The following is a 57,671-nucleotide window of genomic DNA, read 5'->3' as shown; positions in this document are numbered from 1 at the left end:
TGATGCTGGGCGCGGCGATGCTCGCCGGCACGGTCGCGATCTGCGCGGTCTATGTGTGGCGCGCCAACGGCAGCTACGACGCCCGGCTCGCCGAGCTGCTCGGGAGCCTCGACTCGTGACGCGCAGCCTGATCCGCAGCGCCGGGCTGCTGGTGCTGCTCGGCTGGGCGACCGGGGCCGAGGCCGCGATCGCCGGCGCGGTCCAGCGCCAGCCGACCAACTGGACCGCGATCGCGATGTTCACCGGTTTCGTCGCGATCACCTTGTGGATCACCGCCGCGGCGGCGCGGCGGACGCGCACCGTGTCCGATTTCTATACCGGCGGCGGCATCACCGGGTTCCAGAACGGGCTGGCGATGGCGGGCGACTATTGCTCGGCGGCGTCGTTCCTCGGCATCACCTCGCAAATCTTCAATGACGGCTATGACGGGCTGATCTACGCGATCGGCTTCCTCGTCGGCTGGCCGATCGTGCTGTTTTTGGTCGCCGAGAAGCTCCGCAACCTCGGCCGCTTCACCTTCGCCGACGTCGCCTCCTACCGCTTCCTGCAGGGGCCGGTCCGCAGCTTCGCCGCGGTCAGCACGCTGCTGGTGGTGTCCTTCTACCTGATCGCGCAGATGGTGGGGGCGGGCCAGCTGATCCAGCTGCTGTTCGGTCTCCCCTATCTGTACGCGATCACCGTCGTCGGTGGGCTGATGATGGTCTACGTCCTGTTCGGCGGCATGCGCGCGACCTCCTGGGTGCAGATCATCAAGGCGGTGATGCTGCTGTGCGGTGCGACCTTCCTGGTGATCGGGGTGATGGCGCATGTCGGCTTCTCGTTCGAGGCGCTGTTCGCCCGTGCGGTGGCGATCAAGACCCGGCTGGCGCTGGAGAGCGGCCTGTCGCCCGCCGACGCCGCCACCAAGGGCCGCGCGATCATGGGACCGGGCGGGTTCATCAAGGATCCCGTCTCGGCGCTGTCGTTTGGTTTCGCGCTGATGCTGGGGACGGCCGGGCTGCCGCACATCCTGATGCGCTTCTTCACCGTCCCCGACGCCCGCGAGGCGCGCAAGTCGATCCTGTGGGCCACGGTGTGGATCGGCTATTTCTACGCGCTGACCTTCATCCTCGGCTTTGGCGCGATCGTGCTGATCTCGTTCAACCCGGCCTATGTCGATGCCGCCGGCGCGCTGCGCGGTGGCAACAACATGGCGGTGATGCACCTGGCCCATGCGATCGGCGGCAATCTGTTCCTCGGCTTCATCTCGGCGGTCGCGTTCGCGACGATCCTTGCCGTTGTCGCCGGGCTGACGCTGTCCGCCGCCTCGGCGATCAGCCACGACATCTATGCGAGCGTGATCCGCCAGGGAGCGGCCGATCCGGCCAAGGAATTGCGCGTCTCGCGGATCACCACGGTGCTGCTCGGCATCGCCGCGATCATGCTCGGCATCGTCTTCCAGAAGCAGAATGTCGCCTTCATGGTCAGCCTCGCCTTCGCGCTGGCGGCGTCGGGCAATTTCCCGGTGCTGGTGATGTCGCTGCTGTGGAAGGGCTGCACGACGCGGGGGGCGGCCTGGGGCGGCGCGATCGGCCTGCTCGCAGCGTTCGTGCTCACGGTGTTGTCACCGGTGATCTGGGTGGCGGTGTTCAAGTTTGATGCCGCGATCTTTCCGTACAGTTCACCGGCGTTGTTCTCGGTGCCCGCGGGCTTCCTGGCGATCTGGCTGATCTCGGTGCTCGACACCTCGCCGCGCGCGGCGATCGACAGGGCGGGATACCCGGCGCAGCGGCTGCGCTCGGAAACGGGGATCGGCGTCCATGACGCAGCGACCCATTGAGGCCGGATAATCGGCCCCGGACTGTTACTCGCCCGGGGCCGTCATCGGCTTAGCGGCGCACCCAGCGGCAGGTGCGGATGTGCTTGCCGTGATGGTTCTCGACCTTGCAGACTTGGCGCTGGCCATGGTGAGGACGGGCTGCGACCGGAGCCGACACCAGCATGGTGGCCGCGAGTGCTGCGCAGAGCGAGCCGATGGTCGTTGAACGGGTCATGATCGTTTCCTGTCTTCGTTGAAGGGGACGCGCCCAACAACCATGCCCCGCCGGCAAGGTTGCCTGACAGGACCATCAAATATTGTCGCAACTTGTCGCAGCGGACGTCGTCTGGCCCATGGCCGCACCGCGCTGACGATTGTCGCCACGCGTTATCAGCCGGCAAGCACCGGGCGCTTCCGCAGTGTCGCGGGGGGCGGAGCGATCGGCTGCAGCTGCTGGACGAGCTGGGCTGAGTTCTTGCCTGGCATTTCGCCCGTCCTCGCGGCAGACTGTGCGCGATCGGCATCACGGGGGGCATGATATGGATCGGCGCAACTTCATCGGTTCGGCGACCGCGGCGGCGGTTTTGGCAGGGCTGCGGGCGGCGCCGGGCGCGGCGCAGGCGCTCGCGTCGAGTCCCGATGGCCGGCTCAATGCCCTGTTCGACCGGATATTCAACGACAGCATCGATCGCTCGCCCGAATTCGCCACCTCGCTTGGCTTCGACAAGGGGCCGCGCGCCGCGGCGAAGAGCAAGCTCAGCGATGCCTCTGCCAAGAACCGCCAGGAGGATCTCGCCGCCGCCAAGCGCTGGCTCGGCGAGCTGGAGCGCTTTCCCGCCGCGGGGCTGACCGCGTCGGCGGCGCTCAATCGCGAGATCGTGCTCTATTCGCTGCGCCAGCAGACGATCGCGCCCGAGCGGTTCGGCCTCGATTCGGTGATCCGCCCCTATCGCATCTTCCAGCAGGGCGGCGCCTATTACAGCGTGCCCGACTTCCTCAACGACGCCCATGTCATCGCCACCAAGGCGGACGCGGACGCCTATCTGGCGCGGCTCGGCGCGTTTGCCACGGTGCTCGATCAGGATACGGTCGTGCAGCGCGACCAGGCGATGCGCGGGATCATCGCGCCCGATTTCGCGATCGATCTTACCCTTGGCCAGATGCAGCGGCTGCGCGCAACGCCGGCCGCCCAGAGCAACCTCGTGCGTTCGCTGGTGACCCGCGCCGCCGCCAAGGGCGTCGCCGGCGACTGGGCCACGCCGGCCGCGCAGATCGTCGAGACACGCGTCTATCCGGCGCTCGACCGGCAGATCGCGCTGGTGAAGGAGCTGCGTGGCAAGACCAAGCCCGGCGCCGGCGTGTGGCGGCTGCCGCAGGGCGAGGCGATCTACGCTGCCGCGCTCGCCCAGGCGACCACCACCACCTACACACCCGACGAGGTGCACCGGATGGGGCTGGCCCAGGTCGCCTCGATCACCGCCGAGCTCGACACCATCCTGCGCAGCCAGGGGATGACGCAAGGCACCGTCGGCGAGCGGCTGACCGTGCTCAACAAGAGCCCCAACCAGCTGTTCCCCGATACCGCCGCCGGGCGCGTGGCGCTGATCGCCTCGCTCAACGACGGCATCAAGCGGATGTATGCCAAGCTGCCCGAGGCGTTCGCGAACGTGCCGAGCGCGCCGCTAGAGATCCGCGCGGTGCCGGTGGAGATCCAGGACGGCGCCTCCAACGGCTATTACAAGCGTGCCGCGCTCGATGGCTCGCGCCCGGCGATCTATTTCATCAACCTCAAGGACGTCGGCGACTGGCCCAAGTACAGCCTGCCGTCGCTGACCCATCACGAGGGCGTGCCGGGGCATCACCTCCAGATCAGCATCGCGCAGGGCTCGCGCGACATCCCGACGCTGCGCAAGGTCGGCTTCTTCGGCGCCTATACCGAGGGTTGGGCGCTTTATGCCGAGCAGCTCGCCGATGAGCTCGGCGCCTATCTGTCGCCGCTCGAGCGGGCAGGCTATCTCCAGTCGTTCCTGTTCCGCGCCGCGCGGCTGGTGATCGATACCGGCATCCACACCAAGCAGTGGAGCCGCGAGAAAGCGACCCAATATCTGGTCGACACCACCGGTTTCGCGCAGGCGCGTTCGCAGCGCGAGGTGGAGCGTTACTGCACCCAGCCCGGCCAGGCGTGTTCGTACAAGGTCGGCCACATGGCCTGGACCCGTGCCCGCGCCAAGGCGCAGGCGGCGCTCGGCAGCCGGTTCGACCTCAAGTGGTTCCACGAGGTGCTGAAGGACGGCGCGATGCCGCTGACGGTGATGGAAGAGGTGGTGGAGCGGCGGACCAAGGCGCTGCTGGGTTAAGCGGAAAGGGGCGGTTCAACCTATCCCTCCCGTTCGCCCTGAGCCTGTCGAAGGGCATGGGTCTGATGCTGCTTCGACGGGCTCGGCACGAACGCGGGTGAGACGCGGCGGCGCCTCAGCGCTGTGCGGCACTGGCGTCGCGCTTGGCCTTGAACTCGGAATCCGCGCTCCACTCGGGCCAGCTGCGGCTGTCGGCGAGGTCGTGACCGACGGCGTAGAGCAGGGTTAGATCGGGCACGACGCTGGTCATGTCCCAGTCGGCGCTCCATTCGTCGGCGGGCTGGTGATAGCGATCGCGCGTATAGGCGGCAGACAGTGCCTGGCCGCGTGCGACCCCGCCGTCGATCAGGTCGCGACCGGCACCGTAGGAGAAGGCGGGCACGCCCTGCTTGGCGAAGGAGAAATGATCGGAGCGGTAGAAGCCACCGGCCTCGGTGCGGGGATCGGGGGTGTAGCGGCGGCCGAGCTTGCGGCCGTCGGCGATCAGCATGTCGAGCAGCCCCAGTTTCGCGGTGCCCGAGATGGTGAAATCATGCGCCGCGGCGGGGCCGATCGTCGAATCCATGTTGATCACGCCCGCCGTGGTGGCGAGCGGATAGACCGGGTTGTTGGCGTAATATTCGGAGCCGAGCAGGCCCTTCTCCTCGGCGGTGACGGCGAGGAACACCGTCGAGCGATCGGTGCGCGGCGCCTTGGCATAGGCGCGGCCGAGCTCGATCAGCATCGCGATCCCCGAGGCATTGTCGCGCGCGCCATTGTAGATCCGGTCGCCCTTGGCATCGGGCTGGCCGACGCCGAGATGGTCCCAGTGCGCCGAGTAGATCACCGTTTCGTCCGGGTGCGTCTTGCCGGATAGCCGGCCGAGCACGTTCTTTGAGACGATGGTCGAGGCTGCCACCGCATAATGTGCGCTGAGGCTGGCGTTGAGCGTCATCGGCTTGAAGTCGCGGCGGCGCGCGGCCTGCTTGGCCGCCGCAAAGTCGCTGCCGGCTGCCTTGAACAGATCGACCGCGAGGTCACGCTGGATCCAGCCTTCCAATTGCGCGTGCGAGTCGGTCGGTCGGCTGCGGACGATGTCGAACATCGTGTTGGTGTTGGAATTCTTGACCGTCGGCCAGCCATAGGAGGCCGGCTCATATTCGTGGACGACGAGCACGCCGAGCGCGCCCTGGCGTGCGGCTTCCTCATATTTGTAGGTCCAGCGACCGTAATAGGTCATCGCCTTGCCGCCGAAATCGCCTTCGCCACCCTCGAAATCGGGATCGTTGACGAGCACGACCATGATCTTGCCCTTGAGGTCGACACCCTTGAAATCGTCCCACTGGCGCTCCGGCGCCTTCACGCCATAGCCGACGAACACCAGCGGCGCATGATCGATCGCCACCTTGGTCTGGCCGGTGAGCGCGGCACGCACCGCGATCTCATTGCCCTGGGTGAGCGCACGCGCCGTGTTGCCGATCGTCAGCGACAGATCGGTGGGGCCGGTGATGTCGGCCTTGAGCAGCGGCACGTCCTGCGTCCAGCCGCGCTTGCCATCCTTGAGCGTGCCCCCCGGCTGCAGCCCCGCGGCCTTCATCTGCGCGGTGATATAGGCGACCGTCTTGGTCTCGCCCGCGGTTGCCGGGCCGCGGCCCTCGAACGCGTCGCTGGCGAGAGTCTGGACATCCTGGCTCACCCGCTGGGTGCTGAAGCTCGGCTGCTGCGCGGCGGCGGCGGTGGCGGCGAGCACGGCCGCCAGTGCGGTGAGGCAGGAGAGCGGAGCGAGGCGAGGCATGCGGATCCTTCCGGTCGTGGTGAGCGATAGGTGCGCTGGGCGGCGCCGGGACGCAATGCGGATTGTTGCAAGGGGTCACCGTCATCCTGAACCTGTTTCAGGATCCATCAGCTGACGCTGTGCCAGGTGGAATGGTTGGGCCATCGAAGCCGGCACCATCGGCATGACCAAGAGGGGAAGGGCGGCGTGCCCTTCCCCTTGGTCGGTTACTTCAGGTCGAGCACCACCACCGACTTCGGCGGCAGGGTGACGTTGAGCGTGCCACCCGCCAGGCTGGCGCCGGTGAATGGCTGCGGCACCAGGGCATTGGGGTGATCAAAGTCGTTAAGCGCGTTCATCGCCGCCGCGGTGAGCACCCGGCCGCCGACGCTCGTCGCCGTCACGCCGTTGAGCCGCGCCGACACCGTGACCGGCTTGTTGGGATCGAGGTTGGCAAGGCCGACATGGACCTGCCCCGCGACATCGCGCACCGCAGAGGCGCTGACCGACGGCATCGTCCACTCGTCCTTGTTGTACCAGGGCGATTTGATGTCGATCGGGATCGAGGTCGCATCCTGCCACGGCAGATACATGTCGAACACATGGTAGGTCGGCGTCTTCACCATCCGCTTGCCATCGGTGAGGATCATCGCCTGGAGCACGTTCACCATCTGCGCGATCGCGGTCATCTTCACCCGGTCGGCGTGATGGGCGAAGATGTTGAGGTTGATCGCCGCCACCAGCGCGTCGCGCAGCGTGTTCTGCTGGCGCAGGAAGCCTGGGTTGGTGCCGGGCGTCGGATCATACCAGGTGCCCCATTCGTCCACCACCAGCCACACCCGCTTGCCCGGATCGTATTTGTCCATGATCGCGGCGTGACGGGTGACGAGATCCTCCATCTTCAGCGTGTTCTTGAGCGTGCTCGCCCAGCCCGCCTCGTCGAAGTCGGTCGCCGATCCCTTATGCTCCCAGCTGCCCGGGAAGGTGTAATAATGCAGCGTCAGCCCGTCGATTCGGTCGCCGGCAATGCGCATCATCGTGTCGGTCCAATTGTAGTCGTCGACATTGGCGCCGCTGGCGAATTTCATGATCTTGGTATTGGCGGGCGCCTTGACGAAGGTCGCGTAGCGTCGCGTCTCGTCGGCGGCGAATTCGGGGCGCATGTTGCCGCCGCAGCCCCACAATTCGTTGCCGATACCGAAATAGGGCAGCGCCCACGGCGCGGGATGGCCGTTCGCCGCGCGCTCCTTGGCAAGGCTCGAGCCGGTCGGCGAGGTCATATATTCGATCCACTCGGCCATCTCGCGCGGCGGCGCATCGCCGACGTTGCCCGACACATACGGCTTGGCGCCGATCAGGTCGACGAAGTCCATATATTCATGGGTGCCAAAGCTGTTGGGCTCGGTGACGCCGCCCCAATGGGTGTTGACCTTGACCGGACGCTTGCCCCGCGCGCCGATCCCGTCGCGCCAGTGATATTCGTCGGCGAAGCAGCCGCCCGGCCAGCGCACCACCGGCACCTTGATCGCGCGCAGCGCGTCGATCACGTCGGTGCGATAGCCCTTGGTATTGGGAATGCTCGAGCCCGGGCCGACCCAGATGCCCTCGTAGATGCCATGGCCGAGATGCTCGGCGAACTGGGTGAACACCTCGCGATTGATATGCGCGCCGGGCTGGTCGGCATGAACCGTGATGGTGGCGTCGCTCGGCGCGACCTGGGCGCTGGCGGTGCCGCACAGCGCGAGCACGCTCAGCGAGATGGCCGAAGCGAGATGCCGTAATCGTGGTGCCCCGATGATCGGTGACATGCGCGTCCTCCCTATTGCCCGCAGGCGTTCGCTGCCTGCTTTGACTTGTCAGACAATAGTCGTACGAAGGTGCGCCACGGCGATCAAGCGAAACCGTCGGGCGAGGGGTTTGACGTCTGGCGTCATCGCGGATGTTTCCGCATGATGCCCGGCTAGCGGGAGAGAATGGGTGGCGCGAGCGGATACGCCGGAACGCATCATGCTGCCGATGGGGCCGCAAGGCGCCAAGCGGATCCATGGCTCGATCGCCCATGATCTCGGCGTCGCGATCATTACCGGTCGCTATCTGCCGGGCGAGACGCTGTCGGGCGAGATCGAGTTCAGCGAGCAGCTCAAGGTGTCGCGCAGCGCCTATCGCGAGGCGATCCGCATCCTCGCCGCCAAGGGGCTGGTGGAGAGCCGGCCCAAGACCGGCACCAGGGTGTCCGAGCGCAGCCGCTGGAACCTGCTCGATCCGCAGGTGCTCGCCTGGGCGTTCGAGGCCGAGCCGAGCGAAGCCTTCATCCGTGACCTGTTCGAACTGAGGCTGATCGTCGAGCCCGCCGCCGCCGCGCTCGCTGCCGAGCGGCGGACCGGCGCGCAACTCGCACACATGGGGCATGCGCTCGGCGAGATGGCGCGCTTCGGCCTCGCCACCGAGGAAGGGCGGGCGGCAGACCAGTCGTTCCATCATGTCGTGCTCGAGGCGACGCGCAATGCGCCGCTGGTGGCGCTGTCGAGTTCGATCGCGGCGGCGGTGAGCTGGACGACGATCTTCAAGCAGCGCAAGCGCAAGCTGCCGCGCGACCCGCTACCCGATCACCAGCGGATCTACGAAGCGATCGCCAATGGCGATGTCGAGGGTGCACGTGCGGCGATGACCGAGCTGGTGCGGCTGGCGCTGCAGGATACTGAGCTGTCGTTAAAGGGCTGACGCGCGGGCCAGCACCAGAAGCCCCTCCCTGTTCCCGCCACGGCAGGAACAGGGAGGGGATGTCGTCCTAGTGGTTGTCGCGCGGCAGGCCGCGGGTCTGCGCAATGCGCTGGTAGCTCTCGGCGCCCTCGAGGATCGCGCCGGTGTTGAGCTGGCCGACCAGATCGCGCTGGATTTCCTGCCACGGGGTCTGCGAGGCGGGGTAGCTGAAGCCGCCCTGCTCCATTAGCGCCGCACGACGCTGCGCCAGTTCCTCGTCCGAGATCAGCACGTTGGCGGTGCCGCGGCCGAGATCGATGCGCACCCGGTCACCGGTCTTGAGCAGCGCCAGGCCGCCGTTGACCGCCGCCTCGGGCGAGGCGTTGAGGATCGAGGGGCTGCCCGACGTGCCCGACTGACGACCGTCGCCGATGCACGGCAGCGCGTGGACGCCCTCGCGGATCAGATAGGCCGGCGGGCGCATGTTGACGACCTCGGCGGCGCCCGGATAGCCGACCGGGCCGGCACCGCGCATGAACATCAGCGTTTCGGGCGTGATGCCGAGCGCAGGATCGTCGATCCGGTGATGGTAGTCCTCCGGCCCGTCGAACACCACGGCCGGGCCTTCGAACGCCTCGGGATCGTCGGGGTTCGACAGGTAGCGGTTGCGGAACTCGGGGCCGATCACGCTCGACTTCATCACCGCGGCGTCGAACAGATTGCCCTTGAGCACCAGGAACCCGGCGTCCTCGACCAGCGGCTCGCTGAAGCGGCGGATGACGCGCTCGTCCTCGATCGTCTTGCCGCGGCAATTGTCGCCCATGGTGCGGCCGTTCACGGTCATTGCATTCTCGTGGATCAGCCCCTGCTCCATCAGCTGGGCGACCACCGCCGGCACGCCGCCGGCATGATAATAATCCTCGCCGAGATACTCGCCGGCGGGCTGCAGGTTGACGAGCAGCGGCACCTTGTGGCCGTGGGTCTGCCAGTCCTGCAGCTCGAGCTCGGCGCCGACGTGGCGCGCGATCGCGGCAAGGTGGATCGGTGCGTTGGTCGAGCCGCCGATTGCCGAATTGACGACGATCGCGTTGAGGAACGCCTCGCGCGTCATGATGTCGGAAGGCTTGAGATCCTCGGCGACCATCTCGACGATGCGCTTGCCGGTGAAATAGGCGACTTCCTGGCGATCGCGATAGGGCGCGGGGATCGCAGCCGAGCCCGGCAGCATCATGCCGAGCGCTTCGGCCAGGCTGTTCATCGTCGTCGCCGTGCCCATCGTGTTGCAATAGCCGGTCGACGGCGCCGAGGAGGCGACGAGCTTGATGAAGCCCTCGTCGTCGATCTCGCCGGCGGCGAGCATCTGCCGGCCCTTCCAGACGATCGTGCCCGAGCCGGTCCGCTCGCCCTTGTGCCAGCCGTTGAGCATCGGCCCCACCGACAGCGCGATCGCGGGAATGTTGACCGTGGCGGCCGCCATCAGCAGCGCCGGGGTGGTCTTGTCGCAGCCGGTGGTGAGGACGACGCCGTCGAGCGGATAGCCGTAGAGCAGCTCCACCAGGCCGAGATAGGCAAGGTTGCGATCGAGCCCGGCCGTCGGCCGCTTGCCGGTTTCCTGGATCGGATGGACCGGGAATTCCAGCGCGATCCCGCCCATCTCGCGGATGCCTTCGCGGATCCGCTCGGCCAGCACCAGGTGATGGCGGTTGCACGGCGACAGGTCCGAGCCGGTCTGGGCGATGCCGATGATCGGGCGGCCCGACCGCAGCTCCTCGAGGCTGAGCCCGAAGTTGAGGTACCGCTCCAGATACAGCGACGTCATGTCGATGTTGTCGGGATTGTCGAACCAGGCGCGGCTGCGGAGCTTGTTGGTCGGGGTAGGCGTGGTCATGGGGATTCCTCGGTTCAGCCGGTCGTCGACAGGCGGAAGATCATGCGGTGGTGATAGGGGTGCGCCGGATCGACGCGCGCGGAGCCGAACGCCGGCTGGTTGGGGGTGTCCGGAAACTTCTGCGGTTCGAGCGCGATGCCGTCGCCCATCCGGTACACATGCTTCGACTTGCCGATATAGGTGCCGTCGAGGAAGTTGCCGGTATAGACCTGGACGCCCGGCTGGTCGGTCCACACCTCGAGGACGCGGCCCGATGCCGGATCCTCGAGCCGTGCGGCGAGCTTGGGCTGCTTGGTCTGGCCGGCATCGAGCGCGAAATTGTGGTCGACGCCGCGGCCGAACACGATCTGCGGGTCGGTGCCGTCGCGCAGGCCCTCTTCGAGAACCTTGCCATGGGTGAAGTCGAACACCGTGCCGGCGACCGGCTTCAGTTCGCCGGTGGGGATCAGCGCCGCGTTGACCGGGGTGTAGCGGCTAGCCGGGATCGTCAGCCTGTGGTTGAGGATGCCGCCCGCCGCGCCTTCGCCGGCAAGGTTGAAGATCGCGTGGTTGGTGAGGTTCACCACCGTCGCCGCATCGGTCTTGGCATCATAGTCGATGGTGAGGTCGCCCGATTCGCTCAGCGCATAGGTCGCGGTCACCTGCAGCGTGCCGGGATAGCCCTGGTCGCCCGCCGGGCTGGTCAGCGCCAGGGTGACGCTTGCCTGCGGCCCGCTCTTGACCGAGACGATCCGCCAGTTCTGCCGGTCGAAGCCCTTGGTGCCGCCGTGCAGCGAGTTGGTTTTGTCGTTGAGCGGTAGCTGATAGCTCTTGCCGTCGAGCGTGAACTTGCCGCCGGCGATGCGGTTGGCATAGCGGCCGACGCTGGCGCCCCAATAGTTGGGCGCATCGGCATAGGTCTGGACGTCGTCATAGCCCAGCTCGACGTCCGCGAGCTTGCCGGCGCGATCGGGCACCATCAATTTCTGCAGCGTCGCGCCGAAGCTGATGATCCGTGCCGACACGCCCTTGGCGTTGCTCAGCGTCACGGCCTCGATTGCGGTACCGTCCTTGAGCGTGCCCGCGGATTCGCGCTTGGCCTCGGCGGCGAGCGCCGGGTTCGCCCATGCCGTCGTCGCCAGTAAGGCGATCATCAACCCCGTCTTGCCCAGCTCGCGCATAGCCTCTCCTCTCGGTCGCGCGCCGTTGACGCGCCGTGTGCAGGCATATAGTCCGACAAAAAGAAATAGGGCAAGTAAAGTGGTGTCGCCGGCAATGCGAACGCCCGCGCCATGCCCATCAAGGAGAAGGAGATTTATGCCCGCGCCCATCTCTGCCGGTACCCCGAGCGGGGTTCATCCCGCCGCTGCGGGCGGTAGCTACCGCTCCGCGCTGAGCCTGCTCGCCAGCCTCTTCTTCATGTGGGGCTTCATCACCGTCATCAACGGCACCTTGCTGCCGCACCTGCGCAGCGTGTTCAACCTCAGCTACACGCAGACGACGCTGATCGAATCGGTGTGGTTTATCGCCTATTTCTTCGCCTCTATCCCCTCGGCCAAGCTGATCGAGCGGGTTGGCTATCAGCGCTCGATGGTGATCGGCCTGGCGATGATGGCGGTCGGCGCATTGATCATGGTCCCCGCGGCGCGGATCCCCTCCTATGAGGTGACGCTGTTCGCCCTGTTCGTGATCGCGAGCGGCATCACCCTGCTCCAGGTCGCCGCCAACCCTTATGTCGCGGTGGTCGGCACGCCCGAGACGGCATCCTCGCGGCTCAACCTCGTTCAGGCGTTCAACTCGGCCGGCGCCACGCTCGCGCCGCTGTTCGGCGGCTATCTCATCCTCGGGCGGACGACCTCGGGCACGGCCGCGGCCGGTGCTGCGGCGCTGACTCCGGCGGAGCGGCTCGCCGACGCCCAGTCGGTGGTGCTGCCCTATCTGATCGTCGCCGCGGTGCTTGCCGTGCTCGCGGTGGTGATCGCCCGCTTCCCGCTCCCCGCGATGGGTGCCGCCACCCAGCGTTCGGCCAAGGCGGACCGCCAGGGCCAGTCGCTGTGGAAGCATCGCAACCTGGTGTTCGGCATCCCCGCGATCTTCATCTACCTGATCGCCGAGATCGGCGTCGGCAACCTCTTCATCAACTTCGTCTCGCAGCCCAACATCGGCAATCTCACCCACCAGCAGGCGTCGGATTACCTGTTCCTGCTGTGGGGCGGGATGATGGTCGGCCGGCTGGTCGGCGCGTTCGTGATGCAGAAGGTCGAGGCCGGCCGCGTGCTCGCCGTCGCCAGCATCGGCGCCGCGGTGGTGATGCTGATCGCCGCCTTCACCTCGGGCCATGTCGCGATGTGGGCGCTGATCTCGGTCGGGCTGTTCCACTCGATCATGTTCCCGACGATCTTCACCCTCGGCATCCGCGGCCTCGGGCCGCTCACCGAAGAGGGCTCGGGCCTGCTGATCATGGCAATTGCCGGCGGCTCGCTGGTGGTGGTGCAGGGCTGGCTTGCCGACACCTATGGTCTGCAGACCTCGTTCCTGCTTACCGCGGCCTGCGAACTCTACGTGCTGTTCTATGCCGTGTGGGGCAGCCGGGTGACCGAGGCGCTGCCGGACCCGGTCGTCCACTGATCGGCCACTTCGGCGGCGCCTGACGACCGGCGCCGCCCTCCTGACTTTGATGGCAACCGCCCGCAGGCATGAGCTTGCGGGCGGTTTGTCGTTGTGGAGGGGTGCATGCCGACCGGTGCGGTCGGGCGTGGCGGATTGGCAACAGCTAGCCAGCACCTGCCATTCACACGCAAAACCAGGTTGCAACTGACGGAGGAGCCTTCTAGCCAATTGTCCGAGTAATAATCCGCGAGCGCCAATGCCGCGGAGCAATGGAGAGGATAATCATGCGCTTGAAGCATCGTGCCGTGCTGACCGCATCAGTGTTCGCCATCACCGCGTCCGTCGCGGCACCCGCCTTGGCACAGGACGTCAACAGCAGCGTCGCCGGCCGCTCGGGCGCGACGCAGGCGACGACGCCTCAGTCTCAGGCCACGACCGACACGCCGACGGCACCCGATGCCGCTGCCCCCGCGCAGAGCCAGGATACCGGCGACGACATCGTCGTCACCGGGGTCCGCGGCAGCCTCGCCTCGGCGCAGGCGCTCAAGCGCAACGCCACCCAGATCGTCGACTCGATTGTTGCCGAAGATATCGGTAAATTGCCGGACAATACCGTTTCCGATGCGCTTCAGCGCGTCACCGGCGTGCAGGTGACCCGCGGCGCCGGCGAAGCCGGCACGGTGCTGATCCGCGGCCTGCCCAATATCACCACCCTGATCAACGGCCGCGAGGCCTTCACCGGCACGGCGCGTGGCGTCGCGCTGCAGGACATTCCTGCCGAACTGATTGCTGGCGTCGACGTCTACAAGACTACGACGCCCGACATCGTCGAAGGCGGCCTGTCCGGTACGGTCGACGTTCGCCTGCGCCGCCCCCTCGATTTCGACGGCCTGCAGATCGCGGGCGGCGGTCGCGCGGTGTACAGCGACCAGTCCAAGAAGTGGGGCTATATCGGCAGCGGGCTGGTGAGCGATCGCTGGACCACCGGCATCGGCGAGATCGGCGCACTGGTTGGCGTCTCGTACAACCGCCGCCAATATCGTGACGATACCGCGTTCGATTTCGTCTCCAACCCGATCGCGGCGGGGCAGCCGGCGATTCCCGACACGGTCGGCGGTACCTATGCGCTCGGCGAGCGCAGCCGCCTCGCGGTCAACGGCTCGCTGCAGTGGAAGCCGTCCGACAATCTCGAATTCTACGCCGACGGCATCTTCACGCGCTACAAGAACACCCACGACGTCAACTTCTTCATCGGCCTGCCCAAGGCCGCCGAAACGACGACCGTGACCGGCACCTACCCCGACAGCCCAGAACTCGCCAGCGGCACCACCTCGACCAACGCCTACACGCTGACCAGCAAGCAGGCCTATGCCGACAAGACCGATACCTATCAGGCCGATATCGGCACCAAGTGGACCACCGGGCCGGCGGTCTTGTCGACCGAGGTAACTTATAACTATTCAAAGCTGCCCAACCGCAGCGTCATCCTCGACACCTCGTTCAACGCGCCGACGATCGGGATCAACTTCGACAACAAGGGCACGCCGCTGGTCAATATCGGCGGAGTCGACGTTACCGACCCGGCCAATTTCACGCTGCGGACCCTGTTCGACAACCATAGCGTCGCGACCAGCAAGCAGTGGGCGTGGCGTGGCGACCTGCTGTACACGTTCGATGGCGGGCTGCTGACCAACTTCAAGATCGGTGCCCGCTACACCAACCGGCATGCGGCCTCGCAGGCGACCGCATCGCAGGGCATCGGCATCACCAATCCGGTGCTGCTGAGCAGCGTCGACGGGTTGAGCTCGCTGTCGCCCAACGATCTGGTCAAGGGGGCAGCCGGCATCGGGCAGTTCGCGCTCGCCGATACCGACTATCTGCTCGACAATACCGATACCATTCGCGCGCTGTTCTCGCAGCCCGCGGGCGATCGGGCCTATGACCCGAGCCTGGCCTTCTTCGATACTGAAAAAACCTACGCCTTCTATGGCCAGGTCGGCTATGGCTTCGATGTCGGCACCTTGCGGGTGAGCGGCGTCGGCGGCGTCCGCGTCGTCAACACCGTCGAGGATCTGGTCGGCGCCGGCGTGTCGGGCAAGGCCAATTACGTCAACGTGCTGCCGAGCGTGAACGCGAAGGTGGAACTCACCGACAAGCTGCAGCTGCGCCTGTCCTACGCCAAGACGCTGACCCGGCCGGACTTCGCATTGCTCAATCCGCTGGTAAGCTACACCACCACCGGCACCACCGGTAACCAGAACTATGTCTACACCGGCGGCGGCGGCAATCCCGATCTCCAGCCGATCAAGACGACCGCCTATGACATCTCGCTCGAATATTATCCTGCACGCTCGACGTCGATCACCGCCGCCGGCTTCTACAAGGATCTGAGTGGCTACATCCAGACCTATACCGGCGACGAAATCTACCAGGGCCAGCGGGCGCTGGTTAGCCGGCCGCGCAACACCGGCTCGGGCAAGCTCTACGGCACCGAACTTGCCTACCAGCAGTTCTTCGATTTCCTACCCGGCGCGCTCAGCGGCTTCGGTGCCCAGGTCAACGGCACCTATATCATCGGCACCACCGAGGATCCGATCTTCGGTGGCCAGCAGCGGCTGGTGAATGTCTCCAAATATTCGTACAATGTGGTCGGCATCTACGAGAAGTACGGCATCTCGGCGCGGCTCGCCTACAATTGGCGCTCGAGCTTCGTCGACAGCTACACCTCGGGCGGCTCGCAGGCGAGCAGCATTGTCGTGCAGCCGACCGGCCAGCTCGACTTCTCGGGAAGCTACGCGCTGACCTCGAACATCACGCTGACCTTCGATGCGACCAACATCACCGATCGCGTCTATCATGATCGCTTCGAGGGGCTGAGCCAGACCACCGGCCTCTACTCGAGCACCCCGCGCGATACCCGCACCTATGATCGCACCTTCGCCGTGGGTGGTCGCTTCAAGTTCTAGCCTGCACGACGAGCGGGGCGGCGGTGCCGTCTCGCTCGTCGTTGCACAGGGAGATACGCGCATGTCGCTTCGGACCTATCTCGCCACGGCGCTGGCGGCGGCATGGCTGGCGAGCGGCGGCAGCGCGCCCGCGCAAGCCCCGGCGTCGTCATCCGGCCCCGCCGATACCGGACCGATCAACTCGGTGATCACCGGCGACCTCGTTCCCACCCACGATCCGGTGCTGGCGAAGGACAAGGGGCGCTATTACGTTTACGGCACCGGCCTCAACGTCAAGACCTCGCCCGATCTGATCCACTGGACCGCGGCGGCCAAGCCGTTCGCCGCGCTGCCCGGCTGGGCGACGACGGCGATCCCCGGGGCCAAGGACATGTGGGCGCCCGACCTGTCGTTCTGGAACGGCCGCTGGCACCTCTATTATGCGGTCTCGACCTTCGGCTCGAACCGTTCGGCGATCGGCCTCGCCACCAGCCCGACGCTCGACCCCAACGCGCCCGGCTTCGGCTGGCGTGACGAGGGCATGGTGGTGTTGTCGCGGCCCGGCGACGACTTTAACGCGATCGACGCCAACCACGTCATCGATCGCGACGGCCGCCACTGGCTGTCGCTCGGCAGCTTCTGGACCGGGATCAAGCTGTTCGCGCTCGATCCCGTCACCGGCAAGCTGCTCCACCCTGCGGAGAAGCCGGTGTCGCTCGCCAGCCGCCACGCGCCCGCCGGCGGCCCCAACCCGGTCGAGGCGCCGTTCATCGTCAGCCACGGCGCCTATTACTATCTGTTCGCGAGCTATGATTATTGCTGCAAGGGCGTGAACAGCACCTATTACACCGTGGTCGGCCGCGCCGCGCGGATCGACGGGCCTTATCTGGGCAAGGACGGCAGCCGGCTGCTGGATGGGGAGGGGACGATCGTTCTGCGCGCCGATCTCCAGGAGCAGGGGCGCTTCCGCGGCCCGGGCCATCCCGGCATCTTCCATGACACCGACGGCAAGGATTACATCGTGTACCACGCCTATGACAAAGCCGCGCGCGGCGCCCCGACGCTGCGCATCTCGCCGCTGAACTGGACAAGCGACGGCTGGCCGGAGGCGGTGCGTTGAGCGCGCCCTGGTCGCCGAGCCGCCGCGGCGTTCTCGCCGGGATCGGCCTTGCCGGCGCCGCGCCGGCGCTGGCCCGCGCCGCTGGCGCGGCAGCTGCCCCGGCGGGCGCGGTGCCGCAGAACCCGCTGGTCCGCCAGCGCGCCGACGCGCAGGTGTTTCGCCATACCGACGGCTATTATTATCTCACCGGCTCGGTGCCCGAATATGACCGGCTGGTGCTGCGCCGGTCGAAGACGCTGGCGGGGCTCGCCACCGCCGACGAGCGCGTGCTGTGGCGCCATCTCGCCAGCGGGCCGCTGTCGGGCTTCATCTGGGCGCCCGAGCTCCATCTCGTCGACAATCGCTGGATCATGTACTTCGCCGCCGGCCCGAGCGGTGGCGGCGAGGACGTGTTCCGCATCCGCACCTGGGCGGTGGTTTGCGACGGGCCCGATCCGATGACCGGCAGCTGGCGCGTGCTCGGCCAGTTCCAGGCGCCGTGGGACAGCTTCAACCTCGATTCGACCAGCTTCGTCCACCGCGGCACCCGCTATTTCGCCTGGGCGCAGCGCGAGCCGGGGATCGAGACCAATTCCAACCTTTATCTCGCCCCGCTCAAGACGCCGCTGACGCTGGCCGCCAAGGCCGTGCGCCTGTCGGTGCCGACACTCGACTGGGAGATCCAGGGCTTCAAGGTCAACGAGGCGCCGGCGGTGCTTGAACGCCACGGCCGGCTGTTCATGACCTATTCGGCAAGCGCCACCGACCAGCGCTATTGCCTGGGCATGCTCACCGCGCGCGCCGACGCCGACATCATGCAGGCGAGCAGCTGGACCAAATCGCCGCAGCCGGTGTTCACCACGTCAGTGGCGACCGGCGTCTATGGCCCCGGGCACAATTCGTTCACCGTCGACGAGCAGGGTCGCGACATGCTGGTCTACCATGGCCGCGACTATGCCGCGATCAAGGGCGATCCGCTGTTCGACCCCAACCGCCATACCCGGGTGCAGCGGCTCTACTATCAGGCCGACGGCACGCCGGACTTCGGCGTGCCCGTCGGCAACGGCCCCTTGCCCGATCGGCTGTCGTTCGCCGCGCACGCCGGCCAGTTCGTGGTGCATCGGCAAGGCGCGCTGCAGCTCGGCAGCGGGCCGCTCGCCGACACCCAGTTCCGCTTCCTGCCATCGGGCGCGTCGTCGGATCTGGTCGCGATCCAGCCGATCACGCGGCCCGAGTCGCGGCTCGGTTGGGATGCGCAGGGTCGCGTGACGCTGGTGGCGCCGGGCGCTGGCAGCAGCCAGCTGTTCCGCCGGGTTTCGATGGGCAGCAACAGCGTGGTGCTGCAGGCGGCGGGCAATGATCGCCAGTGCCTCCAGCCGACGTCCGGTGGCGGACTGGTGATGCAGGTGCCCGCCAAGGGCATCGCGGCGCGCGCGCTCGCCATCACTCTCAGCTGATCTCCCCCGTCACGTCAGCCTGAGCCGGGAGTGACGGGCAGGCGTCGACGCTTGCCCGCCGTCTCCCCGGTAACCGCTTGTCGATCCCCGGGGGTTGCCACGCCAACCCCCTTCACCTAACAACGCTATTGAAAGTCACTCGCAACGATCGGCCAAGCGCAGGAATGACCAACACGACCGTCCGCGCCTGGTATCTGGTCCACAAATGGACCAGCCTCGTCTGTACGCTGTTCCTGTTCATGCTTTGCGTCACCGGCTTGCCGCTGATCTTCACCGAGGAAATCGACGAACTGACCTCGCCGGCGCCGGCCGTGTCCGCCGCGCCGGCCGGGCCGCCGGCGTCGCTCGACAGCATCGTCCGCACCGCGCTCAAGGATCGCCCCAAGGACGTCGGCCAATATCTCAGCTTCGACGAGGAAAAGCCGGTCGTCTATGTGACCACCAGCCCGCCGGACAAGATCACCGACTACACCTTCCGCGGCTATGACGCCTATACCGGCAAGCCGGTCGGCGCCGCAAACAACGGTGGCGGGGTGATGGCGTTCATCCTGCGCCTGCACACCGACATGTTCCTGGGCCTGCCCGGCCTGCTGTTCCTCGGCTTCATGGGCCTGTTGTTCTTCGTCGCGATCGTCTCGGGCGTGGTGTTGTACGCGCCGTTCATGCGCAAGCTGCGGTTCGGCACGCTGCGCACCACCCGCAGCCGGCGGCTGAAGTGGCTCGACTATCACAACCTGCTCGGCGTCGTCGCGCTGGCGTGGGCGAGCGTCGTCGGCCTCACCGGGGTGATCAACACGCTGGCAACGCCGATCGTCCAGCTGTGGCAGGCCAATGATCTGGCGCGGATGACCGCGGCTTATGCCGGCCTGCCGCCGATCGCGCCGGGCAAGCTCGGTTCGATCCAGGCGGCGGTGGACACCGCCAAGGCCGCGGCGCCCGGCAACCGGCCGCAATTCGTCGCCTTCCCCGGCACCACCTACAGCAGCAAGCATCATTATGCGGTGTTCCTCCAGGGCAACACGCCGCTGACCAAGCGGCTGCTGACCCCGGCGCTGGTCGATGCCGTCACCGGCAAGCTGACCGCGATCGCGCCGATGCCCTGGTACGTGCAGGCGCTGCTGGTGTCGCAGCCACTCCATTTCGGCGATTACGGCGGGCTGCCGATGAAGATCCTGTGGGCGCTGCTTGATCTGGTCACGATCGTGATCCTCGGCTCGGGGATCTACCTGTGGCTCGGCAAGCGGCGCAGTTCGCTCGACGCGCGGGTGCGCGAGGTCGAGACCGGCGGCATCGCCGTGCCGGTGACCTCCGCATGAAGGCCTATCCGTCGGTCCGCCCGGCGCCGCCACGCCGCGGTGCCCAGTCGCTCACCACCATCTTTGCAGTGCCCATGGCGATCGGCGTGATCAGCTGCATCGGCCTGATCAGCGCGCTGACCGGCGACGGCCTTCGCGACATGATCTCCTGGGTAGCGTTGGTGATCCCGATCGTCGCGATCGTCTGGGCGATGCGCACGCGCCGCTGCTGACGCTTGCACTGTAGAACGACGGGTTCAGCAGTCCTACTTAGATTCGGATCGATCCTTGATTCTGATCTCGATAGAGACCCACGATCCAACCATCACCTTGCCACCCACGCGTGGCGGTCGGATAAGAAACTGCCACGCGGCATCGCGTATGCCCCGTGCATATCCCGATCCGGCCGGAGATTCCCCGAGAATTCGGCAATCCTCAACATGGTAAGCTGCAATCGTCTTGCAGGCGATGGTCGCCCATGCGCCAACGGGCAAGTTGCGTGGCGTGTAGAATGACAGCTGGGAGTCGCTCGGCTCCTTGTACCATTCCGCCTTGTATAGGCGCACGCCGCCGGGGCCTGCGCCGGGGCCGTAGGTCGAGCCGCTGTCCTTGCCGCTGCCGGTGCCGTCGCCCTCGTCCGCCTCGGCGTCGCTCGCCGGTGCTGACTGGATCTTGCTGATGTCGGACGACGCCAGCGACAGGTTGAGCATCTTGGGGAAGGGGGGCGTGACCGGGGTGGGGGTGGTCGGCGTGGTCTTCACCGGGGTCGGCTCCGAGCGCTTGGGTGGCGCCCCGCCGGACGTCTTGGCAGTTACCGGCTTGCGGGTGCGACTGTCGGCGGTGGAGGTGCTCTGCGGCTCGGGCAACATGCTGAAGGTGGTCGGCGGCCGCTCCAGCTCGCGCGGCGGCGGGTTGAGCGTGGGCGCGAGCCGCAGCAGGAGCCAGATGATGAGGATGTGCGCGGCGACTGCGAGCAGGAACGATCCTGTCCGCCGGCGAGTGGCGCGCGGGGTGTCCGACGAGGGCAGGTAGGACGCCGAACGCATTGGCCCTGCGCCTAGACGGCGGGGCCGCGCACTGCAACTGTCGAAAGCGTCATCGGCCTGTCAGGCTGGCAGGACGCCCCGGTGTCATCTCAGATCTCGCTCATCACGCCGTCATACACCGGGTCTTCCAGCGCGCGGCCGGCGCCGAGCGCGACGCAGGTCAGCGCATCCTCGGCGACGATCACGGACAGCCCGGTCGCTTCCGACAGCACGGTGTCGATCCCCGCAAGCAGCGATCCGCCACCGGTCATGACGATGCCGCGATCACCGATGTCGGCGGCGAGTTCGGGCGGGGTCTGCTCCAGCGCGACCAGCACCGTCTCGACGATCTGGCCGATCAGGTCGGCGACCGAGCCGGCGATGTCGCCCTGGCTGACTTCCACCTCGCGCGGCACCCCGGCGACCAGATCGCGGCCTTTGACCATCATCGTCTCGCCATGGCCGTCGGCGGGGAAATGGGCGATGCCGATGGTGAGCTTGATCCGCTCCGCGGTCGCCTCGCCGACCATCAGATTGTGGCGGCGGCGGATGCTGGAGGCGATCGCCTCGTCGATCTTGTCGCCGCCCACCCGCGCCGAGGCGCTATAGGCAAGGCCGCGCAGCGAGAGCACCGCGACCTCGGTGGTACCGCCACCGATGTCGACGATCATCGCGCCGATTGGCTCCGTCACGGGCAGGCCGGCGCCGATCGCCGCCGCCATCGGCTCCTCGATCAGCAGCACGCTGCTCGCGCCGGCGCTGGACGCGGCCTGGCGGATCGCGCGGCGCTCGACTTGGGTCGCCCCCGACGGGATCGACACCGCCACCTTGGGTCGCCGCGGCAGCCGGCTGGGGCCGCCATGCGCCTTGTCGATGAAGTGCTTGATCATCTGCTCGGCGACGTCGAGGTCGGCGATCACCCCGTCGCGCATCGGCCGGATGGTCTGGGTGCCGTCGGGGGTCTTGCCCATCATCAGCTTGGCCTCGACGCCGACAGCGCGGACCCGGGCGATGCCGTCGATCGTCTCTATCGCCACCACCGACGGCTCGTTGAGAACGATACCGTGATTGCGCAGGTAGACGACGGTGTTGACGGTGCCGAGATCGATCGCGAGATCGGTCGAGGCGAGGCTGAGGAAACGGGGCAGACGCATGAGCTGGATGGTTCCAGGCCGAAAAATGCGGCCGCAGCAAGGGGATGGGGTGATTGTCTAACAGCTCCATCCGTGGCCGCCAGCCTGCTTTTCGTCAACGCTGGCTGCGACGGGCGGAGTATGCGGCGGGATCGTAGCCGCGGCCGCCGCCGCGCCGGTCAGGCCGCCGGGTCGGTCAGCGTCCGCGCCAGCGCGCGCTGCCAGCCGGCGATCAGCTTGGCGCGCGCCTCGTCCGCCATCCGCGGCGCGAAGGCATCGCGGCGTGCCCAGGTGCGCGCGAGCGCCTCGAGATCCGGCCACAGCCCCACGGCCAGCCCGGCGTGGAAGGCGGCGCCAAGCGCGGTGGTCTCGAGATGCACCGGCCGTTCCACCGGCACCTGGAGCATGTCGGCGAGGAACTGGCACAGCCAGTCGTTGGCGGCCATGCCGCCATCCACGCGGATGGTAGCGGGCGCGGCGCCGCCGTCGGCGATCATCGCATCGGCAAGGTCCATGGTCTGGTAGCCGACCGCCTCGAGCGCAGCGCGGGCGAGGTGCGCCGCGGTGGCGCCGAGCGTCAGCCCGAAGATCGCGCCGCGGGCGTCGGGATCCCAGTGCGGCGCGCCGAGGCCGACGAAGGCGGGGACCATATAGACGCCATGGCTGTCGGGCACCTGCGTCGCCATGTCGTTGGTTTCGCGGGCATGGGTGATCACGCCGATGCCATCGCGCAGCCATTTCACCGCGGCGCCGGCGACGAAGATCGAGCCTTCGAGCGCATAGGTCATCTTGCCGTTCAGCCGGTAGGCCGGCGTGGTGAGCAGGCGATGCTCGGAGTCGATCGCCTCCTCGCCGGTGTTGAGCAGCATGAAACAGCCGGTGCCATAGGTCGACTTGGCCATGCCGGGGGCGAAGCAGGCCTGGCCGAACAGCGCCGCCTGCTGGTCGCCGGCCATACCGGCGATCGGGATCGCCGCGTCGAACAGCCCGGCGGCGGTGGTGCCGAACAGGTGGCTGTTGTCATGCACCGTCGGCAGCATCGCCATCGGTACGCCGATCAGCGCGCACAATTCCTCGTCCCAGCGCTGCTCGCGGATGTCGTACAGCAGGGTGCGGCCGGCGTTGGTGACGTCGGTGGCGTGAACCGCGCCGCCGGTCAGCCGCCACAGCAGGAAGCTGTCGATGGTGCCGAACGCCAGCTCGCCGGCCTCGGCGCGGGCACGCGCGCCCTCGACATGGTCGAGGATCCAGGCGAGCTTCGTGCCCGAGAAATAAGGGTCGAGCAGCAGCCCGGTCTTGGCGCGCACCATCGGCTCGGCGCCCTCGGCCTTCAGCCGCGCGCAGACCTCGGCGGTGCGGCGGTCCTGCCAGACGATCGCGTTGTGGATGGCAGCGCCGGTGGCGCGATCCCATACCACCACCGTCTCGCGCTGGTTGGTGATGCCGATCGCGGCGATCCCGTCGGCGCCGACGCCGCTGTCGGCGATCGCCTGGCGCGCGGTGGCGAGCGTGTCGCGCCAGATGTCCTCGGGGTCATGCTCCACCCAGCCGAGATTGGGGTAATGCTGCGCGAATTCGGTCTGCGCGGTGGCGACCGGGCGGGCATGGACGTCGAACACGATCGAGCGGGTGGAGGTGGTGCCCTGGTCGATCGCCAGGATGTGGGTGGGGGCCATGGGCGTTCCTCGTGCTGATCGTTGTCGGTTCGGCGCTCAGTCGCGCCTAGCGTCGGCGCGGCGCGGCAGATAGGGTTTGACCAGGAACTGGTAGACCGCCGCGCCGCACACCCCGCCCGCGAACGGGCCGGCGATCGGCACCCACCAATAGTTGTCCGGCCCCGGCAATGCAGCGTCGCCCCAGCCGAAAAGATAGCAAAACAACCGCGGTCCGAAGTCGCGCGCAGGGTTGATCGGCCACGCCTCCAGATACCCGGCGGACGCCCCGATGCAGGCGACCAGCAGGCCGATGATCAGCGCGCTGGCATTGGCCATCGGCGCTTGGGTGTTGAATTCGTCGGTGATCGCGAAGATGCCGAGCAGCAGGATACCGGTGAGGATCACTTCGTCCCAGAAGGCGTGGATCGGGGTGATATGCTCGCCAGGATGGGTGAAGAACACGCCCGCCGCGCCGCCGGCCTCGCGGCCGACGCCATGGAGGGTGTTGAACGCATCGATCACCGGCGAGAACATCTGATAGACCAACGCCGCACCGATGAAGCCGCCCACGACCTGCGCGGCCATATAGGGCAGCACCTTGTGGCGGGGAAAACCGCGGAACAGCGTCAGCGCCAGCGTCACCGCCGGGTTAGCGTGGGTGCCCGAGACGGCACCGGTGACGTAGATGGCGGTGGTGACGGCGAGACCCCAGGCGATGCACACGCCCCAATAAGCGGTAGCATAGGGGCTTGGATCGTACAGCGTGAACATCGCCGCCGCGGAATCGCCGAGGCCGATGACGATCGCCATAGCCAGCGTCTCCGAGATTAGCTCGCCGATCAGCTTGCGGGCGGGTGACAGCGGCGGCGCGCTCGCGCTTGCTGATGCCACGGTGGTTGCCGCTTCGTTCGGGTGCGCCATGCCTGCCCGTCCTCTCGTTATCGTTGCGTCGCTTCGCGACGCCCTCGCTCCCTTGGGCCAATTAAAACGAACGTCAACAGTTTCGTTCGAATGATCAATTGAGTTTTCGAGCGTTCGGATCTACATGAAGCGAACCGAATGGCGCGCGACGTTGGATAAAGCACCGCGCTATCAAGAGGATGTGACGATGGCCAGTCCGATAGCCGTCAGCGGGTACGATGTGGATATGCTGGTAGTCGGCGGCGGCATCAACGGCGTTGGTATCGCCCGCGACGCAGTCGGCCGCGGACTGCGAATCATGCTCGTCGAGCAGGACGATTTCGCCAGTCACACCTCGTCCGCCTCGACCAAGCTAATCCACGGCGGGCTGCGCTATCTCGAATATTACGAATTTCGCCTGGTACGCGAGGCGCTGATCGAGCGTGAGCGGCTGCTCGGCATGGCGCCGCACATCATCTGGCCGCTGCAATTCGTGCTGCCGCAGACCAATTCGCCGCGGCCGGCGTGGCTCGTTCGGCTCGGCTTGTTCCTGTACGACCATCTCGGCGGTCGCAAGAAGCTGCCCGCCACGCGCACCGTCAGCCTCGATACCGACCCGCTCGGTGCCGGGCTGAAGCCAGGCAAGGCCAAGGCGTTCGTCTATTCGGATTGCTGGGTGGAGGACAGCCGGCTGGTGGTGCTCAACGCCCGCGACGCCGCCGAGCGCGGTGCGACCTTGCTCACCCACACCCGCCTGATCGATGCCGAGCGCCAGGAAGGCGGCTGGCGCGCCACGATCGAGGATGCGGCAGGGCGGCGCACGGTAACGGCACGGGTGCTGGTCAACGCCGCAGGGCCGTGGGTCGCCGACGTGCTGGGCAAGGTGCCTGATGCACGCCGCGATCGTGGCGTGCGGCTGATCAAGGGCAGCCATATCATCGTGCCGCGGCTGTTCGCTGGTGATCATGCCTTCCTGCTCCAGAACCGGGACAAACGCGTCGTATTCGCCATCCCCTATCAGGGCGGGTTTACGCTGATTGGTACCACGGACGAGGCGTGGCGGGGCGCGCCGGGCAAGGCGACAATAAACCAGGCTGAAATCGCCTATCTGTGCGCAACGGCGACCCGCTATTTCGAGAAGCCGACGACTCCTGCCGATATCGTCTGGACCTATTCGGGAATCCGGCCGCTTTATGACGACCATGCCGCCAGCGCGTCGGCGGTAACGCGCGATTATGTGCTCGATCTCGACGCCGAGGACGGCCGCGCGCCGATGCTGAGCATCTTCGGCGGCAAGATCACCACCTATCGCAAGCTCGCCGAACACGCGATGGCCGAACTCGCGCCGTTCTTCCCCGAGGCGGGCACGGCGTGGACGGCGGGCGCGGTGCTGCCCGGCGGCGACATGCCGGATGCCGATTTCGAGCAGTTCCTGACCCGGCTCACCGCGCGCTTTCCATCCTTGCCGGCGACGCTGCTGCGCCGGCTGGCGCGTGCTTACGGCACGCGGGCTGACCGGTTGCTCGGCGATGCCCGCGATGTCGCCGATCTCGGCGAGCATTTCGGCGCCGACCTCTACGCCCGCGAGATCGATTATCTGGTGGACCAGGAATGGGCGCAAACGGCGGAGGACATCCTGTGGCGCCGCAGCAAGCTTGGCCTCCACGTGCCGGCCGGCGCGGCCGCGGCGATCGACCGCTATCTCGCGGGCAAGGCGTTGATCGTGCGCGAACCGTCGCTACTGTCCGCCGCTCAATGAGAAGGGGGCATGGATGATCGGCTGGGCAGACACCGCGACGCAGATCGCGCGCTTCTGATGCCGGACCAGCCGAGCTCAGCCGATGTCGTCGCCGCGCGCCATCGCGAGATCCTCGAGCTGGCGCGACACGCCGGCAGCGTCACCGTCGATGATCTTGCCGAGCGGCTCCAGGTAACCCCGCAGACCATCCGCAAGGACCTAAACCTGCTCGCCAAACGCTCGATGCTGGCGCGGGTCCATGGCGGCGCGGTGGTGACTTCGGGGGTCGACAACATCGCCTATGACGAGCGCCGGGTCGTCGCCTCGGGCGCCAAGGCGGCGATCGGCGCGGCAGCGGCGGCGCTGATCCCGAACGGCGCGTCCTTGTTCATCAACATCGGCACGACGACCGAGGCGGTTGCGGCCAATCTTGCACACCACCGCGAATTGATGGTGATCACCAACAACCTCAATGTCGTCGACCTGCTTAATGGCCATGACAGCGTCGAGCTGGTGATGGTCGGCGGCCGGGTGCGCGGCAGCGATCGCGCGGTGGTCGGCGGGCTGGCGGTGGACTTCATCCGCCAGTTCAAGGTCGATTATGCGCTGATCGGCGCCTCCGCGATCGATCCCGACGGCGACCTGCTCGATTTCGACCTGGATGAGGTCCAGGTGTCGCAGACCATCATCCGCAACGCGCGCCAGGTGATCCTGGTCGCGGATTCTACCAAGGTGGATCGCCCGGCGCCGGTGCGGATCGGTCATCTCGACGATGTCGATTTCTTCGTCACCGATCACCTGATCGACCGCACCTTGCGCGACGTTTGCGAGCGCAGCGGCACCGCCTTGATCGAAACCGATTTCGGCCGCGGATAACCGGCGGGCGCCGCTCAGGTTACCCGTTGGCCGCGAACCAGACGGCACCGTCGCTGAACGCCTCATCGCCATCGAGCTGCCGCCCCGAGGCGAAGCTGATCGCCGCGCCTTCACCCGGCAGCGCGGTACCGCGCAGCAGCACCGCGACATCGAGCGTCTCCTCACCGGCCCGCCGGGTGAAGGCGAGGATGCGCTCGCCGGCGGCGCCCGCCACGGTGGCAGGCTCGTAGCTCCCTTCAGCGAACAGACCCGGTCGCGCGCGGCGTAGCGCCAGCAGCGCGACGATCAGCGCCAGCTTGGCGTCACCGCCGTCGTCGAGCAGCGCCTGCCGGCGGGTATAATCGACCGGCCGGCGGTTGTCGGGATCGACCAGGCTGAGATCCGCCAATTCGGTGCCCTGATAGAGGTCCGGCACGCCCGGCAGCGTATAACGCAACGCCACCTGGACCAGGCTATTGGCCTCGGCGGCAGGGGCGATCTCCGCCAGGAACGCTTCGAGGTCGGTTGCGAAGCTACGATCGGCGAGCAGCGCGTGGACCAGCTCGGCGCAAGCCTGTTCATAGGCCTCGTCCGGAGCTTCCCAGGACGAGCGCAGCTTGCCTTCGCGCAGCGCCTTCTGCTGCCAGGCGATCACCCGTTCGGTGAAGTCGGCCGAGGCGCCCTCGGCTGGCCAGGCACCGACCAGGGTCTGAAGCAGCATGTAGCGATCGGCTGCATCGACATCGTGATCCGACGCCACGTCCAGCCAATCGTCGACGCGCGCGGCCCAGCGATCGGGGATCTGGCTCAGCACCGCGAGGCGCGCGCGCATGTCCTCGCCGCGCTTGTGATCATGGGTCGCGGTGGTGAGCATCGCCCGCGGCACCTCGCGGGCGCGCGTCATCATGTCGTCGTGGAACTCGTCGATCGGCACGCCCAGCGTCTCGGCATCGAAGCCGACGTCGTTGCGGCTGAGCAGGCGACCGTAGCGATAGAAAGCGGTGTCCTCGACCGCCTTGGCCGCGATCGGCGCTGAAAGCTGCTGGAACCGCCGCACCGCCTCAGCGGCCAGCGCGCGGTCACCGGGGCCGTCGCCGGCGAGCCAGGCGAGGACGAGATCGACCACCGGCGCTTCGCCTGGCGGGATCAGATCGGCGACCTGCTCGCGCACCAGCGCGCGGGTGCGCGCGTCGCGCTCGGGCGCGGCGGCGCCATTGCCATAGGTGCGGTAGACCGGGAACACCCACAGCATCCGCTCGATCGCGCGGCGCAGCATCGCCGCGGTCAGGCCATCGCCTTCGGGCGCGGAGGCGGCGAGCGCGGCGAAGGCAGCGACGCAGCCGTCGAGCTGACCGCTGAACTGCCAGGCGAGCAGGTCCTGCCGCGCCGCAAACTCCTCGGGCGCAAAGAATTCGCCGCGGCCGCTGATCCGGTCCCACAGCGCGCCGAGCCCCGGCTCGCCGGCGGGGTCGTGGATCAGCGTGCTGACCTGCTCCATGAAATCATAGCCGCTGGTGCCATCCGTTCCCCAGCCGGTCGGCTGCGGCTCGCCGACGCCGAGGATCTTCTCGATGACGAGATAGGCGTCGGGCCCGAGCCGCTCGCGCAGCTTGCGGCAATAGCCGATCGGGTCGGTGAGGCCGTCGACATGGTCGACGCGGACGCCGTCGATCAGGCCCTCGTCGTGCAGCCGGAAATAGAGCGTGTGCGTGGCCTCGAACACCAATGGATCCTCGATGCGGACGCCGGCGAGATCGTTGACGGTGAAGAAGCGCCGCCAGTTGAGCTCGTCATTGGCGACGCGCCATGAGGCGAGGCGGTAATGCTGGCGGTCGAGAAGGTCGGCGAGGTCCAGCGTGGCGGCCTCGACGCGGTCCTCGGCCCGGATCGGGAAACGGTGCTCGCCATAGGCCACGATCTCGTCACCCTCGAACGCGAGGTCGCCATTCGCCAGCGCCTGCGACAGCGGATCGCCGAGCACCGGCAGCACCAGGCGGTGACGCCAGTCAATGTCGAAGAAGCGCGCAAACTCACTGGCCTCGCCGTTCGCGAGCACATCGTTCCACCAGGCGTTGCCGCCGCCCGCGACGCCCATGTGATTGGGGACGATGTCGATGATCATCCCCATGTCGCGCGCGCGCAGGGCCGCGACCAGGCGACGGAAGCCGTCCTCGCCGCCAAGTTCGGGGTTGATCCGGGTGGGATTGATTACGTCATAGCCGTGGGTGGAGCCGGCACGCGCCACCGTGATCGGCGAGGCGTAGAGATGGCTGATCCCGAGCTGGTCGAGATAGGGCACCAGCGCCTCGGCATCGGCGAAGGTGAAGTCGCGGTGGAACTGGAAGCGATAGGTGGCGCGCGGGGTCATGCGGTGGCTTTCGTCAACAGGGCGGTGCGGCGCGACACGTCGGGACGGGCGAGCAGCGCGACGGTGGTGTCCGGCATCCGGCGTCGCCAATTGGGGTGTTCGGTGGTGGTGCCGGGCAGATTGGGCTGCTCCTCGAGGCCGAGCAAATCCTCGACCGGCACGATCACCAGCGGGCAGGGAGAGCCGGCGACAAAGCGCAACGCCGCATCGACCGCCGGCGCCGGTTCGGCCGGCACCGGGCCACTGGCAACACCGGCGTCGGTGAACGCTTGCCACATCGCCGCGCGCTCCTCGTCGCGATGAACGCTCACCTCGGCCAGGTCGGCGTCCGGGTCGGTACGGCCGAGCGCCGCCGCCCATTCGAGGTCGCGCCCGCGCCACCAGCCGGCGACGGTGGCGGTGTCATGGGTGCCGGTCATCGCCGCCGCGTCGCTGCCCCAGTCGCGGTTGGCGATGAAGACGTCGTCCTGCCGCTCGAACGGCAGCACCTTCATACCGAGCATCGAGCGCTCGGCCAGCGTGTCGCGAAAACCGGGCGTCACCGTGCCGAGGTCCTCGGCGATGATCACCGCCTGCGCGCGGTGCGATTCCAGCGCGATCAGGCGGAGCATGTCGGCGAACGGCATGGTCAGATAGGCACCGTCCGCCGCCGAGCCGCCGTCGGGGATCACCCATAGCCGCTTGAGTCCGAGCGCGTGATCGATGCGCAATCCCCCGGCATGAGCGAGCGCGGTGCGCAGCGTCTCGACGAACGGCGCAAAGCCGGTCTGCTGCAGCGCAAACGGCGACAAAGCGGTGATGCCCCAATTCTGCCCCTGCGGGCCCAGCGGGTCGGGCGGCGCGCCGATCGACAGGCCGGACAGGAGATCGCCGCGGCGGCTCCAGGCGTGGCTGCCGCCGACATCCATGCCGACGGCGAGATCGGCGATCAGGCCGATCCTCATCCCCGCGCCGGTGGCGGCCGCCTGCGCCGCGGCGAGGCTGCGCTCGGCGAGCCATTGCAGGAAGGCGTAGAAGGCGACGTCATCAGCGTGTTCGGTCGCAAAATGGGCCACTGCATCGCCGGCGCAGTCGTGGAACGCCGTCGGCCAGTCCTGCCAACCGGTCGCGCCGGTGGCGATAAGGAAATGCGCATGCAGCGCATCGAAGCGGGCATGCGCTTCCAGCGCCGCACCGCGGTCACGGCGATAGGCAGCCAGATCGGCTTGGGCGTCCCCCGACAGCGCCGAAAAGATCGCGCGCAGCTGGGCAAGCCGCTCGGGCAGGGCCGCCGGCCAGTCGATCAGCGCCGGTCCTGCCGGCGTGCTCGGCGAGGATCCCACCAGCGTGGGGTCGGCCAGCAGGGCGTGATGGAACAGCCGAGTGGAAGGCGAATAGGGGCTGAACCGCGTCGGATCCGCTGGGAAAAGCGCGTGGGTGGGGCTGATCGCCAGGGCATCGGCACCGGCGGCGGCAAAGGCGCGCGCCGCTTCGGCGAGCGTGCCGAGATCGCCATAAGCGCTCGGTCGCGAGCCGCGCAGGCCCGGGATCTGCACCGCCGGCCCCCAATACCGCCCCGGCGGCAGGGTGAAGCAGCGCGGCGGCGCGACCGCGAGCTGCCACTCGCCCGCGCCGGCGCGCAGCCGATGATAGCCCGCGGTGTCGATAGCCGCGATCCGGTGCGCGGCGTCGATCAGCATGTTGCGCTCGGTGCCGTCCTCGAGGATCAGCCTGGCGGGCCCGGCCGGCGCAGTCGCCGGCAGCGTGATCGGTGCGTGCTGGTCGGCGGTGACGAAGCGACCATCGCCGGCGTCGGTGTCCAGCACGGCGAGGATCGCATGCAGCACTTCGTCGGTCACGCGATGCGCGACACCGTTCGCATCTTTCCAGTCGACCACCAGCCCCGCGGCGGCGGCCGCCGTGCGCACCGCGGTCATGGAGTCAGCCACGCCGCAAACCGCGCGCCGTCGCGGTACAGCGGCAGTTCGGCCGGTTCGGGCCAGACCACCGCCTCGTCACCCAGATCGAGCATGATCGTCAGCGTCGTGCCATCGCCCATCCGCCAGCGCGCGACCACCGCTGCGGGCCCGATCGCCTCGGCTGCGATCGACACCGCCCCGGCGAGCCGCGGCACGATCTCGCGCGCGCGCCGGTCGAGCAGGGTGCGGTAGAGCGGATGCCAGTGATGCGCGTGCGGGCCGGGCGCGGGGCGCGATTGCGCGAAGGTGGCCTGCGCGTTGGGATCGGGAATCCGTTCGCGTGCCGCCGGGTCGGCGAAGGCGTCGAACTTGGCGAATTCGCGCCGCCGACCCTCGCGCACCGCGTCGGCCAGTTGGTCATGGAAATCGGTGAAGAACAGGAAGGGCGTGTCGCTGCCGGTGTCGTCGCCCATGAAGATCAGCGGGATCTGCGGGCCAAGCAGCAGCAGCGCGGTCGCGGCGCGCAGCTTGTCGGGATCGGCGAGGACGGTCAGCCGCTCGCCCATCGCCCGGTTGCCGATCTGATCGTGGTTCTGGAGGAACGACACGAAGCGGGTGGGCGCGAGATGCGCGCTTGGCTTGCCGCGCGGCGCGCCGTCGTGATTGGGCGAGCCCTCGCCCTGGTAGATAAAGCCGTCGGCAAGGCAGCGCGCCAGCCGCTCGGCGGGGCGATCGGCAAAATCCTGGTAATAAGCGCTGGTCTCGCCGGTAAGCAGGACATGGAGGACGTTGTGGAAATCGTCGTTCCATTGCGCGTCGAACGCGTCGGCGCGCAGCCGCTCGGCGTCATTGCCCTCATTTTCGAGCACGAGATGAACATGGCGATCCGGCAGGGCGGCGCGGATCTCTGCGGCCATCGCGTCGAGAAAGGCGTCGTTGCCGATGGCGTGGACCGCGTCGAAGCGCAGCCCGTCGATTCGATAGTCGCGCAGCCACATCAACGCATTGTCGACGAAGAAGCGATGCACTGCGGGTTGGTTCACCGCGACGGCGCCGCCCCAGGGGGTTTGGACCGCCGCGTCGAAGAAGTCGCTTGCATAAGCGCCGAGGTAGTTACCATCGGGGCCAAAGTGGTTGTAGACCACGTCGAGGAACACCTGCAGCCCGAATTCATGCGCGGCGTCTACCAGCGCCTTCAACTCGGCAGGGCTGCCATAAGCCTCGGCGGGCGCATAGGGCAGCACGCCGTCATAGCCCCAGTTGCGCGTGCCCCCGAAGACGTTGACCGGCATCAGCTCGATCGCGGTGACGCCAAGCGCGGCCAGCGACGGCAGTTCGTCCATCACCCCGGCAAAGCCGCCGAGCACGCCCGCATGGAGCTCGACCAGCACGGTTTCTTCCCACGGCCGCCCGCGCCAGTCGGTGGCGCGCCAGGGGTGGTGATGGTCGATCACCAGGCTCCAGCCATGCACCCCGCCGCTCTGCGCGCGCGAGGCGGGGTCGGGCACGGCCAGATCGTCGGCGAGGCGGAAGCGATAGCGCGTGCCCGCGCCGACCGGCGCAGTTGCGGAGAACCAGCCGTCGTCTCCGCGCGCCATCGCCACGGCGTCGCCGCCGTCGATCTCCAGCGTCACCGCGTCGCGGTCCGGGGCCCACAGCCGAAACCGGGTGCGCCCGTCGTCGAGCAGCTCGGGGCCCCAGCCGCTCATGCCGGCGTGTCCGCGGTGTCGAGCGCGCTGGTCCAGGTCAGCAGCACCGCGCCTTGCGGACCGACCTCATATTCGTCGTCGATTTCCACCTCGCCCTGCTCGGGCCTGGCGCTGTCGATCAGCACGATCCGCTTGGATTCGGGCGGCGGCAGCTTGAAGGTGATCGGCGTCTCGGCGGCGTTGATCAGCAGCGACACGGCTTCCACCTCGCCGCTCTCGGTCTGCACCGCGCGGCGCATCATCAGGGCGCGGCCCTCGGGGTTGTTCCAGTCCTCGGGCGAGAGCTGGTGGCCCTGCTCGTCCCACCATTCGATGTCGTTGATGCCATGGCCGGGCGAATTCTCGCCGTAGAGGAAGGCCGAGGCGCGCAGCACCGGATAGCGCCGGCGCAGGTCGGCAAGGCGTGCGGTGAAGTCGATCTGCACCTCGCCAGCGGGGCTCGCCGCCGCCGTCCAGTCGAGCCAGCTGATCTCATTGTCCTGGCAATAGGCGTTGTTGTTGCCGCCCTGCGTGCGCCCGAACTCGTCGCCGGCGACCAGCATCGGCGTACCCAGCGAGGCGAGCAGCGTCGTCAGCATCGAGCGCTGCACCCGGCCGCGCGCGTCGTTGATCGCGGGATCGTCGGTCGGCCCCTCGACACCCCAGTTGCGCGAATGGTTATTGTCGTGGCCGTCGCGATTGTCTTCGCCGTTGGCCTCATTGTGGCGCTGCTCGTAGGCGACGGTGTCGGCGAGGGTGAAGCCGTCATGCGCGGAGAGCAGGTTGATGCTCGCCCAGGGCCGCCGCGCGCGCCGGTCGAACAGGTCGCCCGACCCCGACAGCCGCGCGGCGAGGTCGGCACGCTGGCTCTCGTCGCCGCGCCAGAACTGGCGCACCGTGTCGCGATATTTGTCGTTCCACTCGGCAAAACCGGGCGGGAAGTTGCCGAGCTGATAGCCACCGGGGCCGACGTCCCAGGGCTCGGCCATCAGCTTCAAGCGCCCGAGCACCGGATCCTGGCGGACGACGTCGAAGAAGGCGGCGCCCGGATCGAAGCCGGTCTCCTCGCGGCCGAGCGTCAGCCCGAGATCGAAGCGGAAGCCGTCGATGCCGAAGCTCGTCGCCCAGTAGCGCAGCGAATCCGCGACCATCTGGATGACGCGCGCCTTGGAGAGGTTGAGCGTGTTGCCGGTGCCGGTGTCGTTGATCGTGTAGCGCGGCTGATCCTTGACCAGGCGATAGTAGCTCGCATTGTCGAGCCCGCGCCATGACAGCGTCGGGCCCTTCTCCGACCCTTCGCAGGTGTGGTTGTAGACGACGTCGAGGATCACCTCGATCCCAGCCTTGTGCAGGCGGTGGACGGCGCGGCGCAGCTCGTCCTGGCGATCGGTGGAGAAATAGGCTTGTTCGGGGGCGAAGAAGCCGAGCGTGTTATAGCCCCAATAGTTCTTGAGGCCCTTTTCCTGCAGGAACCGATCCTGGGTGAATGCCTGGATCGGCAGCAGCTCGAGCGCGGTGACGCCGATCCGCTTGAGGTGCGCGATCACCGCGGGGTGGCCGAGCGCCGCATAAGTGCCACGCTCGCGCGGCGGCACCAGCTCCATCAGCTTGGTCAGGCCCTTGACGTGGGCCTCGTAGATCACCGTTTCCGACCATGGCGTGTTCGGCCGCGTGTCGCGCGACCAATCGAAATGGTCGTCGACCACCACCGCCTTGGGCATCGCCGGCGCGCTGTCGCGCTTGTCGAACGAGAGATCCTCCTTGGCGCTGCCGACCCGATAGCCGTGGAGCGCGTCGGTCCATTTGATCTGGCCGGCAAGCTTGCGCGCATAGGGATCGAGCAGCAGCTTGTTGGGGTTGAAGCGATGGCCTTCCTCGGGCGCGTAGCGGCCATGGGCGCGATAGCCGTAGAGCAGGCCGGGCTCCATGTCCGGCAGATAGCCGTGCCACACCTCGTCGGTGCACTCGGGCAGGGTGAAGCGCTTGATCTCGCGGCGGCCCGAGGGATCGAACAGGCATAGTTCGATGGCATCGGCATTGGCGGAGAAGACCGCGAAATTGACGCCCATGCCGTCAAAAGTGGCGCCCAGCGGGTAAGGAGTGCCCGGCTCTAGCCGGTCAGGCAGCGACATCGATGATTGTCCCCCAAGGATCTGATTGACGGCGAGAACGCCGGGGCCGGGGCTAAGCTCCCGAGACCAAGGTTTTCTTGGGCGGAACCGCCTTAGGCAAGGCGCATCGGCTTGCTGAGGAACCGCGATCCTGCCGCGGCGAAGCGCCAGGGCGTGTCGACGCCGACGCTGATGCCAATCCGCGGACCGGCCAGCACCGCGGGCACGCCTACCGCGGCCAGGAGCGCGAACGGCGCGGCGTCGAGCGGCGCTGCATCGAGGCTCTTGTCGATGCCGAGCGCCTGTGCGAGCCGGCCCGGTCCGGCGCACAGCAGCCGCGGATCGGCCAGGCCGCGCCGCTCGATCATTCGCGCGATCCCCGCGGTCGGCTCGAGCGCGCGGATCAGCACCGCGCTGCCCGGGCGGCATACGCAGTTGAGGCACCAGTGCAGCCCGTAGCTGCGGTAGACATAGGCATGGCCCGCCGGCCCGAACATCGCGGCGTTGCGCGGGGTCGGCCCGCGGGCGCTGTGCGAGGCCGGGTCGGCAGGATCATAGGCTTCGGTTTCGACGATCACGCCGCCGATGCCGTCGACCAGCAGCGTCGCGCCGATCAGCGCCCGTGCCACCGTCTCGACCTCACGGTCGAAGAAGGCGGCGGCGAGCTGTGATCCCGTTTCCGTCAGCCGATCTGCTCCAGCAGCGCCTCGATCCGCTCGAGCCGCTCGTGCGGGTCGTCGATGCGCTCGGCGAGAATCAGGCGGCCGTTCTTCTCGGTCAAGCCCAGGGCCGCGGCATCGCCGGCAAAGCCGCGTCGCGGGGTGAGGGCAATCGCGCCCGGCCCGGCATCGATCCGCGCGATCTCCGCGGCGCGCGCGGCGACCCGCACCCGCGCCACCGCGAGCAGCGACAACACCTCTTCGGGCAGCGCGCCGAACCGGTCCTCCATCTCGTCGGCGAACGCGTCGAGCGCCGCGGCATCCTCGAGCCGCGCCAGGCGGGCATAGGTGGTGACGCGCAGCTCCTCCTCGGGCATCCAGCCGTCGGGAAGCCGGCCCTCCAGCCCGAGGTGGAGCGCCGGGCTCCAGCGCTCCACCGTCTCGCCGCGCGCGGTGCGCAGCGCACCCTCGAGCAGATGCTGGTAGAGATCGATGCCGATCAGCTTCATGTGGCCGGCCTGGGTTTCACCGAGCAGGTCGCCGGCGCCGCGCATGTCGAGGTCGCGCGCGCTGATCGCGAAGCCGGCGCCGAGCCGGTCGAACGCCTCCAGCGTGCGCAACCGCTTGAGCGTCCGCGGCGCGATGTCGGCATCAGGCTCGGTGAGCAGCAGCACCTGGCCGCGGCGGCGGCCGCGCCCCACCCGGCCGCGCAGCTGATGGAGCTGCGACAGGCCGAAGCGATCGGCGCGGGTGATCACCATGGTGTTGGCGCGCGGCACGTCGAGCCCTGCCTCGATGATGTTGGTGGCGAGCAGCACGTCGCCTTCGCCGCGGCCGAACCGTACCATCGCCTCGTCGATCTCGGCGGCGGGCATCTTGCCATGCGCCTCGAGGATCTCGAGCTCGGGGACGAGCGTCGCGAGGGTCGCGGCGAGCGGCGCCATGTCCTCGATCCGCGGCACCACCACGAAGCTCTGGCCACCGCGGCTGCGCTCGCGCAGCAGGGCGGTGCGCACCGTCTCGGGATCGAAGGTGCCGACGGTGGTGCGGATCGGCTGGCGCCGCGCGGGGGGCGTGGCGATCACCGACAGCTGCTGCAAGCCCACCAGCGCAGTCTGCAGCGTCCGCGGGATCGGCGTGGCCGAGAGCGTCAGCACATGGCCCGCGCCGAGCTCGCGCAGCCGCGTCTTGTCGGCGGCGCCGAAGCGCTGCTCCTCGTCGACGATCACCAGCCCGAGCTTGGCATAAGCGATGCCCTTGGCGGCGACCGCGCCGGTGCCGATCACCACCTGGATCGAGCCATCGGCGAGCCCCGTCTTGACCCGCTTCTTGTCCGCTGCACTGGTCAGCCGGGATAGGCCGGCAACGACGATGCCGGTGTCGGCGAAGCGATCGGTGAAGCTGTCGAGATGCTGGCGTGCGAGCACGGTGGTAGGCGCTGCGATCGCCACCTGGTGTCCGGCGAGCGCGGCAATTGCCGCCGCGCGCAACGCGACCTCGGTCTTGCCGTAGCCGACATCGCCGATCACCAGCCGGTCCATCGGCCGGCCCGAGGCGAGGTCGTCGCGTACCGCGGCGATGGCGCGGGCCTGATCGGGCGTTTCGGTGAACGGGAACCCGGCGGCGAATCGCTCATAGGCGGCGGTGTCCGGCTCGAACGCCGGCGCGGTGCGCTTGCCGCGCTCCTCGGCCAGCCCGGTCAGCCCGCGCGCGCTCTCCGCGATCGCGGCGTCGATCTCCACCCGCCGCTTCTGCCAGCTGCTGCCGTCGAGCTTGTCGAGCGTCACCGCCTCGGCATCGGCACCGTAGCGCCACAGCCGGTCGGCCTCTGCCACCGGCACCAGGCGGACGCCCTCGGCAGCATAAGTCAGCACGATCGCATCGCCCGGTTCCTCCTCGGCCGCTGCAGGCATCCGGTCGAGCCCCGCGACGACGGCAATGCCATGGTCCTCGTGCACCACCACGTCGCCGATGCGGATCTCGCCCATGTCGAACAGCGCGGTGTCGACGACGGCGGCATGGCTGTCGCCGCGCTCGGCGCGGCTGCCGAGCAGGTCGGCTGCGGCGATCGCGAGCACGCCGTCGCGGCGAAACCCCCGATCGGCGGCGATGGCAAGCATGCACAGCGATCCCGCCGGCGCGGCAACGACGTCGGCCCAGGATCGCGCCTCGATCGATGTGAGCTTGAGCGTCTTGGCGACGCGGCGACCGAGGAAGCGCAGGTCGCGGGCGCTGCCGAGCAGCGCGACCCGGCCGTCCGCCAGCTCCTCGCGCGCCAGCTTGGCAAAGGCGCGTAGCGGTGACTTGCCTTCGACGAACCGCGGCGGCGGCGGGCCGCCTGGCGCCAACGCTTCCACGCGACAAGCTTCGATGGCCTTGGCCCAGCGTCGCTCGTCGAGCACGTCATTGATTGCGCGCTTGGGGCGGCGCTTGGCGGCATCGGCCGCCAGCGCGAGGAAGCGGCGGCGGCGCTCGTCGGCGGCAGGCTCCACCACCAGCACCGCGTCTGGCAGATGCGCGAGCAGCGTCTCGCCCTTGCCGTCGAGCGCGGGTTCGGACACGCGGCCGAGCTCGCGGGTTTCAATCTCGCCGGTGGCGCGCTGATCGGCCGGATCGTAACAGCGCACCGCCGCGATATGGCCATCGGCCGCCTCGATCCGCAGCGGCTGTTCGGCATCGGCGGGAAACACATCGAGCACCTGGCCGCGCAGGGCGACCTCGCCGGGCTCGTCCACCCGCTCGTCGACCACATAACCGAGCGCCTGCAGTTGTTCGAACAGCGCACCAAGGTCCACCGGCTCGCCGCTGGTGACCTTCGGCGGCGCGGTTTCGAATGCCGCGGGCAGGGGATAGGCGCGACCGAGCGCCTCGCCGCTGGTGATGCAGGCGATCCTCGGGCGATCCCCCCCGGCGATCAGCAACCGCATCTGCCGCAACGCCGACACGCGATGGCCGACATTGGCGGGCGAGGCGGGGGCGCCGTCGCCGGGCAGGGCGTCGCTGCCGGGGCAGAACAGCACGGCAGCGTCGGGCACGGCGGCAGCGAGCGCCTGGGCAATCGCGATCGCCCTGGGCTCATCGGTCGCGGCGAACAGCACGTCATCCTTGCCGAGCAGATCGGCGAGTGCCGCGGCGGTATCGGCGATGCCGAGCGGGGCGGCGGCAGGATCGGACGGTGACGCCGGCATGGCTGGACGATACTTTCATCAAGGGAGCCACGTCGAACGGACGGCCCTCTCGGTCGTTCCCGCCGGCGTTCGCGCGATCGCTACAGCCCCGCGGGTTGCGCCGGTGCCGGATCCCGGCGGCGCCACGCCGGCAGGGTGCCGTAAGCGATGGCGCGGAGCAGTTGCTCGCCCGGCCCCATGTCAACACGGGCGAGCCACCAGCGGCAGAACAGCGCGGTGATGGTCCAGATGCCGGCGGCGATCTGCCACAGCTCGAGCAGCGTCAAGCGGCCGACCAGCCCGGCGGCGTAGAACAAGGTAGATCCGAGGATCGACTGCAGGCAGTAGACGGTGAGCGTCATCCGCCCCAGCGCGCGCAAGGTGACGGCGCGGCCCAGCCAACCGGCGCGCAGCAAGGTGACGATCAGCCCGGCATGGCCGAGCGTGATCAACAGCCGCGCCGGCTCGAACGATGCTTCGTTGAGCGTCCACCAGAAGGGCGTGACCAGCGGCGATCCCATGTCGAGTCCGCTGCGGACGCCGAGCACCACCGGCAGCGCGCGCCAGGCCAGGCCGGCGCCATAGCCCCACAGCATCAGCCGCCGATAGGTGGCGTCGGATGCTGCGCCGGTGAGCACGCCGAGGCGGAACAGCGCCATGCCGACGAGCATGAAGCTGAGGCTTTCCGCTACGTCGAGCCAGCCGGTCACCGACAGGTTTTCGGTCGCCCAATAGCGTCCGCTCCAGCGGATCAGCGAACCCCAATGGGTGCGGCGCTCGATCTCGGCGCGATGCGTCGCGACAGTGGGGTGGATGTTGCCCCGCGCCTGCCGCTCGGCTCGGACGGCCGCGGCCTCGTCATCCGACAGCGGCGCGCCGGTCCCATGCGCCAGCAGCGTGCTACCCTGCTGCAGCTGCACCACCTCCTCATGGGTCCAATAGGCATTGTTGGCGCTCAGCCCCGCGATCAGCAGACCGGCGGCGATCAGCAGCGTGCGCGGCCGTGTGGTGCGGAAGGCGAGCAGGAACAGGCCGGTCACGCCGTAATTCCACAGAATCTCGCCGGGCCACAGGAACAGCGCCCATTGCGCGGTGCCGAACGCCATCAGGGCAAGGCAACGCCGCGCCCAGATATCGAGTGACGTTGCCTTGCCGTCTGGCCCTTCGGCGCGACGCAGCATCAGCACCATGCCCGCGCCGAACAGCAGAGTGAACAGGCCGCGCATCGCTCCCTGGACGAGGATGGTCTGCACCGCCCAACTGATCCATTCGCTCGTCCAGCCGGCCGGAAACCGCTTGAGCGGGTGTTCGGCGACGCCGCCCATGGTCCAGATGTTCATCAGCAGGATGCCGCAGATCGCGACCCCGCGCAGCACGTCGAGCGTGTGGATGCGGTCGGCGGCGTTGGTGGGGCCGGACGACACGGATGGCTGCACGGTGCCGAATGCTGCCGCAAAGCCGGCCTGAGGTGAATCGGGAGGCAAAGCCTGTCGCTCCTTGTTGCCTGTGTCGTCCCCGGAAGGATTGCTGTGGCGCCACCCGGGCGCTCGGCCAAGTCGTTGCTTGGCGAAGGCTCTGTATCAATCCGGGATGCCCTGGGCCTGGCATGCCGCCGGCGGCGGCGCGGGGCGGCACGGAACCGCGTGGGCCGCCCTCTCGTTCGCGCTGGCATAACAGGGAGATAGCAATTTGGCCGACCAGGAGCACGAGGCGACCAGCCCGTGGACGATGAGCTTCGCCGCGTGGAAGGCCGTCGCCTGGCGGACGTGGCAGGAGACGAGCAGCGACAATATCGGGCTGATCGCCGCCGGGGTCGGCTTCTACGGATTTCTCGCGCTGGTACCGCTGCTCGGGGCGATGGTGCTGAGTTATGGCCTGATCGCCGATCCGCAGACGGTGATCGGCGACATGCGCCAGCTCACCTCGGTGATGCCGGCCGATGCCGCCAAGCTGATCGCGGACCAGCTGCTGAACGTGGTTCAGGCATCGGACGGCAAGAAGGGGCTGGGGCTGCTGGTCGCGCTCGGCCTGGCGCTGTTCGGCGCGCGCAACGGCGCCGGCGCGGTGATCACCGCGCTCAACGTCGCCTATGAAGAGACGGAGAAGCGCAGCTTCATCCGGGTCAACGCGCTTGCGCTCGGGATCACCGCCGCGGCCGTGGCGGTGGCACTGCTCGCGACGGTGGCAATTGCCGCGCTGGGGCATCTCGAGGATCTGCTGCCCTGGGCGCCCGATGGATTGGTCGCGGTCGGCAAGATCCTCTCCTACCTTGTCCTGCTGCTCGCCGGGGCCGGCGCCGCGGCGACGCTGTATCGCTACGGGCCATCGCGCCAGCAGGCGCGCTGGGCGTGGCTGACGCCGGGTTCGCTGCTCGCCGCGGTCGGCTGGCTGCTGCTGACCCTCGGTTTTGGCATCTACGTTGCCAATTTTGGCAATTACAACGCCACTTATGGATCGCTCAGCGCCGTGGTGGTGCTGCTCACCTGGCTGTACCTGTCGGCCTATCTGCTGCTGCTCGGCGCCGAGCTCAACTCGGAACTCGAGCATCAGACCGCCAAGGACACCACCACCGGCGTGGCCAAGCCGCTCGGCAGCCGCGGCTCCTGGGTGGCCGATCATGTCGCCGAAACGCCGGCTGACGGCGGCGAGGTCGCGCCGGCGCTCGAGGGCCCATCGCCACCAAGCCAGGCGCCGGCGATCGTCTCCAGCTTCGCCGCCAGCCGTGTCGCGGCGCGGGGCGGGCAACTCGCCGGGATCGGCAAGGCCGGCCTGCTGAGCTCGGCGGCTGCGACCCTCGGGCTGCGACTGCTGCGCAAGCGCGGCAGGGGCGGGGCGGGTGCGGCAGTGCTAGGGGCAGCAGCGGCCGTCGCCTGGCTCACCCGCGAGCGCGGCGCGCCGGGTGCGATCCAGGCGGTGTTGTTCGACCTCGATGGCACATTGGTCGACAGCAACGACTTCCACGTCCAGGCTTGGGACGCGGCGTTCCGCGAGGGCGGTCATCGCGTGCCGGTGGAGGCGATCCGCGGCCAGATCGGCAAGGGCGGCGACATGCTGGTGCCGGCGCTGCTGCCACACACGACCAAGGACCAGCAGGAGGCGCTCGCCGAGCGTCAGGGCAAGATCTTCAAGAGCCGTTACCGCACCAAGGTGAAGCCGTTCCCGGGCGCCACCGCGCTGCTGCAACGGGTCCACGACGATGGCCGGCAAGTCATTCTGGCCTCGTCGGCCAACCAGGGCGATGTCGATCACTATCGTCGCCTGCTTGGCGCTGAGAAGCTTGTCGACGCCACCACCAGCACCGACGATGTCAGCACTTCCAAACCCGCGGGCGATATCTTCGCCGCCGCGCTTGCCAAGGCCAAGGTGGATCCCGCCGCAGCGCTGGTGATCGGCGACACGCCCTATGACGTCGAGGCCGCGGCCAAATGCGGCATCGCGGCGGTGGCGGTACGCTCGGGGGGCTTTTCGGAGGAGGTCCTTCGCGGGGCGGGTGCCGTTGCGCTGTATGACGATGTAGCGGCATTGCTCGGTGGCTATGCGGCCTCGCCGATCACGCGCTGAACGCGATACTGCGCCTGACTACAAGCTTCCCTCGAACGAAAAGGCGAAACGTGAAGCTGTGGTCCTTGCCGACTGCCCGGGTCTGCGGCCAGGCGTCACGGCAGTCAGCGTGAGCATGCCATCGGCCACCGGGACGGGCACGCCGAGGATCAGATCGACCGGCTTGGACCAGCTTCCTCCTGACACGGTAGCGCGGACAACGACCCGGCCCGCCCACACACAGGTCGTGCCGACCGGGCAGCGACTATCTTCGACGACATGATCGGGGCGAACGGTGGGGCCGTTGACATAAGCGGTCTGGCCGAGCGCAACGGGCCCCGACACCGGAACCACTGCGGAACAGGCGGCAACGCAGCACGCCGACAGCAGCGCAGGCAGCAGGATCGAGCGGATCATCATGCTGCCGATATAGGCCGTTCGGCGACGAACCGGAAAAGGCCGGCCGGCTGCCGGTGCGCGCTGGTCTGATGAGGCGCGATAAAGGCGCGATCGTCATCAGCATGTGCTAGAGTCGTCGGCAGAGGCGCCGTCACCAGACGCGCGCCTCGGCGCCCCGCCTCATTCTGTGTCACTACGGGTCGGCGGGGCGCCTTCACGCCGCAGCTATTGCTTTCGCGACTCGGCAGGGTGTGCCAGCCTGTGTTCAGCCGGACCACAAGGCCCGGCTCGGCGCCCCGCTGTTCCCAAGACGCGCGGGGCGCCACGATCACACCGGCTTGGCGCCCGGCGTGCCGCACTTGGCGAACTTGCCGTTCGCCGCCTTGCACCTGACCGGCTTGACCGGGCCCTTGGGCGGGCATTTGACGAACTTGCCCTTGGCATCCTTGCACGGCGCGGCGATCGAGGGGGCGGTCACGGCCACCAGAGCGAGCGACGCCGCCGTGAACAACATCTTGCGCATGATCTCTTGTCCTTGGTCGGGAGGGGGGCCGGCTAAGCTGATCGGCCAAAATGCTCCCGTCAAATGAAGACCTTGTCACCCATCGTCAGGGCAGCAGCAGCGACGCGTCCCCGTAGGAATAGAAGCGGTAGCCGCTGGCGATCGCATGAGCGTAGGCAGCCTGCATCCGCTCCCTGCCCATCAGCGCCGATACCAGCATGAACAGGGTCGATCGCGGCAGGTGGAAATTGGTCATCAGCCCATCGATGCCGCGGAAGCGGTAGCCAGGGGTGATGAAGATCGCGGTATCGCCGTCAAAGGCTCGGATCGTGCCGTCCTCTTCCGCGGCGCTTTCAATCAGCCGTAGCGAGGTGGTGCCGACCGCGATCACCCGCCCACCGGCGGCGCGCACCGCGGTGAGGCGGGCAGCGGTGGCGGCGTCGATGCGGCCCCATTCGGCGTGCATGCGATGCGCGTTGGTGTCGTCCGCCTTGACAGGCAGGAAGGTGCCTGCGCCGACATGGAGCGTCAGCGTTTCATGAGTGATGCCTGCCTCGGCGAGGCTCGCCATCAGCGAAGGGGTGAAATGCAGCGCCGCCGTGGGGGCGGCGACGGCACCGGCCTCGGCCGCGAACATCGTCTGATAATCGTCGGCATCGCGCGCGTCGGTCGGGCGTTTGGCGGCGATGTACGGGGGCAGCGGCATCCGCCCGGCGCGTTCGAGCAGCACCTCCACCGGCTCGTCGCCGGCGAAGTCGAGCGCGAAGCTGCCATCCTCGGCGCGATCGCGCGCCGCGGCGGCAACGCCATGGCCGAAATCGATCGTGTCGCCTTCGCGCAGCCGCTTGGCGTTGCGGATGAAGGCCCGCCAGCGGCGCAGACCCTCGCGCTTGTGCAGCGTCGCGCCAATCGTCGCCTCGCCGCGCCGACCTTCAAGCTGCGCCGGGATCACCTTGGTGTCGTTGAACACCAGGCAATCGCCGCGGCGTAGCTGGCCGGGCAGGTCACGCACCGTCAGGTCGCGGCTGGCAGCGCTGCCGTCGAGCACCAGCAGCCGCGCCGCATCGCGCGGTGCCGCCGGGCGCAGCGCGATGCGCTCGGACGGCAACACGAAATCGAACAGATCGACCTTCATTATTGAGCGGGCGCGGGCGCCTTCTTCGGCGCGGCGGTGCCGGCGGGCTTGCGCTTGGCCGCGGGGGTGGCACCGGGCAGCGTCACCGGCGCGCCGAGCGTTACCGGCGCCGGCGCGACCATCGGTGTATAAGCGGGCGGATTGTCGGCGGCGATATAGGCGTGGACGATCTTGGTCGGGTTCGCCGGCGGCTCGCCACGCTCGATGGCGTCGACATATTGCATACCGTCGAGAACCCGGCCGAACACCGTATACTTCTTGTCGAGGCTGAGCCGCGGCTGGAAGACGATGAAGAACTGGCTGTTGGCGCTGTTCTCGTCATCGGCGCGGGCGGCCGAGACGGCTCCGCGGACATGGGGCAGATAGTTGAACTCGGCGGTGACGTTGGGCAGCGTCGAGCCGCCGGTGCCGTCACCCTTGGGATCGCCGCCCTGCGCCATGAAGCCATCGATCACGCGATGAAACGCGAGCCCGTCGTAGAAATGCTGTCGGGTCAGCGTCTTGACCCGCTCGACCATCTTGGGGGCGACATCAGGGCGCAGCCAGATCTGCACTCGCCCGCCATCCGACAGATCGAGCAGCCAGAGGTTTTCCTTGTCGGTGGTCGCTGGCGGAGCGGCGCGGCCGGGAACGGCAGGCGTAACGACCTGCGCGGCCGCGGGAACGGCGGCCAGGCAAGCGACGAGCGCAAACAAACGGGCAAAAAAGCGCATGGAATCCCCAACCGAGCTGGAATGATGGCGGCTTAGAGCAAATCCGTCGTGTCGCCAAACTGAACGTGGCGCAGGAGCGTTCAGGCGCCCTTGCGCCCGAGCACCGCGACCCGCGCGACCACTTGCTCGCACACCCGCGGTGGCACGAACTTGGCGATCGCGCCGCCGAACAGCGCGATCTCCTTGACCAGCCGGCTGGCGATCGGCTGCAGCGCGACGTCCGCCATCAGGAACACCGTCTCGACCCGCGGATTGATCTGCTGGTTCATCCCGGCCATCTGATACTCATATTCGAAATCCGCGACGGCGCGCAGGCCGCGGACGATCACCCGGGCACCCTCGCGCTCGGCAAAGTCCATCAGCAGCGAATCGAACGCCACCACCTCGATATCGCCCTCGATCCCCTCCACCTCGCGGCGGACCATCGCCAGCCGCTCCTCGATGCTGAACATCGGCGATTTGGACGGGTTGGTGGTCACCCCGATCACCAGCCGGTCAACCAGCTTGGCGCCACGGCGGATGATGTCCATGTGGCCAAGCGTGACCGGATCGAAGGTGCCGGGATAGACGCCGATGCGCTGGCTCATCGCTGCTGTTCCTCCCGCGGGCTCTAGCGGTCGCGCTCAACGACGTAGCGCGCGATCTCGCGCAGCAGATCCGCCTGATCTCCGAAGCTGTGGAGATGCTCGATCGCCTGGTCGACCAGCATCAGGCATTGCGCGCGCGCGCGGTCCACCCCGAGCAGCGACAGGAAGGTCTCCTTGCCGGCATCGCCATCCTTGCGCAGCTTCTTGCCGGCGAGTTCCTCATCACCCTCGGCATCGAGCAGATCGTCGGCAATCTGGAAGGCGAGGCCGAGATCATGAGCATAGCCGCGCAGGCCGGTACGCCCCTCGATCGGCAGGCGACCGAGGATCGCGCCGACCTCCACCGCCACCGAGATCAGCGCGCCCGTCTTCATCTGCTGGAGCCGCGTTACCGTGGCGAGATCGAATCGCGAGCTTTCGGCGACGATGTCCATCATCTGCCCGCCGGCCATTCCGGCGGGACCGGCGGCGCGCGCGATCTCCATCACCAGCTCGGCGCGGACGAACGGATCGGGGTGCGTGGTCGGCTGCGCAAGCCACTCGAACGCCAGGGCATGCAGACTGTCACCGGCAAGGATCGCGGTTGCCTCGTCAAACGCCTTGTGGACGGTGGGCTTGCCACGGCGCAGATCGTCATCGTCCATCGCGGGCAGATCGTCATGGATCAGCGAATAGACGTGGATCGCCTCCAGCGCGGTGGCGGCGCGGCCGGTGCAATCGCGATCGACGCCGAACAGATCCGCCGTGGCGTAGATCAGCAGCGGACGCAGCCGCTTGCCGCCGCCGATCGCCGCATGGCGCATCGCCTGGTACAGCGTCGCGCGGGCGTCGTCGGGTACCGGCAACAGCAGGTCGAAACGGCGATCGATCTCCGCGGAGACCTCTTCCAGCGCAGCAGCGAGCTTGGTCATGCTAGGGTCAGGCTGCAGCAAAGGGCCGGGTGCCGGCGGCGTTGCCATCGGCATCAAGCCGGATCGCCTCAATCCGGGCCTGAGCGGCATCGAGCCGCTCGGCGCAGCGCTGGCGCAGCCGGTCGCCACGCTCGTAGAGCCCGATCGATTCGTCGAGCGTCGCCTCGCCGCTTTCCAGGCGCGATACGATTCGTTCGAGTTCCTTGAGGGCGTCTTCGAACGACAGGGTGTCGATGGGCGTGTCCATGGCAGACGCTATGGGGCAGGGGCGGCGGGGAGGCAAGGATGCGGAATGGCTGGAATCCTCGCCTAATTGGCACAGCCCAGCGTGTCGATTGCCCTTGCTTGCCTGCGCGCGGTCAGTGCAGCTGTCGGCTCGTCCACGTATAGAGCACGGAGACGCCGACGAGCCCGAGGTCGACGGCCGCCTGCAGGCGATGCGGCGTGGGATCGCCGATGTCATGCGTGACCAGGCTGATGTTGGCGGTAGGGTGGCGTGCCGCAAGCACTGCGCAGGCCATAATTGCCGCCAGTGCAATCTTCCGTCGATCGTTCATCAGCCGCACCGCCTTCCTGGCAAGTACTTTAACAGAACATTGCCGATCTATCCAGCGATTCAGGCGGCGCGGGCGAGCGCGCCGACATCATGCGCACGATCACGACCTTTGGCCTTGGCTTCGAACAACGCCTGATCGGCACAGCGATACATCGCCTGCCAGTCCGCCTCGCGCAGCAACGAGCCGAAACAGGCGCCGATGCTGGCAGTCACGGCGACGTCGTGCGGCATCCGCTCACGGCGCAACCGCTCGAGCACGGCGGCCGCCTTGAGGCCGGACTGCAGTGGCGCGACGATCGCGAACTCCTCGCCACCGATCCGCGCGACCAAGGCGTCGGTCGGCACCGCGGTGCGCAGCGCGCGGGCGATGGTGCGCAGCACCTCGTCGCCGCCGTCATGCCCGATCGTCTCGTTGATGGCCTTGAAGTGATCGATGTCGGCGATCAACAGCATCTGCTCGCCCTCGCGGCCGATCGCGCGATCAAGGAAGGCGCGGCGGTTGAGCAGGCCGGTAAGCGGGTCGGTGTCGGCCAGGGTGCGCGCCGCGCTCTCCTGCTGGCGCCAGTCGTCACGCTCGAGGCTGAGCAGGCGGATACGATAAGCGACGCCGAGCGACGACAGCACGGCCTCCAGCGCCATCGAGGCTAAAGTCGAATTGTCGATCCAGAAGTTCCAGTGGATCAGGCTGAACGCCGCGGCGATACGGAAGATGGCGAAGATTACCGGCCCGCCCCAGGCCAGCGCGAAGATCCACAGATAGTTGCTGCGCTGGCGCGCGGCGCGCCACAGGATCGGGATCACCAGCACGACCAAGGCGAGATAGCTGCTGGTCGCGAGCGGATCGATGATCGCGGCGAGCCCGGGCGCGCACAAGGCGAAGGCCCCGGCGCTGCCGAGCAGCAGCGCGATCACCGCGTTGCTCATCGGTCGCAACCAGCCGTCAAACACGCGTCGTTCGAAAAAGGCGCGGGCGAAGACCAGCGCTGTCGCTGCCGACATCGCGAGGAACAGATAGTTGAGCCGCAGCCGATCGTTGTTGTCGATGTCGGTCAGCTGCCCGACCAAGCCCGACGAGGTGGAGGTATAGGCAAGCAGGCACAGCACCATCAGGCAATAAGCGGGCTGGAAGCGCTGGCGCAGCGCCGCCCAGAGTGCGAGATTGTAGATCAGCAGCGCCAGGCACATGCCGGCGAAGGTGGCGTAGACAGCCGCCGTAGCCACCTCGCCGCGAGCCGCCTCGGCGTCGTCGACCAGGGTTGCACCGATGACGATGCCGCGCAGATTGAGCGAGCGTTCGACATGCCACAGCAATTGAACCGGCGGCGCGCTATGCGCGGGCAGGCCAAGCTGGATGATCGCCCCGAGCCGCAGGTGCTGCCCGGTCGTCTGGCTGGTGAAGCCGGTTTGCCGGACCGCGCCATCGGCATAGCGGATGTAGAGAGTGACGCGATGCTGCCACACACTGCCGGTGCGGACGCTGGTGCCGTCGCTTGCCACGTGGGGCAGGCGAGGCGCGAGCACCCAATAATCACCGCTGCCGAACGAGGTTTGCGACCGATGGCATTCGAACCGCGCCGGCCTGGCGAACATTCCCCGCGCCGTGTCGCCGGGCTGCACCCGCGCGACGCAGGTCGCTAGCGGCGTGCCGCCCCGGGCCCACGCGGCCGGCGAGACGACGAACCCCAGCAGCACCATGGCTATTGTGGCAATCGCCCGCACCCATCCCGCATCCGGCATGCCGTGCTTCTAGCGCAACGGTTCCCAATCAATGGTAAAAACCGCAGGCTAGTCGTTAACCGTGACCACGGTGCGACTCGTTGCGGGCGCTCGCAAGTTCAACGTCTTAGCGCTGCTGGACAGAATCAGCGCGTTAAGCCGCCCGAGAAATATTTGCTGGTCACGTCGGCGCCGCACCATTCGGGTCACGTTGGACCGCGTCGACCTAGCGACTGCCATCGTGAGTCTGCCTGATCCACATGACCGCCAAAGCGCCGTGGGCAAGGTGATAGCGCAAGGTAAAGGGGCGGAGCGTGTCGCGCCGGCCGATGCCGGGCGGCAGCACTGCCGCGTCCCGCTCCAGCGCCGCGGCCATCGCCGTCACCCGATCGGCGAAGCGGCATGCTGCCGCGGGATCGAAGGCGGTGAGGTAACGGCGGATATGCTCGAGATCGGCGATCGCGCCCTCGCTCCACATCAACGACGTCGCGAACTGGGATTCGCTGGCCTCGACGGTCGGCCGGCTGGGCGCGGCATTACCCCAGCCACCGATCCAATAGCGAACCGCCGCATCGCTGATCACGCGGGTCGCGGCAATTTCGGCAAGCGCGCGCACATCGGCTGCGGCAATCGCCGCCGGGTGGCCGAACACGCCCGGCGCATTGTCGCCGATGGCATGTGGCGGATCGGGATCGTCTGAACGAGGCACCCATGCGAATTAACACGAAAACGGACCGGTCCCGCTGGAACCGATCCGTTTTGGAGGCAACAATCAAAGGCGCCGCGCGGCGCCTTACTTGGCGTCGACGGGCTCCGCCTTGCCCTTCTTCTTGGGCTTCTTGGGCGCGGCCGGCTCGATCGCGAACGACAGCGCACCGTCTTTCATTCTCACCGTCACCTCGCCGCCATGGACCAGCTTGCCGAACAGCAGTTCCTCGGCGAGCGGCTGCTTGATCTTTTCCTGGATCAGGCGGCCCATCGGGCGCGCGCCGTACAGCTTGTCATAGCCTTTCTCGGTCAGCCAGCTTTTGGCGGCATCGTCCAGGTTGATGTGGACGTTGCGATCGGCAAGCTGGAGCTCGAGCTGGAGGATGAACTTGTCCACCACCCGCGCGACAACCTCGGTCGGCAGGTAACCGAACGGCACGATCGCATCGAGCCGGTTGCGGAACTCCGGCGTGAACATCTTCTGCACCGCCTGCTCGTCCTCGCCCTCGCGGGTAAGATTGCCGAAGCCGACCGTCTCGCGCGCCATGTCGGACGCGCCGGCATTGGTGGTCATGATCAGGATGACGTTCCTGAAATCGACCGTCTTGCCGTGCTGGTCGGTGAGCCGGCCATTGTCCATCACCTGCAGCAGGATGTTGAACAGGTCCGGATGCGCTTTCTCGATCTCGTCGAGCAGCAGCACGCAATGCGGGTTCTGGTCCACCGCATCGGTGAGCAGACCGCCCTGGTCAAAGCCGACGTAGCCGGGAGGTGCGCCGATCAGCCGGCTGACCGAGTGACGCTCCATATATTCGGACATGTCGAACCGCTGCAGCGGAATGCCGAGGATCGACGAGAGCTGCTTGGCGACCTCCGTCTTGCCGACACCGGTGGGGCCGGTGAACAGATAGTTGCCGATCGGCTTTTCGGGCTCGCGCAGGCCAGCACGGGCGAGCTTGATCGCCGAGGCGAGCTTCTCGATCGCGCTGTTCTGGCCGAAGACGACGCGCTTGAGATCGGTCTCGAGGCTTTCGAGCTGTGCCTTGTCGTCGGTCGAGACCGACTTCGGCGGGATTCGCGCCATGGTGGCGATGACAGCCTCGATCTCCTTGGCGGTGATCGTCTTCTTGCGCTTGTTGGCGGGCACCAGCATCTGCATCGCGCCGACCTCGTCGATCACGTCGATCGCCTTGTCCGGCAGCTTGCGGTCGTTGATATAGCGTGCGGAAAGCTCCACCGCCGACTTGATCGCCTCGGGCGTGTACTTCACCTTGTGGTGATCCTCGAACGCCGAGCGCAGGCCGGCGAGGATCTTGATCGTATCCTCGATCGTCGGCTCGTTGACGTCGATCTTCTGGAAGCGCCGCAGCAGCGCGCGGTCCTTCTCAAAGTGGTTGCGGAACTCCTTGTAGGTGGTCGAGCCGATGCAGCGGATCGAGCCGCCGCTGAGCGCGGGCTTGAGCAGGTTGGACGCGTCCATCGCCCCGCCGCTGGTAGCGCCGGCCCCGATTACGGTGTGGATCTCGTCGATGAACAACACCGCATGCGGCATCTTCTCGAGCTCGTTAACGACCGCCTTCAGCCGCTCCTCGAAATCGCCGCGATAGCGGGTGCCGGCGAGCAGCGCCCCCATGTCGAGGCTGTAGATCACCGCCTCCTTGAGCACGTCGGGGACCTCGCCCTCGACGATCTTGCGCGCGAGGCCTTCCGCGATCGCGGTCTTGCCGACGCCGGGATCGCCGACATAGAGCGGGTTGTTCTTGGAGCGACGGCACAGGATCTGGATCGTGCGATCCACCTCCGGCCCGCGGCCGATCAGCGGATCGACCTTGCCGATCTTGGCCTTCTCGTTGAGATCGACGGTGAATTGCTTGAGCGCGCTTTCCGTCTTGCCCTTCTCCTGTCCCTTGGCGGATTTTTCGTCATCGACGCCCTTGGGCGTCGATGCCTCGCCCGTGGCGGCGCCCTTACCGACGCCGTGGCTGATGAACGACACCGCGTCGAGGCGGCTCATGTCCTGCTGCTGCAGGAAATAGACGGCGTAGCTCTCGCGCTCGCTGAACAGCGCCACCAGCACATTGGCGCCGGTCACCTCGTCGCGGCCCGAGGACTGGACATGGAGGATCGCGCGCTGAACGACGCGCTGGAAGCCGCTGGTAGGCGAGGGATCGGTGGCGGCATCAACCTTGAGCGCGTCGAGCTCGGTGTCGAGGTAATGGGCCACGGTGGTCTTGAGTTCGCCGAGATCGACCTTGCAGGCCTCCATCACCTTGGAGGCGTGATCGTCATCGATCAGCGAGAGCAGGAGATGCTCGAGCGTGGCATATTCATGGCGTCGGGACGATGCGGCTTCGAGCGCCTTGTGCAGCGTCGTCTCGAGCGCGGGGGCGAATGAGGGCATTCAATCTACTCCAGTCGGGCCCCAGCAGCTGCCGGGCCCTTTTCTGCAATGTCGGGACGATGGTCACGCGCATCAAGCACTTGAAAGCAGGCAATCCGAGCCCCTGATCGGGCGTCACACGGCACCGTTGCGAGTCGCGACGAGGTGCCCCGCAGCGTCACGATCTGAATAACGCGTCGGCGCTTGCGCGATGCTTAACGGCATGGTCGAGCTTGAGACGGCAGCGGGCAATTTCGCCCTCCAGCACGGTGATGCGCGATTCGAGTTCGGCGACCGACAGCGGATCGAGGTCCTGGCGGATCAGCTCGGTCAAGGCGTCGTCGGGACGCGGGCGGGCGTCGTCCAATTCCATTATCTTACTACGTTGACCCTCGCCCCGGTGATGTCAATAAGCCGACAGCCCTCAAATCCAGGATGCGACCGGATGAATGCGATGCCCCAGACGATGCACGCGATTGATCCGGAGGAGAACGGCGGCCCCGAAGTACTCCGCCTTGTTGAGCGGCCGGTGCCGCAGCCCGCGCCGGGCGAGGTGCTTATCCGCGTTGCCGCCGCCGGGGTGAACCGCCCCGACGTGATCCAGCGCGAGGGTAAATATCCGCCGCCGCCAGGCGCGCCCTCGATCCCCGGGCTGGAGGTCGCCGGCACCGTCGTTGCGGTGGGCGAGGATATGATCGCCGAGCTGATCGGCCAGCCGGTATGCGCGCTGCTCGCCGGCGGCGGCTATGCGCAGTACGTCGCGGTGCCGTTCGGCCAGTGCCTGCCGATCCCCGAGGGCATGTCGATGGTGGAGGCGGCGGCGATCCCGGAGACGCTGTTCACGGTGTGGACCAACTTGTTCGAGCGCGCCTTCGCCACCGAGGGCGATACCGTGCTGGTGCATGGCGGCACCAGCGGCATCGGCACCATGGCGATCGCACTCGGCGCCCTGTTCGGCGTGACGGTGATCGTCACGGTCGGCTCCGATGCCAAGGCGCAGACCGCGCTCGAGCTCGGCGCCGCGCACGCGATCAACTACAAAACCGAGGATTTCGTCGAGCGGGTGAAGGCGATCACCGAGGGCAAGGGCGTCGCCGCAGTGCTCGACATGGTCGGCGGCGATTATGTGCCGCGCAACCTCCAGTGCCTCGCCGATGACGGTCGCCACGTCTCGATCGCGGTGCAGCGTGGCGCCGAGGCGACGATCCCCTTGTGGCAGATCATGGCGCGCCGCCTCACCCTGACCGGCTCAACGCTGCGCGCGCGTGACAGCGCGTTCAAGTCGCTGGTTGCCGATGAACTGGTGCGCACCGTGTGGCCGCATGTCGAGGCCGGGCGACTGCGACCGGTGATCGACCAGGTCTATCCGCTGGGTGAGGCGGCGGCGGCGCACGCCCGGATGGAGGCCGGTGACCATGTCGGCAAGATCGTGCTGCAGGTGATCTGACACCGAGGAAGCAACGGCCCCGAATCCGGCAGGATGCGGAGCCGTTGTCGGGGCTGACGCTGCCGCGCGGCAGCGCCGGGTTTTAGTTGCTATCGGCCGAATCGTCGTCGTCACCGCCGGTGACCGCGAGCACGATGCCGGTCAGCGCGGCGAGAATGCCGATGCTGATCAGCGTGGTGGTCGGCACCGAAGCGCCGAGCTTGCTGGCATGGGTGCTCGACGCGCCGGCGCGGGCGACCGACAGGCTGGCTGCCGGATTGGCCGGCGCGGCCGCGGCGGCGACGGGCGCGGCGAGGAGCGCCAGCCCGGTAATGGCGGCAGCTGCGCCCTTGATGATCTTCATGTAACATTCCCCTGTAACGAGACGAAACTGCTTAAATCACTTTTGTGACAGTTACATCATCCGCCGACGAATCTTGCCACGGGTTGCTCTTGGGCAACGCCCGCAGTACATCGGGTGCCATGCGAGGCCGCTCCGGATGGGGCGGCCCTATTTATTTCTGACGGAGTTCGCCCGTGGCCCAGCCGCTCATGCCTCATGCGACCGCCTCCTGGCTGGTCGACAACACCTCGCTCTCGTTCGAGCAGATCGCGGAATTCTGCGGGCTGCACATCCTCGAGGTGCAGGCGATCGCCGACGATACCGCGGGCGCCAAGCTGACCGGCCGCGATCCGGTGCGGGCGCACGAACTGGCGCAGGAAGAGATCGACAAGGGCCAGGAGGATCCGGATTACCGGCTCAAGATCATCAAGGGCCCCGAGCAGGTCCGCCGCACCAAGGGTCCGCGCTACACGCCGGTTTCCAAGCGCCAGGACAAGCCCGATGGCATCGCCTGGATCATCCGCAACCATCCGGAGATCACCGACGGCGCGATCGGCAATCTGATCGGCACCACGCGGACGACGATCGCGGCGATCCGCGACCGCAGCCATTGGAACATCGCCAACATCACCCCCAAGGATCCGGTGACGCTGGGCCTCACCACCCAGCGCGAGCTCGACGCGGCGGTGGCCAAGGCCGCCAAGTCGGCGGGCATCGAGGCGGCGCCGACCGATACCCGCCTCGAAGGCGATCGCGAGGCGCTGCTTACCCAGCTGCGCGCCGAGCGCGAAGCGGCGTTGCGCGATCCCGAGGCTGGTCCGCAGGATCCCGCCGCCGAGGCACGGGCGCTGTTCGAGGACCCGTTCAAGCGCTGATCGGCGCTGGCCGGGCGGAGTCCGGCCGCTCGGACGACAATCGGGGGTGGCTCCCGTCGCCCGGCTGATCTAGCCTCCGCGTGCCTTTGCACGAACGGGAGCCGCCATGTCCGACCTGCACGATGCCGCCGTCCAGCTGTACGATGCCTTTACCCATGAGCATCACGACCGCCGGGCCCTGCTCAAGCAGATGACCGCGCTCGCCGGCTCGGCGGTAGCGGCCGAGGCGCTGATCGCCGGCATCGCCGCCTCGCCGGCCGCGGCGGCGCTGATCGATCCCGCCGATCCGCGGCTCCAGACACGGATGCTGACCGGAACCGAGGCCGGCAAGCCGAGCCGCGCCTATCTGGCGATGGCGCGCCAGGGGGCGGCGGCCAAGCGCGGCCTGGTGCTGGTGATCCACGAGAATCGCGGCCTTACCCCGCATATCCAGGATGTCGCGCGGCGGATCGCGCTGGCCGGCTTCATCGCCGTCGCGCCCGACCTGCTCGCGCCGCAGGGCGGGACCCCCGCCGACGAGGATCGCGCGCGGACGCTGATCGGCACCGCCGATTATGATCTCGCGCTCGCGCAAGTGCAGTCGATGATGGCCAAGATGGGCCGCCGGCAGCGCAGCTCGGGCAAGGTGGGCGCGGTGGGCTTCTGCTGGGGCGGGGCGTTCGTCGACCGCCTCGCCGTGGCGGCGGGCACCGCGCTCACCGCCGGTGTCGCTTATTACGGCCCGGCGCCGGCGCCGTCGGAGGCCGCCAAGGTGCAGGCGGCGCTGATGCTTCATTATGCCGGCAAGGACGCCCGGGTGAATGCGGGCGGGGTACCGTGGACCGCGGCGCTCAAGGCAGCCGGCAAATCGGTGGAGGCCTTCACCTATCCGGATGTCGACCACGCGTTCAACAACGACACGTCGGCGGATCGCTACAACGCCGCCGCGGCGGCATTGGCCTGGCAGCGGACGATCGCCTTCCTCCACCAGCGGCTTGACGGCTGACGCCGTTCCGTTCCACCTTCGTTCCATCGACTCGGGGAGACGGATGATGGCGACGGACCTTACCCTCTACACCAACCCGCAATCGCGGGGCCGGATCGCACGCTGGATGCTCGAAGAGGTCGGCGCGCCGTATGAGGTGGTGCTGCTCAATTATGCCACGGCGATGAAACAGCCGTCGTATCTGTCGATCAACCCGATGGGCAAGGTGCCGGCGCTGGTCCACCGGGGCAAGGTCGTCACCGAATGTGCCGCGATCTGCGCCTATCTCGCCGAGAGTTTCCCCGACGCCGAACTCGCGCCGCGCGACGACGAGCGGGCCGATTACTTCCGTTGGCTGTTCTACGCCGCAGGGCCGGTCGAGGCGGCGGTCACCAACCGCGCGCTCGGGGTGGTGCCGGACGACCGGCAGCAGCGGTTCGTCGGCTATGGCTCCTATGACTCGGTGGTCGACGTGCTGGAGGCCGCGGTGGCGGCCCATCCGTTCATTGCCGGCGACCGGTTCACCGCCGCCGATGTCTATGTCGGCGCCCAGGTGATCTGGGGGCTGCAGTTCGGCTCGCTGCCGAGCCGCGATACATTTGCCGCCTATGCCGAGCGACTGACGGCGCGCGCCGCCTATCAGCGTGCGTCCGGCCTGGACGATGCCGCCATCGCCGCGGCGGCGTAACGACGGCATAACAGCGTGGCGATGGCGTGGCGCCCCCGTTGATGGGGGTGGGGCGCTACGGCGCGATCAACGAGCCCGCGAGCCGTCGATCAGGCGGCCCATTGCGCCAGCCAGTCGGCAAGCGCCTGCGGCGTCATCGACCGGGCGTCGGCAAGGGCGGTCTCATGACCCTTGTTGACCAGCCGATCGGTGCGCGGATCGACGATCAGCACTGCCGGCACGCCGGCAAGCCGCCCGGTGATGCCATAGCGTGCGGGTACCTGGCCGTTCTTGTCGAACCGGCCGACATCGACGGTGACGACCTCATAATGCTGGGCGACGAAGCGGTGGACGGCGGGCAGGTCGATCACGCCGGCGAGCAGCCGGCAATCGAGACACCAGTTGCCGCCAAGATCGATCAGCAGCCGCTTGTGGCCGCGGATCGCCCGCGCGCGCGCGGCGGCGATCTTGGCATCGGCGTTGGCGGCCTCATCATAGGGCAGCGGCAGCGGCTTGGCGAGCTGGTCGAAGCTGGCCGCTACCCTGGGCGCCCGTACGGCGGCATCGGCGCCGAGGCTGGGGACCGCCACCGCGGCACAGGCCGCCGCGATCAGGGCAGGGCGAGAGAAGATCGAGCGCATCAAGCAGAATTCCTTTGCAGCCATCAGGCTAGATAGCCCTGCGCGCGGGCGTGTCGACAAAGAGAATGCGCACCCGATAACGGGCGAAGTTTAGCGACACGGGCGGCCACGGGCCGGTGGAGACGGTGGTTGCGGCATCGTCAGACGGCGCGCGCAACCACCGCCGATCGCTTAAGGGTTGATGATCGCGTTGAGGAAGTCCGGGATCGGCCCGTTCCAGCCGACATCCGGCCCGTCGTCGCGCTCGTCGCGGCGCGGGCGGCGGCGTGGCTCGTCGTGGCGCGGGGCGACGACCCGATCGGGCATGCGTGCCGCTGTGCGTTCGGGCGCGCGCTCAGGCACGCGGGCGACCGGCGCGGGTGCCGGTGCCTCGGCGCGATCATCGATCTCGGGCACGGCGGCGGCGACCATCTCGGCAGGCGCCTCGGCGTCGGCCTGGCGGGGACGGCGACGCGCACGGCCGGGCTTGGCAGGCGCGGCGTCGGCGGCCGGTGCGGCGGCCTCGGCAGGGGCCGGCGCGGTGCGGCCCG

47 protein-coding genes and 1 pseudogene (1 of these 48 running past the window's edge) are annotated in these 57,671 nt (G+C 67.9%); 17 read left to right on the top strand and 31 right to left on the bottom strand.

Translation table 11 applies throughout. The features are described from left to right. Window positions 1-119 carry the end of a DUF485 domain-containing protein gene (locus AC07M8_RS17615; protein ID WP_495175532.1) on the top strand. Its footprint begins 208 nt before the window's first position, so 119 of the gene's 327 nt are visible here — the last part of the coding sequence; the start codon falls outside the window, past its left edge; it ends in the stop codon at window positions 117-119. Window positions 120-127: 8 nt separating this feature from the next. After that, a complete protein-coding gene (locus AC07M8_RS17610) occupies window positions 128-1,819 on the top strand; it encodes a cation acetate symporter (RefSeq protein WP_495175561.1) in 1,692 nt (563 codons plus the stop codon). Between the two features lie 49 nt (window positions 1,820-1,868). Here AC07M8_RS17610 and AC07M8_RS17605 read toward each other — a convergent pair whose 3' ends face one another. Continuing rightward, window positions 1,869-2,033, bottom strand: coding sequence for a hypothetical protein (locus AC07M8_RS17605; protein WP_495175531.1), 165 nt, complete (start codon window positions 2,031-2,033; stop codon window positions 1,869-1,871). 304 nt (window positions 2,034-2,337) lie between these two features. Between AC07M8_RS17605 and AC07M8_RS17600 the strand changes: the two genes are divergently transcribed. Further along, window positions 2,338-4,155 (top strand): DUF885 domain-containing protein, encoded by a 1,818-nt coding sequence (locus tag AC07M8_RS17600; RefSeq protein WP_495175530.1) that lies wholly within the window; start codon window positions 2,338-2,340, stop codon window positions 4,153-4,155. Window positions 4,156-4,270: 115 nt separating this feature from the next. On the opposite strand, the gene AC07M8_RS17595 is transcribed toward AC07M8_RS17600, so the two are convergent. Both AC07M8_RS17595 and AC07M8_RS17590 read right to left on the bottom strand, forming a co-directional pair. Further along, entirely contained in the window at window positions 4,271-5,929 is a 1,659-nt protein-coding gene (locus AC07M8_RS17595) for a M28 family peptidase (protein ID WP_495175529.1), read from the bottom strand. Window positions 5,930-6,135: 206 nt separating this feature from the next. Then, entirely contained in the window at window positions 6,136-7,716 is a 1,581-nt protein-coding gene (locus AC07M8_RS17590) for an alpha-N-arabinofuranosidase (protein ID WP_495175528.1), read from the bottom strand. Window positions 7,717-7,915: 199 nt separating this feature from the next. On the opposite strand from AC07M8_RS17590, the gene AC07M8_RS17585 reads away from it, so the two are divergent. Continuing rightward, the gene (locus AC07M8_RS17585; protein WP_267395419.1) at window positions 7,916-8,629 is read left to right on the top strand and encodes a FadR/GntR family transcriptional regulator; all 714 of its coding nucleotides are present in this window, start codon (window positions 7,916-7,918) and stop codon (window positions 8,627-8,629) included. Window positions 8,630-8,696: 67 nt separating this feature from the next. On the opposite strand, the gene AC07M8_RS17580 is transcribed toward AC07M8_RS17585, so the two are convergent. Together AC07M8_RS17580 and AC07M8_RS17575 are read right to left on the bottom strand one after the other, a co-directional pair. Further along, the gene (locus tag AC07M8_RS17580; RefSeq protein WP_495175527.1) at window positions 8,697-10,496 is read right to left on the bottom strand and encodes an IlvD/Edd family dehydratase; all 1,800 of its coding nucleotides are present in this window, start codon (window positions 10,494-10,496) and stop codon (window positions 8,697-8,699) included. A gap of 14 nt (window positions 10,497-10,510) precedes the next feature. Beyond that, window positions 10,511-11,656, bottom strand: coding sequence for an aldose epimerase family protein (locus AC07M8_RS17575; protein WP_495175526.1), 1,146 nt, complete (start codon window positions 11,654-11,656; stop codon window positions 10,511-10,513). Window positions 11,657-11,792: 136 nt separating this feature from the next. Between AC07M8_RS17575 and AC07M8_RS17570 the strand changes: the two genes are divergently transcribed. From AC07M8_RS17570 to AC07M8_RS17545, 6 genes are all read left to right on the top strand, one after another. Continuing rightward, window positions 11,793-13,103, top strand: a complete 1,311-nt coding sequence (locus AC07M8_RS17570) for a sugar MFS transporter (protein WP_495175525.1) — start codon at window positions 11,793-11,795, stop codon at window positions 13,101-13,103. A gap of 266 nt (window positions 13,104-13,369) precedes the next feature. Beyond that, the gene (locus tag AC07M8_RS17565) at window positions 13,370-16,051 is read left to right on the top strand and encodes a TonB-dependent receptor (protein ID WP_495175524.1); all 2,682 of its coding nucleotides are present in this window, start codon (window positions 13,370-13,372) and stop codon (window positions 16,049-16,051) included. Window positions 16,052-16,112: 61 nt separating this feature from the next. After that, window positions 16,113-17,150 (top strand): arabinan endo-1,5-alpha-L-arabinosidase, encoded by a 1,038-nt coding sequence (locus AC07M8_RS17560; protein ID WP_495175523.1) that lies wholly within the window; start codon window positions 16,113-16,115, stop codon window positions 17,148-17,150. Next, on the top strand, window positions 17,147-18,586 hold the full coding sequence (locus AC07M8_RS17555; RefSeq protein ID WP_495175522.1) for a family 43 glycosylhydrolase: 1,440 nt from the start codon (window positions 17,147-17,149) through the stop codon (window positions 18,584-18,586). Before AC07M8_RS17560 ends, AC07M8_RS17555 begins: the two co-directional genes overlap by 4 nt. Window positions 18,587-18,750: 164 nt before the next feature. Then, window positions 18,751-19,902 (top strand): PepSY-associated TM helix domain-containing protein, encoded by a 1,152-nt coding sequence (locus AC07M8_RS17550; protein WP_495175521.1) that lies wholly within the window; start codon window positions 18,751-18,753, stop codon window positions 19,900-19,902. Continuing rightward, window positions 19,899-20,114: a hypothetical protein gene (locus AC07M8_RS17545; protein WP_267395409.1), complete on the top strand. Its 216-nt coding sequence runs from the start codon at window positions 19,899-19,901 to the stop codon at window positions 20,112-20,114. The genes AC07M8_RS17550 and AC07M8_RS17545 overlap by 4 nt, the downstream gene beginning before the upstream one ends. A gap of 33 nt (window positions 20,115-20,147) precedes the next feature. Here the strand turns inward: AC07M8_RS17545 and AC07M8_RS17540 are convergent, their stop codons facing one another. The 4 genes from AC07M8_RS17540 to AC07M8_RS17525 form a co-directional block, all read right to left on the bottom strand. Then, complete coding sequence (locus AC07M8_RS17540; protein ID WP_495175520.1) at window positions 20,148-20,927, bottom strand: hypothetical protein; 780 nt, start codon at window positions 20,925-20,927, stop codon at window positions 20,148-20,150. Between the two features lie 89 nt (window positions 20,928-21,016). After that, the gene (locus tag AC07M8_RS17535; RefSeq protein ID WP_495175519.1) at window positions 21,017-22,060 is read right to left on the bottom strand and encodes a rod shape-determining protein; all 1,044 of its coding nucleotides are present in this window, start codon (window positions 22,058-22,060) and stop codon (window positions 21,017-21,019) included. A 158-nt stretch (window positions 22,061-22,218) separates the two neighbouring features. Continuing rightward, window positions 22,219-23,715 (bottom strand): glycerol kinase GlpK, encoded by a 1,497-nt coding sequence (glpK, locus tag AC07M8_RS17530; RefSeq protein WP_495175518.1) that lies wholly within the window; start codon window positions 23,713-23,715, stop codon window positions 22,219-22,221. Between the two features lie 36 nt (window positions 23,716-23,751). Then, the gene (locus tag AC07M8_RS17525) at window positions 23,752-24,615 is read right to left on the bottom strand and encodes an MIP/aquaporin family protein (RefSeq protein WP_495175517.1); all 864 of its coding nucleotides are present in this window, start codon (window positions 24,613-24,615) and stop codon (window positions 23,752-23,754) included. Window positions 24,616-24,802: 187 nt separating this feature from the next. On the opposite strand from AC07M8_RS17525, the gene AC07M8_RS17520 reads away from it, so the two are divergent. Both AC07M8_RS17520 and AC07M8_RS17515 read left to right on the top strand, forming a co-directional pair. Then, window positions 24,803-26,353 carry a glycerol-3-phosphate dehydrogenase gene (locus AC07M8_RS17520; RefSeq protein ID WP_495175516.1) on the top strand — a complete coding sequence of 517 codons (1,551 nt, stop codon included), beginning with the start codon at window positions 24,803-24,805 and terminating at the stop codon, window positions 26,351-26,353. A 9-nt stretch (window positions 26,354-26,362) separates the two neighbouring features. Then, a complete protein-coding gene (locus AC07M8_RS17515) occupies window positions 26,363-27,208 on the top strand; it encodes a DeoR/GlpR family DNA-binding transcription regulator (RefSeq protein WP_495175515.1) in 846 nt (281 codons plus the stop codon). A gap of 19 nt (window positions 27,209-27,227) precedes the next feature. Here AC07M8_RS17515 and treY read toward each other — a convergent pair whose 3' ends face one another. The 7 genes from treY to AC07M8_RS17480 form a co-directional block, all read right to left on the bottom strand. After that, the gene (gene treY / locus AC07M8_RS17510) at window positions 27,228-29,555 is read right to left on the bottom strand and encodes a malto-oligosyltrehalose synthase (protein ID WP_495175514.1); all 2,328 of its coding nucleotides are present in this window, start codon (window positions 29,553-29,555) and stop codon (window positions 27,228-27,230) included. Continuing rightward, window positions 29,552-31,483 (bottom strand): 4-alpha-glucanotransferase, encoded by a 1,932-nt coding sequence (malQ, locus tag AC07M8_RS17505; protein ID WP_495175513.1) that lies wholly within the window; start codon window positions 31,481-31,483, stop codon window positions 29,552-29,554. The genes treY and malQ overlap by 4 nt, the downstream gene beginning before the upstream one ends. Further along, complete coding sequence (gene treZ / locus AC07M8_RS17500) at window positions 31,468-33,162, bottom strand: malto-oligosyltrehalose trehalohydrolase (RefSeq protein ID WP_495175512.1); 1,695 nt, start codon at window positions 33,160-33,162, stop codon at window positions 31,468-31,470. Before treZ ends, malQ begins: the two co-directional genes overlap by 16 nt. Further along, window positions 33,159-35,273: a glycogen debranching protein GlgX gene (glgX, locus tag AC07M8_RS17495; RefSeq protein WP_495175511.1), complete on the bottom strand. Its 2,115-nt coding sequence runs from the start codon at window positions 35,271-35,273 to the stop codon at window positions 33,159-33,161. Before glgX ends, treZ begins: the two co-directional genes overlap by 4 nt. 92 nt (window positions 35,274-35,365) lie before the next feature. Further along, window positions 35,366-35,938, bottom strand: a complete 573-nt coding sequence (locus tag AC07M8_RS17490) for a DNA-3-methyladenine glycosylase (RefSeq protein WP_495175560.1) — start codon at window positions 35,936-35,938, stop codon at window positions 35,366-35,368. After that, entirely contained in the window at window positions 35,935-39,099 is a 3,165-nt protein-coding gene (locus AC07M8_RS17485) for a helicase-related protein (protein ID WP_495175510.1), read from the bottom strand. Before AC07M8_RS17485 ends, AC07M8_RS17490 begins: the two co-directional genes overlap by 4 nt. An 80-nt stretch (window positions 39,100-39,179) precedes the next feature. After that, entirely contained in the window at window positions 39,180-40,562 is a 1,383-nt protein-coding gene (locus AC07M8_RS17480; RefSeq protein WP_495175509.1) for a DUF418 domain-containing protein, read from the bottom strand. 205 nt (window positions 40,563-40,767) lie between these two features. On the opposite strand from AC07M8_RS17480, the gene AC07M8_RS17475 reads away from it, so the two are divergent. Then, window positions 40,768-42,639: a YhjD/YihY/BrkB family envelope integrity protein gene (locus AC07M8_RS17475; RefSeq protein WP_495175508.1), complete on the top strand. Its 1,872-nt coding sequence runs from the start codon at window positions 40,768-40,770 to the stop codon at window positions 42,637-42,639. Window positions 42,640-42,657: 18 nt separating this feature from the next. Here AC07M8_RS17475 and AC07M8_RS17470 read toward each other — a convergent pair whose 3' ends face one another. The 12 genes from AC07M8_RS17470 to AC07M8_RS17415 all read right to left on the bottom strand — a co-directional run bounded on the left by AC07M8_RS17470 (window position 42,658) and on the right by AC07M8_RS17415 (window position 52,598). Continuing rightward, on the bottom strand, window positions 42,658-43,038 hold the full coding sequence (locus AC07M8_RS17470) for a hypothetical protein (RefSeq protein WP_495175507.1): 381 nt from the start codon (window positions 43,036-43,038) through the stop codon (window positions 42,658-42,660). Window positions 43,039-43,345: 307 nt separating this feature from the next. Further along, complete coding sequence (locus AC07M8_RS17465) at window positions 43,346-43,540, bottom strand: hypothetical protein (protein WP_495175506.1); 195 nt, start codon at window positions 43,538-43,540, stop codon at window positions 43,346-43,348. 85 nt (window positions 43,541-43,625) lie between these two features. Next, window positions 43,626-44,654 (bottom strand): tRNA preQ1(34) S-adenosylmethionine ribosyltransferase-isomerase QueA, encoded by a 1,029-nt coding sequence (gene queA / locus AC07M8_RS17460; RefSeq protein WP_495175505.1) that lies wholly within the window; start codon window positions 44,652-44,654, stop codon window positions 43,626-43,628. Then, the gene (locus tag AC07M8_RS17455) at window positions 44,654-45,367 is read right to left on the bottom strand and encodes a peptidylprolyl isomerase (RefSeq protein ID WP_495175504.1); all 714 of its coding nucleotides are present in this window, start codon (window positions 45,365-45,367) and stop codon (window positions 44,654-44,656) included. Before AC07M8_RS17455 ends, queA begins: the two co-directional genes overlap by 1 nt. A gap of 80 nt (window positions 45,368-45,447) precedes the next feature. Beyond that, window positions 45,448-45,954 carry a pantetheine-phosphate adenylyltransferase gene (coaD, locus tag AC07M8_RS17450; protein WP_495175503.1) on the bottom strand — a complete coding sequence of 169 codons (507 nt, stop codon included), beginning with the start codon at window positions 45,952-45,954 and terminating at the stop codon, window positions 45,448-45,450. 23 nt (window positions 45,955-45,977) lie between these two features. After that, the gene (locus AC07M8_RS17445) at window positions 45,978-46,865 is read right to left on the bottom strand and encodes a polyprenyl synthetase family protein (protein WP_495175502.1); all 888 of its coding nucleotides are present in this window, start codon (window positions 46,863-46,865) and stop codon (window positions 45,978-45,980) included. Window positions 46,866-46,872: 7 nt separating this feature from the next. After that, the gene (locus AC07M8_RS17440) at window positions 46,873-47,112 is read right to left on the bottom strand and encodes an exodeoxyribonuclease VII small subunit (protein WP_495175501.1); all 240 of its coding nucleotides are present in this window, start codon (window positions 47,110-47,112) and stop codon (window positions 46,873-46,875) included. A 112-nt stretch (window positions 47,113-47,224) separates the two neighbouring features. Beyond that, on the bottom strand, window positions 47,225-47,422 hold the full coding sequence (locus tag AC07M8_RS17435) for a hypothetical protein (RefSeq protein WP_495175500.1): 198 nt from the start codon (window positions 47,420-47,422) through the stop codon (window positions 47,225-47,227). A gap of 59 nt (window positions 47,423-47,481) precedes the next feature. Next, window positions 47,482-49,116 (bottom strand): GGDEF domain-containing protein, encoded by a 1,635-nt coding sequence (locus AC07M8_RS17430; protein ID WP_495175499.1) that lies wholly within the window; start codon window positions 49,114-49,116, stop codon window positions 47,482-47,484. Between the two features lie 247 nt (window positions 49,117-49,363). Then, complete coding sequence (locus AC07M8_RS17425) at window positions 49,364-49,846, bottom strand: type II toxin-antitoxin system RelE/ParE family toxin (RefSeq protein ID WP_495175498.1); 483 nt, start codon at window positions 49,844-49,846, stop codon at window positions 49,364-49,366. Window positions 49,847-49,930: 84 nt separating this feature from the next. Next, window positions 49,931-52,246, bottom strand: a complete 2,316-nt coding sequence (gene clpA / locus AC07M8_RS17420; RefSeq protein WP_495175497.1) for an ATP-dependent Clp protease ATP-binding subunit ClpA — start codon at window positions 52,244-52,246, stop codon at window positions 49,931-49,933. Window positions 52,247-52,403: 157 nt separating this feature from the next. After that, window positions 52,404-52,598 (bottom strand): DUF1192 domain-containing protein, encoded by a 195-nt coding sequence (locus tag AC07M8_RS17415; RefSeq protein WP_495175496.1) that lies wholly within the window; start codon window positions 52,596-52,598, stop codon window positions 52,404-52,406. Between the two features lie 72 nt (window positions 52,599-52,670). Here AC07M8_RS17415 and AC07M8_RS17410 point away from each other — a divergent pair, with 72 nt between their 5' ends. Further along, window positions 52,671-53,672, top strand: coding sequence for an NAD(P)H-quinone oxidoreductase (locus AC07M8_RS17410; protein WP_495175495.1), 1,002 nt, complete (start codon window positions 52,671-52,673; stop codon window positions 53,670-53,672). 82 nt (window positions 53,673-53,754) lie between these two features. Here AC07M8_RS17410 and AC07M8_RS17405 read toward each other — a convergent pair whose 3' ends face one another. After that, a complete protein-coding gene (locus AC07M8_RS17405) occupies window positions 53,755-54,015 on the bottom strand; it encodes a hypothetical protein (RefSeq protein ID WP_495175494.1) in 261 nt (86 codons plus the stop codon). Between the two features lie 173 nt (window positions 54,016-54,188). Between AC07M8_RS17405 and AC07M8_RS17400 the strand changes: the two genes are divergently transcribed. The 3 genes from AC07M8_RS17400 to AC07M8_RS17390 all read left to right on the top strand — a co-directional run bounded on the left by AC07M8_RS17400 (window position 54,189) and on the right by AC07M8_RS17390 (window position 56,521). Further along, the gene (locus tag AC07M8_RS17400) at window positions 54,189-54,869 is read left to right on the top strand and encodes a cell cycle transcriptional regulator TrcR (protein ID WP_495175493.1); all 681 of its coding nucleotides are present in this window, start codon (window positions 54,189-54,191) and stop codon (window positions 54,867-54,869) included. Between the two features lie 106 nt (window positions 54,870-54,975). Next, a complete protein-coding gene (locus AC07M8_RS17395; protein ID WP_495175492.1) occupies window positions 54,976-55,854 on the top strand; it encodes a dienelactone hydrolase family protein in 879 nt (292 codons plus the stop codon). Window positions 55,855-55,900: 46 nt separating this feature from the next. Then, entirely contained in the window at window positions 55,901-56,521 is a 621-nt protein-coding gene (locus AC07M8_RS17390; protein WP_495175491.1) for a glutathione S-transferase family protein, read from the top strand. A gap of 89 nt (window positions 56,522-56,610) precedes the next feature. Here AC07M8_RS17390 and AC07M8_RS17385 read toward each other — a convergent pair whose 3' ends face one another. Next, entirely contained in the window at window positions 56,611-57,141 is a 531-nt protein-coding gene (locus AC07M8_RS17385; protein ID WP_495175559.1) for a thioredoxin family protein, read from the bottom strand. 171 nt (window positions 57,142-57,312) lie between these two features. Then, window positions 57,313-57,671 (bottom strand): annotated as a pseudogene (locus AC07M8_RS17380) (hypothetical protein); the annotation flags it as partial.

It is taken from the genome of Sphingomonas sp. GW821-FHT09E03 (assembly GCF_059416225.1).
Note: the sequence above shows the minus strand (reverse complement) of the source record. Positions and strands in the feature narration are given on the sequence as shown.

Coding starts and splice junctions, on each gene's coding strand:
- AC07M8_RS17605 (WP_495175531.1), bottom strand. CDS start 2,033: ATGACCCGTTCAACGACCATCGGCTCGCTCTGCGCAGCACTCGCGGCC.
- AC07M8_RS17600 (WP_495175530.1), top strand. CDS start 2,338: ATGGATCGGCGCAACTTCATCGGTTCGGCGACCGCGGCGGCGGTTTTG.
- AC07M8_RS17595 (WP_495175529.1), bottom strand. CDS start 5,929: ATGCCTCGCCTCGCTCCGCTCTCCTGCCTCACCGCACTGGCGGCCGTG.
- AC07M8_RS17590 (WP_495175528.1), bottom strand. CDS start 7,716: ATGTCACCGATCATCGGGGCACCACGATTACGGCATCTCGCTTCGGCC.
- AC07M8_RS17585 (WP_267395419.1), top strand. CDS start 7,916: ATGCTGCCGATGGGGCCGCAAGGCGCCAAGCGGATCCATGGCTCGATC.
- AC07M8_RS17580 (WP_495175527.1), bottom strand. CDS start 10,496: ATGACCACGCCTACCCCGACCAACAAGCTCCGCAGCCGCGCCTGGTTC.
- AC07M8_RS17575 (WP_495175526.1), bottom strand. CDS start 11,656: ATGCGCGAGCTGGGCAAGACGGGGTTGATGATCGCCTTACTGGCGACG.
- AC07M8_RS17570 (WP_495175525.1), top strand. CDS start 11,793: ATGCCCGCGCCCATCTCTGCCGGTACCCCGAGCGGGGTTCATCCCGCC.
- AC07M8_RS17565 (WP_495175524.1), top strand. CDS start 13,370: ATGCGCTTGAAGCATCGTGCCGTGCTGACCGCATCAGTGTTCGCCATC.
- AC07M8_RS17560 (WP_495175523.1), top strand. CDS start 16,113: ATGTCGCTTCGGACCTATCTCGCCACGGCGCTGGCGGCGGCATGGCTG.
- AC07M8_RS17550 (WP_495175521.1), top strand. CDS start 18,751: ATGACCAACACGACCGTCCGCGCCTGGTATCTGGTCCACAAATGGACC.
- AC07M8_RS17545 (WP_267395409.1), top strand. CDS start 19,899: ATGAAGGCCTATCCGTCGGTCCGCCCGGCGCCGCCACGCCGCGGTGCC.
- AC07M8_RS17540 (WP_495175520.1), bottom strand. CDS start 20,927: ATGCGTTCGGCGTCCTACCTGCCCTCGTCGGACACCCCGCGCGCCACT.
- AC07M8_RS17535 (WP_495175519.1), bottom strand. CDS start 22,060: ATGCGTCTGCCCCGTTTCCTCAGCCTCGCCTCGACCGATCTCGCGATC.
- glpK (WP_495175518.1), bottom strand. CDS start 23,715: ATGGCCCCCACCCACATCCTGGCGATCGACCAGGGCACCACCTCCACC.
- AC07M8_RS17525 (WP_495175517.1), bottom strand. CDS start 24,615: ATGGCGCACCCGAACGAAGCGGCAACCACCGTGGCATCAGCAAGCGCG.
- AC07M8_RS17520 (WP_495175516.1), top strand. CDS start 24,803: ATGGCCAGTCCGATAGCCGTCAGCGGGTACGATGTGGATATGCTGGTA.
- AC07M8_RS17515 (WP_495175515.1), top strand. CDS start 26,363: ATGGATGATCGGCTGGGCAGACACCGCGACGCAGATCGCGCGCTTCTG.
- treY (WP_495175514.1), bottom strand. CDS start 29,555: ATGACCCCGCGCGCCACCTATCGCTTCCAGTTCCACCGCGACTTCACC.
- treZ (WP_495175512.1), bottom strand. CDS start 33,162: ATGAGCGGCTGGGGCCCCGAGCTGCTCGACGACGGGCGCACCCGGTTT.
- glgX (WP_495175511.1), bottom strand. CDS start 35,273: ATGTCGCTGCCTGACCGGCTAGAGCCGGGCACTCCTTACCCGCTGGGC.
- AC07M8_RS17485 (WP_495175510.1), bottom strand. CDS start 39,099: ATGCCGGCGTCACCGTCCGATCCTGCCGCCGCCCCGCTCGGCATCGCC.
- AC07M8_RS17470 (WP_495175507.1), bottom strand. CDS start 43,038: ATGATGATCCGCTCGATCCTGCTGCCTGCGCTGCTGTCGGCGTGCTGC.
- AC07M8_RS17465 (WP_495175506.1), bottom strand. CDS start 43,540: ATGCGCAAGATGTTGTTCACGGCGGCGTCGCTCGCTCTGGTGGCCGTG.
- queA (WP_495175505.1), bottom strand. CDS start 44,654: ATGAAGGTCGATCTGTTCGATTTCGTGTTGCCGTCCGAGCGCATCGCG.
- AC07M8_RS17455 (WP_495175504.1), bottom strand. CDS start 45,367: ATGCGCTTTTTTGCCCGTTTGTTTGCGCTCGTCGCTTGCCTGGCCGCC.
- coaD (WP_495175503.1), bottom strand. CDS start 45,954: ATGAGCCAGCGCATCGGCGTCTATCCCGGCACCTTCGATCCGGTCACG.
- AC07M8_RS17445 (WP_495175502.1), bottom strand. CDS start 46,865: ATGACCAAGCTCGCTGCTGCGCTGGAAGAGGTCTCCGCGGAGATCGAT.
- AC07M8_RS17440 (WP_495175501.1), bottom strand. CDS start 47,112: ATGGACACGCCCATCGACACCCTGTCGTTCGAAGACGCCCTCAAGGAA.
- AC07M8_RS17435 (WP_495175500.1), bottom strand. CDS start 47,422: ATGAACGATCGACGGAAGATTGCACTGGCGGCAATTATGGCCTGCGCA.
- AC07M8_RS17430 (WP_495175499.1), bottom strand. CDS start 49,116: ATGGTGCTGCTGGGGTTCGTCGTCTCGCCGGCCGCGTGGGCCCGGGGC.
- clpA (WP_495175497.1), bottom strand. CDS start 52,246: ATGCCCTCATTCGCCCCCGCGCTCGAGACGACGCTGCACAAGGCGCTC.
- AC07M8_RS17415 (WP_495175496.1), bottom strand. CDS start 52,598: ATGGAATTGGACGACGCCCGCCCGCGTCCCGACGACGCCTTGACCGAG.
- AC07M8_RS17410 (WP_495175495.1), top strand. CDS start 52,671: ATGAATGCGATGCCCCAGACGATGCACGCGATTGATCCGGAGGAGAAC.
- AC07M8_RS17405 (WP_495175494.1), bottom strand. CDS start 54,015: ATGAAGATCATCAAGGGCGCAGCTGCCGCCATTACCGGGCTGGCGCTC.
- AC07M8_RS17395 (WP_495175492.1), top strand. CDS start 54,976: ATGTCCGACCTGCACGATGCCGCCGTCCAGCTGTACGATGCCTTTACC.
- AC07M8_RS17390 (WP_495175491.1), top strand. CDS start 55,901: ATGGCGACGGACCTTACCCTCTACACCAACCCGCAATCGCGGGGCCGG.
- AC07M8_RS17385 (WP_495175559.1), bottom strand. CDS start 57,141: ATGCGCTCGATCTTCTCTCGCCCTGCCCTGATCGCGGCGGCCTGTGCC.